The sequence below is a fragment of the Kribbella flavida DSM 17836 genome (assembly GCF_000024345.1).
GTDB lineage: Bacteria > Actinomycetota > Actinomycetes > Propionibacteriales > Kribbellaceae > Kribbella > Kribbella flavida.
Genome location: NC_013729.1, coordinates 5,198,618 through 5,253,848, shown reverse-complemented (window position 1 = coordinate 5,253,848; position 55,231 = coordinate 5,198,618). Strand labels below are relative to the sequence as shown.

59 protein-coding genes and 2 tRNA genes (2 of these 61 cut by a window edge) are annotated in these 55,231 nt (G+C 70.3%); 37 read left to right on the top strand and 24 right to left on the bottom strand.

Annotation, left to right across the window (positions count from 1 at the left end; all coding sequences use genetic code 11):
- Positions 1-124: the 3' portion of a citramalate synthase gene (cimA, locus tag KFLA_RS24185; RefSeq protein WP_012922448.1), read on the top strand. The gene continues 1,466 nt to the left of window position 1, outside the view; the window shows 124 of its 1,590 coding nt (coding positions 1,467-1,590); the start codon falls outside the window, past its left edge; its stop codon occupies positions 122-124.
- A complete protein-coding gene (locus KFLA_RS24180) occupies positions 121-414 on the top strand; it encodes a hypothetical protein (RefSeq protein ID WP_012922447.1) in 294 nt (97 codons plus the stop codon). Before cimA ends, KFLA_RS24180 begins: the two co-directional genes overlap by 4 nt.
- On the opposite strand, the gene KFLA_RS24175 is transcribed toward KFLA_RS24180, so the two are convergent.
- From KFLA_RS24175 to KFLA_RS24165, 3 genes are read right to left on the bottom strand one after another with little or no spacing between them, the layout of a single operon-like run.
- A complete protein-coding gene (locus KFLA_RS24175; RefSeq protein WP_012922446.1) occupies positions 401-1,720 on the bottom strand; it encodes an MGH1-like glycoside hydrolase domain-containing protein in 1,320 nt (439 codons plus the stop codon). The genes KFLA_RS24180 and KFLA_RS24175 overlap by 14 nt on opposite strands.
- Entirely contained in the window at positions 1,717-2,511 is a 795-nt protein-coding gene (locus KFLA_RS24170; protein ID WP_012922445.1) for a sugar phosphate isomerase/epimerase family protein, read from the bottom strand. Before KFLA_RS24170 ends, KFLA_RS24175 begins: the two co-directional genes overlap by 4 nt.
- Positions 2,511-3,542: a zinc-binding dehydrogenase gene (locus tag KFLA_RS24165; RefSeq protein WP_012922444.1), complete on the bottom strand. Its 1,032-nt coding sequence runs from the start codon at positions 3,540-3,542 to the stop codon at positions 2,511-2,513. The genes KFLA_RS24170 and KFLA_RS24165 overlap by 1 nt, the downstream gene beginning before the upstream one ends.
- Before the next feature lie 86 nt (positions 3,543-3,628).
- Between KFLA_RS24165 and KFLA_RS24160 the strand changes: the two genes are divergently transcribed.
- The 4 genes from KFLA_RS24160 to KFLA_RS24145 all read left to right on the top strand — a co-directional run bounded on the left by KFLA_RS24160 (position 3,629) and on the right by KFLA_RS24145 (position 8,149).
- Positions 3,629-5,020, top strand: coding sequence for an ABC transporter substrate-binding protein (locus KFLA_RS24160; protein ID WP_012922443.1), 1,392 nt, complete (start codon positions 3,629-3,631; stop codon positions 5,018-5,020).
- Positions 5,021-5,027: 7 nt separating this feature from the next.
- The gene (locus KFLA_RS24155; protein WP_012922442.1) at positions 5,028-6,014 is read left to right on the top strand and encodes a carbohydrate ABC transporter permease; all 987 of its coding nucleotides are present in this window, start codon (positions 5,028-5,030) and stop codon (positions 6,012-6,014) included.
- Between the two features lie 115 nt (positions 6,015-6,129).
- The gene (locus tag KFLA_RS24150; RefSeq protein ID WP_012922441.1) at positions 6,130-6,996 is read left to right on the top strand and encodes a carbohydrate ABC transporter permease; all 867 of its coding nucleotides are present in this window, start codon (positions 6,130-6,132) and stop codon (positions 6,994-6,996) included.
- Entirely contained in the window at positions 6,977-8,149 is a 1,173-nt protein-coding gene (locus tag KFLA_RS24145; RefSeq protein ID WP_012922440.1) for an ROK family protein, read from the top strand. The genes KFLA_RS24150 and KFLA_RS24145 overlap by 20 nt, the downstream gene beginning before the upstream one ends.
- Positions 8,150-8,201: 52 nt before the next feature.
- Here KFLA_RS24145 and KFLA_RS24140 read toward each other — a convergent pair whose 3' ends face one another.
- From KFLA_RS24140 to KFLA_RS24130, 3 genes are all read right to left on the bottom strand, one after another.
- Entirely contained in the window at positions 8,202-9,266 is a 1,065-nt protein-coding gene (locus KFLA_RS24140) for a ribonucleotide-diphosphate reductase subunit beta (protein WP_012922439.1), read from the bottom strand.
- Complete coding sequence (locus KFLA_RS24135; RefSeq protein WP_012922438.1) at positions 9,263-11,683, bottom strand: ribonucleoside-diphosphate reductase subunit alpha; 2,421 nt, start codon at positions 11,681-11,683, stop codon at positions 9,263-9,265. Before KFLA_RS24135 ends, KFLA_RS24140 begins: the two co-directional genes overlap by 4 nt.
- Before the next feature lie 169 nt (positions 11,684-11,852).
- Complete coding sequence (locus KFLA_RS24130; protein ID WP_012922437.1) at positions 11,853-12,434, bottom strand: DinB family protein; 582 nt, start codon at positions 12,432-12,434, stop codon at positions 11,853-11,855.
- Between the two features lie 274 nt (positions 12,435-12,708).
- On the opposite strand from KFLA_RS24130, the gene KFLA_RS24125 reads away from it, so the two are divergent.
- Entirely contained in the window at positions 12,709-13,548 is an 840-nt protein-coding gene (locus KFLA_RS24125; RefSeq protein ID WP_012922436.1) for a class I SAM-dependent methyltransferase, read from the top strand.
- Here KFLA_RS24125 and KFLA_RS24120 read toward each other — a convergent pair.
- Positions 13,541-14,440 (bottom strand): hypothetical protein, encoded by a 900-nt coding sequence (locus tag KFLA_RS24120; protein WP_012922435.1) that lies wholly within the window; start codon positions 14,438-14,440, stop codon positions 13,541-13,543. The two genes, KFLA_RS24125 and KFLA_RS24120, sit on opposite strands and share 8 nt — an antisense overlap.
- A 25-nt stretch (positions 14,441-14,465) precedes the next feature.
- On the bottom strand, positions 14,466-14,954 hold the full coding sequence (locus KFLA_RS24115) for a GNAT family N-acetyltransferase (RefSeq protein WP_012922434.1): 489 nt from the start codon (positions 14,952-14,954) through the stop codon (positions 14,466-14,468).
- Between the two features lie 68 nt (positions 14,955-15,022).
- Here KFLA_RS24115 and KFLA_RS24110 point away from each other — a divergent pair, with 68 nt between their 5' ends.
- From KFLA_RS24110 to KFLA_RS24090, 5 genes are all read left to right on the top strand, one after another.
- Positions 15,023-15,811 (top strand): fumarylacetoacetate hydrolase family protein, encoded by a 789-nt coding sequence (locus KFLA_RS24110; RefSeq protein WP_012922433.1) that lies wholly within the window; start codon positions 15,023-15,025, stop codon positions 15,809-15,811.
- Positions 15,804-17,354 (top strand): glutamate--tRNA ligase, encoded by a 1,551-nt coding sequence (gene gltX / locus KFLA_RS24105; protein WP_012922432.1) that lies wholly within the window; start codon positions 15,804-15,806, stop codon positions 17,352-17,354. The genes KFLA_RS24110 and gltX overlap by 8 nt, the downstream gene beginning before the upstream one ends.
- 4 nt (positions 17,355-17,358) lie before the next feature.
- The gene (locus KFLA_RS24100) at positions 17,359-18,315 is read left to right on the top strand and encodes a CPBP family intramembrane glutamic endopeptidase (RefSeq protein ID WP_012922431.1); all 957 of its coding nucleotides are present in this window, start codon (positions 17,359-17,361) and stop codon (positions 18,313-18,315) included.
- Between the two features lie 118 nt (positions 18,316-18,433).
- Positions 18,434-18,505, top strand: a tRNA-Gln gene (locus KFLA_RS24095).
- 81 nt (positions 18,506-18,586) lie between these two features.
- Positions 18,587-18,662 (top strand) — tRNA-Glu (locus KFLA_RS24090).
- A 320-nt stretch (positions 18,663-18,982) separates the two neighbouring features.
- Here the strand turns inward: KFLA_RS24090 and KFLA_RS24085 are convergent.
- On the bottom strand, positions 18,983-19,702 hold the full coding sequence (locus KFLA_RS24085; protein ID WP_012922430.1) for an IclR family transcriptional regulator: 720 nt from the start codon (positions 19,700-19,702) through the stop codon (positions 18,983-18,985).
- A gap of 132 nt (positions 19,703-19,834) precedes the next feature.
- Here KFLA_RS24085 and leuC point away from each other — a divergent pair, with 132 nt between their 5' ends.
- The 6 genes from leuC to KFLA_RS24055 all read left to right on the top strand — a co-directional run bounded on the left by leuC (position 19,835) and on the right by KFLA_RS24055 (position 25,260).
- Positions 19,835-21,265: a 3-isopropylmalate dehydratase large subunit gene (gene leuC, locus KFLA_RS24080; protein WP_012922429.1), complete on the top strand. Its 1,431-nt coding sequence runs from the start codon at positions 19,835-19,837 to the stop codon at positions 21,263-21,265.
- 11 nt (positions 21,266-21,276) lie between these two features.
- Entirely contained in the window at positions 21,277-21,876 is a 600-nt protein-coding gene (gene leuD, locus KFLA_RS24075) for a 3-isopropylmalate dehydratase small subunit (RefSeq protein ID WP_012922428.1), read from the top strand.
- A gap of 684 nt (positions 21,877-22,560) precedes the next feature.
- The gene (corA, locus tag KFLA_RS24070) at positions 22,561-23,733 is read left to right on the top strand and encodes a magnesium/cobalt transporter CorA (protein ID WP_012922427.1); all 1,173 of its coding nucleotides are present in this window, start codon (positions 22,561-22,563) and stop codon (positions 23,731-23,733) included.
- A 76-nt stretch (positions 23,734-23,809) separates the two neighbouring features.
- A complete protein-coding gene (locus KFLA_RS24065; protein WP_012922426.1) occupies positions 23,810-23,995 on the top strand; it encodes a hypothetical protein in 186 nt (61 codons plus the stop codon).
- A gap of 256 nt (positions 23,996-24,251) precedes the next feature.
- On the top strand, positions 24,252-24,845 hold the full coding sequence (locus KFLA_RS24060) for an HU family DNA-binding protein (protein ID WP_012922425.1): 594 nt from the start codon (positions 24,252-24,254) through the stop codon (positions 24,843-24,845).
- Positions 24,846-25,053: 208 nt separating this feature from the next.
- Positions 25,054-25,260: a hypothetical protein gene (locus tag KFLA_RS24055; protein ID WP_012922424.1), complete on the top strand. Its 207-nt coding sequence runs from the start codon at positions 25,054-25,056 to the stop codon at positions 25,258-25,260.
- A gap of 33 nt (positions 25,261-25,293) precedes the next feature.
- On the opposite strand, the gene cofC is transcribed toward KFLA_RS24055, so the two are convergent.
- A complete protein-coding gene (gene cofC, locus KFLA_RS24050; protein ID WP_012922423.1) occupies positions 25,294-25,965 on the bottom strand; it encodes a 2-phospho-L-lactate guanylyltransferase in 672 nt (223 codons plus the stop codon).
- Between the two features lie 16 nt (positions 25,966-25,981).
- Here cofC and KFLA_RS24045 point away from each other — a divergent pair, with 16 nt between their 5' ends.
- From KFLA_RS24045 to KFLA_RS24035, 3 genes are read left to right on the top strand one after another with little or no spacing between them, the layout of a single operon-like run.
- Positions 25,982-26,782, top strand: coding sequence for a lysophospholipid acyltransferase family protein (locus tag KFLA_RS24045; RefSeq protein WP_049797428.1), 801 nt, complete (start codon positions 25,982-25,984; stop codon positions 26,780-26,782).
- Positions 26,779-27,783 carry an NAD(P)H-dependent glycerol-3-phosphate dehydrogenase gene (locus tag KFLA_RS24040; RefSeq protein WP_012922421.1) on the top strand — a complete coding sequence of 335 codons (1,005 nt, stop codon included), beginning with the start codon at positions 26,779-26,781 and terminating at the stop codon, positions 27,781-27,783. Before KFLA_RS24045 ends, KFLA_RS24040 begins: the two co-directional genes overlap by 4 nt.
- The gene (locus tag KFLA_RS24035; RefSeq protein WP_012922420.1) at positions 27,780-28,142 is read left to right on the top strand and encodes a hypothetical protein; all 363 of its coding nucleotides are present in this window, start codon (positions 27,780-27,782) and stop codon (positions 28,140-28,142) included. The genes KFLA_RS24040 and KFLA_RS24035 overlap by 4 nt, the downstream gene beginning before the upstream one ends.
- Before the next feature lie 9 nt (positions 28,143-28,151).
- Here KFLA_RS24035 and KFLA_RS24030 read toward each other — a convergent pair whose 3' ends face one another.
- Positions 28,152-29,300: an ROK family transcriptional regulator gene (locus KFLA_RS24030; protein ID WP_012922419.1), complete on the bottom strand. Its 1,149-nt coding sequence runs from the start codon at positions 29,298-29,300 to the stop codon at positions 28,152-28,154.
- 72 nt (positions 29,301-29,372) lie between these two features.
- Between KFLA_RS24030 and KFLA_RS24025 the strand changes: the two genes are divergently transcribed.
- From KFLA_RS24025 to KFLA_RS24010, 4 genes are all read left to right on the top strand, one after another.
- Positions 29,373-30,476 (top strand): Gfo/Idh/MocA family protein, encoded by a 1,104-nt coding sequence (locus tag KFLA_RS24025; protein WP_237706584.1) that lies wholly within the window; start codon positions 29,373-29,375, stop codon positions 30,474-30,476.
- A 44-nt stretch (positions 30,477-30,520) separates the two neighbouring features.
- Complete coding sequence (locus KFLA_RS24020; RefSeq protein ID WP_012922417.1) at positions 30,521-31,528, top strand: sugar phosphate isomerase/epimerase family protein; 1,008 nt, start codon at positions 30,521-30,523, stop codon at positions 31,526-31,528.
- A 122-nt stretch (positions 31,529-31,650) separates the two neighbouring features.
- Entirely contained in the window at positions 31,651-32,427 is a 777-nt protein-coding gene (locus tag KFLA_RS24015; RefSeq protein WP_012922416.1) for a DeoR/GlpR family DNA-binding transcription regulator, read from the top strand.
- Positions 32,424-33,590, top strand: a complete 1,167-nt coding sequence (locus KFLA_RS24010) for an MFS transporter (protein ID WP_012922415.1) — start codon at positions 32,424-32,426, stop codon at positions 33,588-33,590. The genes KFLA_RS24015 and KFLA_RS24010 overlap by 4 nt, the downstream gene beginning before the upstream one ends.
- 15 nt (positions 33,591-33,605) lie before the next feature.
- On the opposite strand, the gene KFLA_RS24005 is transcribed toward KFLA_RS24010, so the two are convergent.
- From KFLA_RS24005 to KFLA_RS23995, 3 genes are read right to left on the bottom strand one after another with little or no spacing between them, the layout of a single operon-like run.
- Entirely contained in the window at positions 33,606-34,403 is a 798-nt protein-coding gene (locus KFLA_RS24005) for a phosphotransferase enzyme family protein (protein ID WP_012922414.1), read from the bottom strand.
- A gap of 50 nt (positions 34,404-34,453) precedes the next feature.
- Positions 34,454-35,560: a trans-sulfuration enzyme family protein gene (locus tag KFLA_RS24000; protein ID WP_012922413.1), complete on the bottom strand. Its 1,107-nt coding sequence runs from the start codon at positions 35,558-35,560 to the stop codon at positions 34,454-34,456.
- A gap of 55 nt (positions 35,561-35,615) precedes the next feature.
- The gene (locus KFLA_RS23995) at positions 35,616-36,221 is read right to left on the bottom strand and encodes a TetR/AcrR family transcriptional regulator (RefSeq protein ID WP_012922412.1); all 606 of its coding nucleotides are present in this window, start codon (positions 36,219-36,221) and stop codon (positions 35,616-35,618) included.
- 124 nt (positions 36,222-36,345) lie between these two features.
- Here KFLA_RS23995 and KFLA_RS23990 point away from each other — a divergent pair, with 124 nt between their 5' ends.
- The 9 genes from KFLA_RS23990 (at position 36,346) to KFLA_RS23960 (ending at position 43,909) form a co-directional block, all read left to right on the top strand.
- Positions 36,346-37,620 (top strand): cytochrome P450, encoded by a 1,275-nt coding sequence (locus KFLA_RS23990; RefSeq protein WP_012922411.1) that lies wholly within the window; start codon positions 36,346-36,348, stop codon positions 37,618-37,620.
- Positions 37,620-37,811: a ferredoxin gene (locus KFLA_RS23985; RefSeq protein WP_012922410.1), complete on the top strand. Its 192-nt coding sequence runs from the start codon at positions 37,620-37,622 to the stop codon at positions 37,809-37,811. Before KFLA_RS23990 ends, KFLA_RS23985 begins: the two co-directional genes overlap by 1 nt.
- Positions 37,811-38,047, top strand: coding sequence for an FAD-dependent oxidoreductase (locus tag KFLA_RS39430; RefSeq protein ID WP_049797427.1), 237 nt, complete (start codon positions 37,811-37,813; stop codon positions 38,045-38,047). Before KFLA_RS23985 ends, KFLA_RS39430 begins: the two co-directional genes overlap by 1 nt.
- Positions 38,047-38,304 (top strand): FAD-dependent oxidoreductase, encoded by a 258-nt coding sequence (locus tag KFLA_RS39425; protein ID WP_049797426.1) that lies wholly within the window; start codon positions 38,047-38,049, stop codon positions 38,302-38,304. Before KFLA_RS39430 ends, KFLA_RS39425 begins: the two co-directional genes overlap by 1 nt.
- Positions 38,192-38,812 carry an oxidoreductase C-terminal domain-containing protein gene (locus tag KFLA_RS38435; protein WP_237706886.1) on the top strand — a complete coding sequence of 207 codons (621 nt, stop codon included), beginning with the start codon at positions 38,192-38,194 and terminating at the stop codon, positions 38,810-38,812. The genes KFLA_RS39425 and KFLA_RS38435 overlap by 113 nt, the downstream gene beginning before the upstream one ends.
- 69 nt (positions 38,813-38,881) lie before the next feature.
- A complete protein-coding gene (locus KFLA_RS23975) occupies positions 38,882-40,015 on the top strand; it encodes a D-alanine--D-alanine ligase family protein (RefSeq protein WP_012922409.1) in 1,134 nt (377 codons plus the stop codon).
- Positions 40,016-40,438: 423 nt separating this feature from the next.
- Positions 40,439-41,992 (top strand): MFS transporter, encoded by a 1,554-nt coding sequence (locus KFLA_RS23970; RefSeq protein WP_012922408.1) that lies wholly within the window; start codon positions 40,439-40,441, stop codon positions 41,990-41,992.
- 12 nt (positions 41,993-42,004) lie between these two features.
- A complete protein-coding gene (locus tag KFLA_RS23965) occupies positions 42,005-42,574 on the top strand; it encodes a TetR/AcrR family transcriptional regulator (protein ID WP_012922407.1) in 570 nt (189 codons plus the stop codon).
- Positions 42,575-43,186: 612 nt separating this feature from the next.
- Entirely contained in the window at positions 43,187-43,909 is a 723-nt protein-coding gene (locus KFLA_RS23960) for a hypothetical protein (protein ID WP_148256723.1), read from the top strand.
- A gap of 83 nt (positions 43,910-43,992) precedes the next feature.
- Here KFLA_RS23960 and KFLA_RS23955 read toward each other — a convergent pair whose 3' ends face one another.
- From KFLA_RS23955 to KFLA_RS23920, 8 genes are all read right to left on the bottom strand, one after another.
- Complete coding sequence (locus KFLA_RS23955; protein ID WP_012922405.1) at positions 43,993-45,213, bottom strand: RNA polymerase sigma factor; 1,221 nt, start codon at positions 45,211-45,213, stop codon at positions 43,993-43,995.
- Between the two features lie 45 nt (positions 45,214-45,258).
- Positions 45,259-45,675, bottom strand: a complete 417-nt coding sequence (locus KFLA_RS23950; protein ID WP_012922404.1) for a YciI family protein — start codon at positions 45,673-45,675, stop codon at positions 45,259-45,261.
- A 99-nt stretch (positions 45,676-45,774) separates the two neighbouring features.
- Positions 45,775-48,507 carry a COG1470 family protein gene (locus KFLA_RS35895; protein ID WP_012922403.1) on the bottom strand — a complete coding sequence of 911 codons (2,733 nt, stop codon included), beginning with the start codon at positions 48,505-48,507 and terminating at the stop codon, positions 45,775-45,777.
- A gap of 71 nt (positions 48,508-48,578) precedes the next feature.
- Positions 48,579-49,031 carry a DUF6463 family protein gene (locus KFLA_RS35890; RefSeq protein ID WP_012922402.1) on the bottom strand — a complete coding sequence of 151 codons (453 nt, stop codon included), beginning with the start codon at positions 49,029-49,031 and terminating at the stop codon, positions 48,579-48,581.
- A gap of 89 nt (positions 49,032-49,120) precedes the next feature.
- Complete coding sequence (locus KFLA_RS23935) at positions 49,121-49,774, bottom strand: response regulator transcription factor (RefSeq protein WP_012922401.1); 654 nt, start codon at positions 49,772-49,774, stop codon at positions 49,121-49,123.
- A gap of 1 nt (position 49,775) precedes the next feature.
- A complete protein-coding gene (locus tag KFLA_RS23930; protein ID WP_049797424.1) occupies positions 49,776-51,014 on the bottom strand; it encodes a sensor histidine kinase in 1,239 nt (412 codons plus the stop codon).
- Positions 51,015-51,049: 35 nt separating this feature from the next.
- A complete protein-coding gene (locus KFLA_RS23925; protein ID WP_012922399.1) occupies positions 51,050-51,535 on the bottom strand; it encodes a DUF3515 domain-containing protein in 486 nt (161 codons plus the stop codon).
- Positions 51,514-51,750, bottom strand: coding sequence for an Lrp/AsnC family transcriptional regulator (locus KFLA_RS23920; protein WP_184806149.1), 237 nt, complete (start codon positions 51,748-51,750; stop codon positions 51,514-51,516). The genes KFLA_RS23925 and KFLA_RS23920 overlap by 22 nt, the downstream gene beginning before the upstream one ends.
- Positions 51,751-51,877: 127 nt before the next feature.
- Here KFLA_RS23920 and KFLA_RS23915 point away from each other — a divergent pair, with 127 nt between their 5' ends.
- Genes KFLA_RS23915 through KFLA_RS23905 form a run of 3 tightly spaced genes read left to right on the top strand, consistent with a single transcriptional unit; the run spans position 51,878 to position 54,340 of the window.
- Positions 51,878-52,840, top strand: coding sequence for a thiamine-phosphate kinase (locus KFLA_RS23915; RefSeq protein ID WP_012922397.1), 963 nt, complete (start codon positions 51,878-51,880; stop codon positions 52,838-52,840).
- Positions 52,841-52,880: 40 nt separating this feature from the next.
- Positions 52,881-53,720 carry a bifunctional hydroxymethylpyrimidine kinase/phosphomethylpyrimidine kinase gene (thiD, locus tag KFLA_RS23910; protein ID WP_012922396.1) on the top strand — a complete coding sequence of 280 codons (840 nt, stop codon included), beginning with the start codon at positions 52,881-52,883 and terminating at the stop codon, positions 53,718-53,720.
- A complete protein-coding gene (locus KFLA_RS23905; RefSeq protein ID WP_012922395.1) occupies positions 53,717-54,340 on the top strand; it encodes a DinB family protein in 624 nt (207 codons plus the stop codon). The genes thiD and KFLA_RS23905 overlap by 4 nt, the downstream gene beginning before the upstream one ends.
- Positions 54,341-54,352: 12 nt before the next feature.
- Here the strand turns inward: KFLA_RS23905 and KFLA_RS23900 are convergent, their stop codons facing one another.
- On the bottom strand, positions 54,353-55,126 hold the full coding sequence (locus KFLA_RS23900; protein WP_012922394.1) for a hypothetical protein: 774 nt from the start codon (positions 55,124-55,126) through the stop codon (positions 54,353-54,355).
- 90 nt (positions 55,127-55,216) lie between these two features.
- Positions 55,217-55,231 carry the 3' end of an ROK family protein gene (locus KFLA_RS23895; protein WP_012922393.1) on the bottom strand. Its footprint extends 1,146 nt past the window's final position, so only the last 15 of its 1,161 coding nucleotides appear in the window; its start codon lies off the right edge, out of view; the stop codon is at positions 55,217-55,219.

The following is a 55,231-nucleotide window of genomic DNA, read 5'->3' as shown; positions in this document are numbered from 1 at the left end:
CGCCGACGGCGAGGGGTCCTGGGTCACGGTCGGCGTCGGCCACAACATCGTCGAGGCGTCCTGGGAGGCGCTCGTCGACGGCGTGGTCTTCGGCCTGCTCCGGCACAAGGAGGTGGCCCGATGACGCTCGTCGCCCCCACCCCCACCCCTACCGCCCAGCCCGCCGACGCTCCGGTTGCCGTCGATCCGCTGCTGGAGCGGACCATGACGGTGTTCACCGCCCGCGTGGTGGAGACCCGCGGCCTGCTGGCCCGGATCGCCGTCCAGCTCAACCCGTACGACGTCCGCGAGCTCGAGCTCTCCCTCGAGGACTGCGTCCTGCGGGTGGTCGTCGAGGGCGACGGCTTCGACGCCGGGCGGGTGGCCGCCCGCCTCGACAAGATCGTCGGCGTGCTCGAGGTCAGCTACCGCTGAGCAGGTCCAGGGCCAGGGCGGCCGTCCAGCTGAACGTGCGGGCGCCCCGGGGCTCGCCGGTGTACGGATCGACGTACTCCGCGAAGTCGGTGCCGGCCGCGAGCGCGAGCAGGTCGTTGCGCAGGGCATCGGCCTCGGCGGTCCGGCCGTGCTCGCGCAGGCCGCGGTGGATCAACCAGGCGGTGTTGAACCAGCTCGGTCCGCGCCAGTACCGGCCGGCCTCGAACGCCGGGCCGGTCAGGTCGTAGCTGGGCACCATCCGTACGCCGCCCAGCCGGAACCGCGGACCGGCGGCCGTCTCCAGCAGCTCGCCCGCCTGCAAAAGCCCCGGCACCAGCAACGGCACCAACCCGGCCACAGACCCGGCCGGCACGAGTCCAGCTGAGGTTGCGGCAACTTCGCCGGCTTGCGGCGGAGGTAGACGCAGATCGCGGGCGTGGAACAGGCCCTCGGTGAAGAGCGTGGCCAGCGCCGACGTCAGCTGCTCGGCCGCAACCAGGTGGCGATCCGGGTCCAGACCGAGCGCTTGCGCGATCGCCGCGAGCGCGTGTTCCGACGCGATCAGCAGCGCGTTGAAGCACGGGTCCTCGAGCGCGAAGCCGAACGGGGTCCGGGCGTCGTCGTAGCCGTGGTCGCGGTAGGTGGCGGCCAGCTGGACGTAGCGGCCGTAGTCGAGGTCCGTCGGCCGGTCGTCCGTGCTCGCGTGGTCGGTGTCACGCCGGGTGAACGAGTCCAGCGGGGCCGGGGTGATCCGGGCCAGCGCGTCGTCCCAGGCAGGGCTGTTGTCCATGCCCGACTCCCACGGGTGCACGATCGCGACCAGGCCGCGGCCGCCGAGATCGCGGCAGGTGCGCAGGTACCGGTGCCAGGCGACGAGCTTGGGGTAGCACCGGGCCAGGAAGCCGCGCCGCGCCGACTCCCGGGCGTCCGCCTGGTGGGTGAGCCAGACGGCGAGCGCGTGCACCGGCGGCTGGACGATGCCCGAGGTCTCGACGCTGCCGTGGGTCTTGGCCTGCCAGAAGTCCGGACCGGGGAAGTACGCGTCCCGGGCGACGGCGGGGGAGAAGCTGATGTGCGGGATCCGGCCGTCCGGCCACTGGGAGCCGAACAGTGACTCGAGCTCCACCTGGGCGCGGCGCGGGGAGAGGTGGCGCAGCCCGATCGCGATGAACGCCGAGTCCCAGCTCCACTGATGGGGATAGAGCGAGTGTGACGGCACCGTCGAGTGGCCGGTCCAGTTGCCCAGCAGAACCCGCTCGGCCGCCTGCCGCAAGGACGGGGCTTCCGGCGTACCGGGGGCTGTCACACGTACCGCCGGACGACCGACGGGATCGAGCGCACGGCTTCCACCGGGTCGCCGGTGAGACGGCACTCGACGGCCAGGTAGCGGTCGTAGCCGATGGCATCGAGTGCGCCGAAAAAGGCGGCCCAGTCGAGGTGGCCGGCGCCGGGCTGGAAGCGGTTGGAGTCGCTCAGCTGGACATGCCCGATGTACGGCGCGGCCGCGACGACGGCCGCCGACGGGTCCGCCTCCTCGATGTTCATGTGGTAGCTGTCGATGCCGATCCGGACCGAGTCCAGCCCGACCTCCTGAATCAGCTCGGCCGCCTGCTCGAGGCGGTTGACCATGTGGTCCTCGTAACGGTTCAGCGGCTCGAGGAACAGCTCGACGCCTTCCGCGGCGGCGTGCTCGCCGAGCGTGCGCAGGCCGTCGAGCAGCACCTCGCGGTCACCGGCCTCGTCCCGCGGCGGCTCGAACGGCGGCAGCCGGCGGGAGAACATCCCGTACGACGCGGGCGTCTGCGCGCCGAGCCCGCCGAGCTCCGCGATCACCGACAGCTGGGACTTCAGCTGGGTGATCGCGTCGGCCCGCAGGTCGGCGTCGAACGCACCGAAGAAGTGCAGCATGTCGACGCACACGGTCGGCATCACGACGCCGTCGGCCTGGGCCCGGCGCAGTTCGGGCAACCGGTCGCGGAACGACAGGTCGCCCTTGCCGCGCAGCTCGATCCCGTCGTATCCGGCGGCGACGGCGAACTCCCATTTCTCTTGCAGGGTGGCTCCGGGCAACAGTTGTTCCTGGCAAGCGGTTTTCATCAGAACTCCAGCAGAACTTGAAGGGCGTCGGCGGGACGGGTGTCGAGCAGGGTGTAGGCGTCGGCGGCGTCTTCGACGGCAACGCGGTGGCTGATCAGCGGTTCGGGGTCGACGGCGCCGCTGCCGACCAGGCCGAGGAACGTGCGCTGCAGCCGGTCGACCGACCACCGGCCGGCCAGCTCGGGCGGTACGCCGCCGATCTGCGAGCTGATCAGCTCGATCCGGTTGTGGTGGAACTCCTCACCGAGCCGCAGCCCGTTGCCGTCCCCCTGGTAGAAGCCGGAGGCAACGACCCGCCCGCCGACGCCGACCGACCGGATCGCTTCGTGCAGGGCGGGGTAGACGCCGGAGAGCTCGATCGCTGTGTCCGCACCGCCGCCCGCGGCGCCGAACGAGCGAATCTGTTCGGCTGCGGTTCCGGGAGCGAACGAGGCGAGGGCTCCGAACTTCTGGGACTCCGCGCGGCGCGACTCGATGCCGTCGACGGTGAGGACCTGGGCGCCGCTGAGAGTGGCGAGGCGGGTGGCGAGCAGACCGATGACGCCCTGGCCGAAGATCGCCACCAGGTCGCCCAGATTGAGCCGAGCGGCCAGGATCGCGTTGTAGGCGATCGCGCCGACGCGGGTGAAGGCGGCGGCGGCGAGCGAGACGCCGGACGGGAGTTGGTGTCCGGCCAGCTTCTCGGCCGGCAGGACCGCCTCGCTGCGGTGACCCCAGATGCCCCAGACCTGGTCGCCGACAGCGAGATCGGTGACGTCGGACGCGACCTCGGTGATCTCGCCGGACTCCGAGTAGCCCCAGCCCACCACCGGGAAGGCGACCCCGGCCTCGCTGTCGCGGAAGATCCGCGCGTCCGGGTCCCAGGTCCTGGTCAGGTACGGGTTCGTGCCCCGGTACGCCGTCAGTTCGGTGCCGGCCGAGATCCCGGAGTACGCGGTGCGGACGCGGACGTGCCCGGGCGGCAGCGGCGGCGGAGCGAAGTCCACCACCTCGGCGCGGCGGGGAGCGGAGAACTGCACGACGCGGGCCACGGAACCTCCTGGAACGAGACTTAGGTCTTGTCAAAATACAATAGTCCTGATGTTATGCGTGAAGTCAGCTCCCCCGAGGAGGATGCATGTCACGCTTCGCCAGGGCGCTCTCGACCGCGAGTGCGCTCTTGCTGGCCGCCGGGCTACTCACAGCCTGCGGCAACGATTCCAGTGCCGCCGACGACCGCAGCATCACCGTCTGGTCGCTCGAGAACGTGTCCGGGCGGCTGGAGACCACCCGGAAGATTCTCGAGCGGTTCACCGCCGAGACCGGCATCCAGGTGAAGCTCGTCGGCGTCGACGAGCCGCAGCTGAGCCAGCTGGTGATGTCCGCGGCCGCGGCCGGCAGGCTGCCCGACGTGATCGGCGCGGTCCCGTTGGCCGCGATCCAGCAGCTGTCCAGCAACGGCCTGCTCAACCCGGACGCCGCGAACCAGGTGGTCGCCGACCTCGGGGAGACCACCTTCGACCCGCGGGCGCTGGAACTCACCCGCGAGGGCGACCGGCAGCTCGCCGTACCGTCGGACAGCTGGACCCAGCTGCTCTACTACCGCAAGGACCTGTTCGCAGCGGCCGGGCTGCCCGCGCCGACGACGTACGCCGACATCGAGAAGGCCGCGCAGACGCTGGACCAGGGCGAGGTGGAGGGCATCTCGGTCGCCACCGACCCGGCCGACCCGTTCACCCAGCAGAGCTTCGAGCACCTCGCGCTGGCGAACAACTGCCAGCTCGTCGACGGCGGCGGCAAGGTCACCCTCGACAGTCCCGGCTGCCGGGAGGCGTTCCGGTTCTACGGCGACCTCGCGACGAGGTACTCCGCCGCCGGAACCCAGACCGTCGACTCCACCCGGGCGTCGTACTTCGCCGGCAAGTCGGCGATGGTGGTCTGGTCTTCGTTCCTGCTGGACGAGCTCGCCGGGCTGCGCGAGGACGCGTTGCCGAGCTGCGAGCCGTGCGCGAAGGACAAAGGGTGGTTGGCCCGCAACACCGGCGTGGTGACGGCGGTGCAGGGGCCGGACAGCCAGGAGCCCGCCCAGTTCGGCGAGCTGAACGGCTGGGCGGTGACCAAGACGGCGAAGGCCGACGCGTCCCGTGAGCTCGTCCGATACATGCTCGACCAGGGGTACGAGCAGTGGTTCGGGATGGCGGCCGAAGGCAAGTTCCCCGTCCGGCACGGCACCGCCGCGGACCCGACCAGGTTCGACAAGGTCTGGAACCAGGCCGACATCGGCGTCGATGCCCGCAAGCCGCTCGCTGCGATCTACCCGCCGCCGGTGATCGCCGAGCTGCGCGAGGGGGTCGGCAAGATGCAGCGCTGGGGCATCACCGAGGGCCAGGGCGCGCTGGTGGGCGCCACGCTCGGCGAACTTCCGGTGCCGAAGGCAATCAGTGCGCTGGCCAGTGGTCAGCTGGACGCCGGTCAGGCCGCCGAGCAGGCGACCGACGACGTCGCCGCGATCCAGGACTCGCTCGGGTGAGGCTGAGATGACAACCGTGACCGAAAGACCCGCCGCCACCGACCCGGCGCCGCCGCGCCGCCCGACCCGGAACCTGCGCCGCCGCGAGGAGAACCGCACCGGCGTCGCGCTGGTCTCGCCGACGCTGCTGATCGTGCTGTTCGTCGTGGTGCTGCCGATCCTGTGGACGGTGATGCTGGCCTTCCAGAACGTCCGCCTGGTCGACATCCAGAGCCAGGGCCTGTGGGGCAACTGGACGCTGCAGAACCTGGAGCGGGTCTTCGGCTCGCCCGGCTTCTGGTCGTCGCTGTGGACCACGCTGGTCTACACGATCGGATCGACGCTCGGTTCGATCGTGGTCGGGCTGGTCGCCGCGCTCGCGCTGCGCAAACCGTTCCGCGGCCGGGCCCTGATCCGGGGCGCGATGCTGCTGCCGTACGTCGCGCCGGTGGTCGCCGTCGCGTTCGTCTGGCAGGTGCTGCTGAGCCCGGACCTCGGCGTGGTGAACCACTGGGGCACCGAGTGGCTCGGCTGGGACCGGCCGATCGCCTTCCTCACCCAGCGCTCGTACGAGGTGCTCGGGGTCCCGGTGCCGATGGCGTTGTTCACCGTGATCGCGTTCGAGACCTGGCGGTACTTCCCGTTCGCCTTCCTGTTCCTGATCGCCCGGATGCAGGCGGTCCCGGCGGTGCTGGAGGAGGCGGCCGTGGTCGACGGCACGACGCCGTGGCAGCGGTTCCGGTTCATCCTGCTGCCGCAGCTGCTGCCGGTGGTCGCGCTGCTGTGCGTGCTGCGCTTCATCTTCACGTTCAACAAGTTCGACGACGTCTACCTGCTCACCGGTGGTGGCGCGGGCACCGACGTGGTGGCGGTCCGGGTCTACCGGTTCCTGACCGCGCGGTTCGACGTCGGACTTGCCTCGGCGCAGGCGGTCGTGCTGGCCGTCGTCCTGATCGTCCTGCTGGGCCTGTACTTCAAGTTCTTCGGCCGCAAGGTGCAGGAGGAGCAGTCGTGACTGTGCATATGCCACGCCTCCGGCGCGGCGGGTCATGGGGCTCGAACTCCTGGCCTTCCCTCGTCGCTCCAGTCGCTGCGCTCCTTGCACTCCTCAGTCCAGGCCAGGAGGCCCCATGACCAGGGTCATGTTCCAGATCAGGTTCTTCGGGATCATGCGGTGGGTGGTGATCGCCGTGCTGGTGGTCGCCACGGTCTTCCCCTTCTACTACATGCTGCTGCTGTCGGTGAAGCCGATCGACGAGCTGCTGCTCGACCCGGGACGGATCTGGGTGTCGGTCAGCGAGTTCAGCGTCGACTCCTACCGCTCGGTGCTGACCTCGGTGGAGAACGGCGGCCAGGGCTTCCCGCGGATGCTGCGCAACTCCGCGGTGGTGTCGATCGGGGCGATGCTGCTCACGCTGCTGGTGGCGATTCCGGGCGCGTACGCCGTCAGCCGGCTGCGGTTCACCGGGTCGCGCAAGGTCGGGGCGCTGTTCCTGGGCGTCTACCTGTTCCCGGCGACGCTGCTCGCCGTGCCGCTGTTCGTGATGTTCGCCAAGGTCGGCCTGCAGGGCAGCCTGGTCGGGCTGATCATCGTCTACATCGCGCAGACCGTGCCGGTGGCGATCTACATGCTGCGCAGCTACTTCAGCACCGTGCCGGTCAGCATCGAGGAGGCCGCGGCGCTGGACGGCTGCTCGCGGTTCGACATCCTGCGCCGGATCGTGCTGCCGCTGGCGGCGCCCTCGGTGATGGCGACCGCCCTGTACGTTTTCATGATCGCGTGGAACGAGTTCCTGTTCGCGCTGCTGTTCCTGGCGGCCGAGCCGGACCACTGGACGGTCTCGCTGGGGTTGCAGCAGCTGGCGAACGGGGTGGAGGTGCCGAAGACCGTGCTGATGGCCGGGTCGGTGGTGCTGACGCTGCCGGTGGTACTGATGTTCTACGGCGCCGAACGGATGCTGACGGAAGGGCTGACGAGTGGGGCAGACAAGAGCTGACGGCGCGACGTCGGCGGGTCAGCTGCTGCACCTCGTCCGCACCGGCCAAGCCGGGACCCGGGGCGAGCTGCAGCGGCTGACCGGCCTGTCCCGCTCGACTCTTGGCCTGCGCCTGGAGGGGCTGCTGCGCAACGGCTGGCTGGTCGAGGCCGGATCCACCGCCTCGACGGGTGGCCGGCCGCCGACCGTGCTGCAGTTCGACCAGCAGCACGCCGTGGTGCTGGCCGCCGATCTCGACACCCGGCATGCACGGGCTGCTCTGCTCGACCTCGGCGGCAATCTGCTCGCCGAGCACTCGGGAGAGCTGGTGGTCGCCGACGGACCGGCTGTCGTTCTGGACACGCTGGCCTCGTGGTTCGAGGCGTTGCTGGCCGGCCAAGGGCGGTCGGTGGACGACCTGGCGGGCATCGGGTTGTCCGTGCCGGGGCCGGTGGAGTTCGACACCGGTCTGGTGATCCGGCCGCCGATCATGCCGGGCTGGGACGAGTACCCGATCCGCGACCACCTGCGCCGCCGGTACGACGTACCGGTGCTGGTGGACAACGACGCGAACGCGATGGCCCTCGGGGAGCAGACGGCCGGGTATCCGGACTGTCCGGCCTTCGTCCTGGTCAAGGTGTCGACCGGAATCGGCGCCGGGGTGGTGATCAACGGTGCGGTGTTCCGCGGGATCGACGGGGGCGCCGGGGACATCGGGCACATCCGGGTCCGGGACGCGGGTGACGCCAAGTGCCAGTGCGGGTCGCTCGGTTGCCTGGCCGCGGTGGCCAGCGGTGGTGCCGTCGCCGCGGCCTTGACCGATCTGGGCGTCACCGCCCGGTCAGGCGCTGATGTGCACGCTCTGCTCGCGACGGGGCAGCCCGACGCGTTGCGGCTGGCGCGGGACGCCGGTCGCCGGGTCGGCGAGGTGCTGGCGACCGTGGTCAGCCTGATCAACCCGGGGGTGCTGATGATCGCCGGAGACCTGGCGCACACGGACTTCGTGGCCGGCGTGCACGAGGTGCTCTACCAGGCCACGTTGCCGCGAGCGACCCGTCACCTGGACGTGGTGACGGGCCGGCTCGCGGATCGCGCCGCGCTGCAAGGCGTCGGCCGGCTGGTGGTCGACGAGGTCTACTCCCCGGCCGCCGTGGACGAACGCCTGGCCGGCTGACCTCGCCAGTTCGTCCTCGCGCGTGCCGTACGCCGTACCGGCGAGCTGAGGGTCAGTCCCAGGAGAGGCCGCCGCCGGACTGGTACTCGATCACCCGGGTCTCGAAGAAGTTCTTCTCCTTCTTCAGGTCCATCACCTCCGACATCCAGCCGAACGGGTTGCGGGTCTCGCCGAAGAGGGGGGCGAGGCCGAGCTGCTCGGCGCGGCGGTCGGTGATGAAGTGCATGTACTGCTCGCACAGCTCCGCGGTCAGGCCGAGCATGCCGTTCGGCAGGGTGGCGCGGCCGTAGGCGACCTCCAGCTCGCACGCCTCGGTGAGCATCCGGCGGACCTCGGCCTGGAACGCGGGCGTCCACAGGTGCGGGTTCTCCAGCTTGATCTGGTTGATGCAGTCGATGCCGAAGTTCAGGTGCAGCGACTCGTCGCGCAGGATGTACTGGTACTGCTCGGCGATGCCGACCATCTTGTTGCGCCGGCCGAGGACGAGGATCTGCGCGAAACCGGTGTAGAACCACATCCCCTCGAAGACCACGTAGAAGGCGATCAGGTCCCGCAGGAAGTCGGTGTCGGCCTCCGGCGTCCCGGTGCGGAAGTCGCCGTCTGTCAGGTGCCGGGTGTACTTCAGCGCCCAGGCGTCCTTGGCCGCGATCGACGGCACCTCGCGGTACATGTTGAACAGCTCGCCCTCGTCCAGGCCGAGCGACGTGCAGATGTACTGGAAGGTGTGGGTGTGCACGGCCTCCTCGAACGCCTGGCGCAGCAGGTACTGGCGGCACTCGGGATTGCTCAGCTGCCGGTAGACGGCGAGCACGATGTTGTTCGCGACCAGGGACTCCGCGGTGGCGAAGAAGCCGAGGTTGCGCTTGAGCATCAGCCGCTCGTCCTCGGTCAGACCGTCCTTGGCTCCGGCCGGACGGCGCCAGAGCGCGATGTCGGCCTGCATCGAGACCTCGGTCGGCATCCAGTGGTTGTTGCACGCGGCAAGGTACTTGTCCCATGCCCACTGGTACTTCAGCGGCAGCAGCTGGTTCACGTCGGCGCGGGCGTTGATCATCGCCTTGTCGGCGACCTCGACACGCGTGGCGCCGACGGCGATCGGTGGAGTGGTGGTCGTCATTGACAGGCCTCGCAGTCCTGGTCGTCGATGGCGCAGACCGCGGCGACCGGCTCGACCGGGACGGCGTTCAGCCGGCCGTCGGTCCCTCGCAGGGTGGACTTCTCCACATGGGTCGCCGACTGCGAACGCAGGTAGTAGGTCGTCTTCAGACCGTGGCGCCAGGCCGACCGGTACAACTCGTCCAGCGCCTTGCCCGACGGCTCGGACACGTAAAGGTTGAGCGACTGCGACTGGTCGATCCACTTCTGCCGCCGCGACGCCGCCGCGACCAGCCAGGCCGGATCGATCTCGAAGGCGGTCGCGTAGAGCGTGCGCAGGTCGGCCGGGATCCGCTCGATCCGGTTCAGGACGCCGTCGTGGTACTTCAGGTCGTCGACCATGCGCTGGTCCCACAGTCCGCGCGCCTTGAGGTCGGCGACGAGGTACGGGTTGGCCACGGTGAACTCACCGGACATGTTCGACTTCACGAACAGGTTGCTGTACGTCGGCTCGATCGACTGGCTGACCCCGCAGATGTTGGAGATCGTCGCGGTCGGCGCGATCGCCAGCACGTTGGAGTTGCGCATGCCGTCACGCCGGACCTTCGCGCGCAGGGCGTCCCAGTCCAGCGTCGTGCTGGTGTCGACGTCCAGGTCGCCGCCACGCGCTTCCCGCAGGAGCTCCACCGAGTCGATCGGCAGGATGCCCTGGCTCCACAGCGATCCGTCGTACGTGCGGTACGTGCCGCGCTCGGCGGCCAGGTCGCTCGACGCCTCGATCGCGTGGTAGCTGAGCTGCTCCATCGACGTGTCGGCGAAGGCAACTGCGGCGTCCGAGGCGTACGGGACGCGCAGTGCGAACAGCGCGTCGGCGAATCCCATCAGACCGAGCCCGACCGGGCGGTGCCGCTGGTTGGCACGCTCGGACTCCGGGGTGGTGTAGAAGTTCACGTCGATCACGTTGTCGAGCATCCGCACGGCCGTCCTGACCGTGTCGCGGAGCAGGCCCGCGTCGAGGCCGGCGGGGGTCAGATGCGCGACCAGGTTGACCGAGCCGAGGTTGCAGACGGCGGTCTCGTCGACGGTTGTGTTGAGGGTGATCTCGGTGCACAGGTTGGAGGAGTGCACCACGCCGTCGTGCTGCTGCGGCGACCGCAGGTTGCAGGCGTCCTTGAAGGTGATCCACGGGTGCCCGGTCTCGAACAGCACGGTCAGCATCCGCCGCCACAGGTCGACCGCGCGGACCCGGCGGAACACCCGGATCTCACCCCGGTCCGCGGCCCGCTCGTACTGCTCGTACGCCGCCGCGAAGGCCGCGCCGTACAGATCGTGCAGCCCGGGCACCTCGTCGGGCGAGAACAGGGTCCACCCGGCGTCGGCCTCCACCCGCTGCAGGAACAGGTCGGGCACCCAGTTCGCCGTGTTCATGTCGTGCGTCCGGCGCCGCTCGTCCCCGGTGTTCTTCCGCAGCTCGAGAAACTGCTCGACGTCCACGTGCCACGTCTCCAGGTACGCACAGACCGCGCCCTTGCGTTTTCCGCCCTGATGCACGGCGATCGCGGTGTCGTTGGCGATCTTGAGGAAGGGAACGACGCCCTGGGACTCGCCGTTGGTGCCGCGGATCGTGGCGCCGATGCCGCGGATCGGGGTCCAGTCGTTGCCGAGGCCGCCGGAGTACTTGGCGAGCAGGGCGTTGTTGCGGATGCCGGTGAAGATGCCGGCCAGGTCGTCCTCGACCGTGGTCAGGAAGCACGACGACAGCTGCGGGCGCGTGGTGCCGGCGTTGAACAGCGTCGGTGTCGAGGACATGAAGCGGAACGAGCTGAGCAGCTCGTAGAACTCCAGGGCGCGGGCCTCGCGGTCGTGTTCCTTGAGCGCCATGCCCATCGCGACGCGCAGGAAAAAGGCCTGCGGCAGCTCGAAGCGGGTCTTGTCGATGTGCAGCAGGTAGCGGTCGTACAGCGTCTGCAGGCCGAGGAAGGTGAAGTCGAGGTCACGCTCCGGCCGGATCGCGGCGGCCAGCCGGTCGAGGTCGAAGCTGGCCAGCTCGTGATCGAGCAGCCCTGCCTCGATCCCGACGGCCAGGTAACGCGGGAAGTAGCCGGCGTACGCCGTGCGCATGTCGGCCTGGCTGGCCTGCCGGGGCTCGCCGTGCACCCGGCCGAGCACTTCGCGGCGGATCTGGTCGAGCAGCAACCGTGCGGCCGCCTGGCTGTACTGCGGCTCTTGCTCGACGTACGTGCGGGCGGCCATCACGAGGGCCAGCTCCACCTCGTGCTGCGGGATGCCGTCGTAGCAGGAGCCGAGGGTCTCGGTGAGGATCAGTTCCGGGTCGACAGCGTCCAGGCCGGCGGACGCCTCGGCCACCATCAGCCGGAGCCGCTCGACGTTCAAGGCAGCTGTCGGGGTGGGTGGTGCGGACGGGGAAACGATGGTCACAGGCGCTCTCTCCACAGGAATTCGAAGGGACCAAGATCAGCGACCGGCGGAGGGCGAACTACATCTTGTGGTGCAGTTGACCTACACCCACCAGTCGTAGTGACCCTAAGGCGGTGATCCCATATGTTGTGGGGCGACGCGCCGGGAAGTGCACATCTTGTGGTCTGGGTCAGGCGGCGAGCGCGTGCAGGTCCTGCAGCGTCATGATTTCGGAGCCGTGGTGTATCAGTTCGCGATTGAGCCGGAGCGCGACGTGGCCGAATGGCTCGGCTGCATCCAGCTCGGAGGCCTGGCTGAGGCCGATCGTCATCACCTGCTGCTCGTCCAGCTCGGCGATCGACTGCTGCCAGGCGTCGACCCAGTGCGCCAGCCAGGCGACCGCGTCCCGCGCGTTGCCGTGCAGGGTGATGTCGGCGCGCCCCTGGATCCGCTCGCCGAAGGTCCACTCCCAGCGCTCGAAGAACGTCTCGGTCAGGTGGGCGATCAGCCAGGCGATCGTGCGCGGGCCGCGGTGGTCGGGCTCGTCCGGCCACTGCGCCACCCACTCGCCGCTGCCGAGCGCACGGAAGCGCCCGGCGTGCCGCCGGCGGACCACGGTGAGGGCCTCGGCGCTGGGGCGCCAGAAGTACTGCTCGTCGGTCAGTGCCGCGAGCCGGCCGGACAGCACCATCCAGCTGACCCCGAGCTGGCCCCGCACCATCGCCATCGCCGACGGTCGCTCCAGGATGGCCCAGTCGAACGGTTCCGGCATCACAGATCCTCACGCTCCCCGATTTGATGACGCATCGAACATGTGTTCGAATTGTGGTCGAGACGCCGGCGGAAAGTCAATCAGCACAGCGTGTTGGTCCTGGCACTGACGGCGTGAGGCTGGTAGGGCGTCCACCGCGACAGGCGTCTCCAGGAAGGCGTTCTCTGATCCCCTGACGTCGGTGAGCAGGTTGATGATGAGTTTGAGTGGCGATCCGTGGACCTGGGCTTGGAGAGACTGGGAAGACAGAAGTCGGCGAGGGACGGAGCGGCCCGTGGGGTTGGATGCGGTGGAGTTGGAGCAGGTGGCGGCCAACGAGGCGGACTGGGACGCCCGGGCGCCGTTGCACGCGGCCAGTGACTTCTACGACCGGCCCGCGGAGTTCTGGTTCGCGGAGTACGAGTGGGAGGACCTGGGCGAACTCGCGGGGCGGGAGGTGCTGCACCTGCAGTGTCACCTGGGCACGGAGACGATCGCCTTCGCGCGGCGCGGAGCACGGGTGACCGGGCTCGACCTCTCGGCGCAGTCGCTGACCGAGGCGCGCAGGCTCGCCACCGAGGCGCAGGTGGACATCGAGTACGTGCACGCGAACGTGTACGACGCGGTGCAAGCCCTGCAGGGCCGGACGTTCGACGTCATCTACACCGGCAAGGGAGCGCTCTGCTACCTGCCCGACCTGCCGAAGTGGGTCGACGTGATCAGCCGGCTGCTGAAGCCCGGCGGCATGCTCTACGTCGTCGAGTTCCACCCGCTGCTCAACTCACTCCGTCCGGTCTCGTTGCCGGGGGAGTCCGACGAACTGATCCTGCGCAACGACTACCTGGAAGGCCGCGGAGCGATCGCCCACGAGTCGACGGTGACGTACACCGGGGACGTCGTCCCGGGCCGGCACCGCAGTTTCGAGTGGATGCACGGTCTCGGCGAGCTGGTCACCAGCGTGTCCGCCGGAGGACTCCACCTCGACAGCCTTCGGGAGTCGGAGGTCCTGCCGTGGCCGCGCTGGCCGTCGATGCTGCAGACCGCCGAGGGATGGTGGCGACTGCCGGAGGACGCGCCCCGCATCCCGCTGCTCTTCGCGCTGAAGGCAACGAAGCCCGACGGTTGGGCTACCTGACCGGCAGCAGGGCGTCGCAGAGTTCGACGAGGTGCTCGCGCAATGGACGGGCGCGGGCGGCGAACTCGCGCTGCGCCGCGGCGTAGGTCGCCTTGCCGGCCGGGGTCTCGACCTGCACCGGGTCGTAGCCGAGCGGAGCCAGGTCGTACGGCGAGGCGCGCATGTCGAGGGTGCGGATGTCCTTGGCGAGCGCGAAGCAGTCCAGCAGCAGCGCGCTCGGCACGAACGGCGTCAGCTTCGTGGCCCACTTGTAGAGGTCCATGTTGGCGTGCAGGCAGCCGCCCTGCTCCAGGTCCGGCTGGGCCTCCCGCGTCGGCTGCAGGACGTTGAGCGGTCGCGCCGACGGTGTGAAGAACCGGAAGGCGTCGAAGTGCGAGCAGCCGATCTTGTGCGCATCGACCACCTGGTCGGTGCCCTCGGCCCCTAGCCGCAGCGGCCACTTCTCGTGCCGCACCTCACCTGGTTGCAGCCGGTAGACCATCGCCCACTCGTGCAGCCCGAAGCACCCGAACTGCGGCTGGCGGTTCAGCGTCGCCGCCAGCAACCGCCGGATCCACCGGATGCTGTCACTGCGTCGCTCCACCTCGGCGGGGTCCAGCCGGGCCACCCCGTCGGCGTACAGGTAGCCGCGCCTGCCCTCGTACTGGGCGGCGCCGAGCAGGTGAATTCCCGGGCCGGGGTGCCAGACTCGCAGCTGGTTCGGGCGGGTCGGGTAGTAGGTGAAGAGGAAGTCCTCGACCGGATGAGCCTCGCGCCGGCGGCGCCGTTCCAGGTGCCCGGCGACCAACTCGTCCACCCGCGCCGCGTGCGCGGCGACCAGCGGCTCCCACTCCGCGGGAGTCAGCAGCGTCGGCTCTGCCAAAGGCAGCAGGGTGGACGTCGAGACGGTCACAGCTCTTCCTTGGTCGGTTCCGGATTCACAGGTCCAGGGCGAAGGCGATCAACGCTACGCCGGGCCGTGGGGACCAGTCCCGGTCGGGGATCCGGGTGAAGCCCAGCCGCTGGTACATGCGGTGGGCGGGCAGCATGTAGTCGGCGCTGGACATGACCAGCCGACGGTAGCCGAGTTCGCGGGAGCGGTTGATGCAGTGAACGGTCAGCGCGGTCCCGAGGCCTTGTCCGCGGGCCTTGCCGGAGACCGCGAGCATGCGGAACTCGCCCTCGTCGTCGCGGGCGATCTCGCGGTAGAAGGATCCGGGGCGGCAGTAGGTGACGGTGCCGAGCAGGTCGGTGCCGTCGGTCGCGACCCAGAGCTCGGCCCGTTCCGCACGGTCGGCGGCTGCTCGCAGGGTGTCGCCGAGACCTGACCCGGCCGGGATGAACCCGTCGCTCGCGTAGGCCTCGACGGTCAGCTCGCCGACGGCGGCGTACTCGTCGGGCCGGGCCGGCCGGATGTCGGTTGTCACCGGATAACTGTCTCACCCCGGCCCGGCGGTAGGCTCGGGCCGTTCACTCCACCGACTGAAGGCCTGCCGTGCGTATCGCCAGATTCTCCGTCGACGACGAACCGAAGTACGGGATTGTCGAGACCGACGATCCCGAGGGACTCGTCGGCACCGTCGCCGTGCTCGACTCGGACCCGCTCTACCGGCCGGTCCAGTTCACCGGCGAGACGCTGCAGCTGTCGGACGTCCGGCTGCTGGCCCCGGTGATCCCGCGCAGCAAGGTGGTCTGCGTCGGCCGCAACTACGCCGCGCACGCCGCCGAGCTGGGCAACGACGTGCCGGCCGAGCCGCTGATCTTCCTGAAGCCGAACACGTCGGTGGTCGGTCCGCGCGACGGCATCGTGTACCCCGAGCAGACCAACGACCTGCACTTCGAGGGCGAGCTGGCCGTGGTGATCGGGCGGATCTGCCGCGACCTGCCCCGCGAGCGGGCGCACGAGGTGATCTTCGGCTACACGATCGCCAACGACGTGACCGCGCGTGACCTGCAGAAGTCCGACGGCCAGTGGGCCCGGGCCAAGGGCTACGACACGTTCTGCCCGCTCGGCCCGTGGATCAGCACCGAGCTCGACGTCAGCGACCTGCGGGTCAGCACCGAGCTGAACGGTGAGCTCAAGCAGGACGGACGGACCTCGCAGTTCATCTTCGACATTCCCGAGGTGCTGGCCTACATCACCTCGTTCACCACGTTGCTGCCCGGCGACGTGGTGCTCACCGGCACCCCCGCGGGTGTCGGTCCGATGCTGCCCGGCGACGAGGTCGCGATCAGCGTCGAAGGACTCGGAACTCTGACGAACAAGGTGATCGTGCGTGACTGACCGGCCTGCCGCTGCCCCCTTCGACGACGACAGCGGCGTACTTGGCGGCCTCGAACCGCACCAGGTCCGCCTGCGGTTCGCTCCCTCCCCGACCGGCTACCTGCACGTCGGCAACATCCGGACCGCGCTGTTCGCCTGGGCCTTCGCCCGGCACTACGGCGGCAAGCTGGTGCTGCGGATCGAGGACACCGACGTCGCGCGCAACACCGCCGAGGGACTCCAGTTCACGCTGGACTCGCTGCGCTGGCTGGGCATCGACTGGGACGAGGGCCCCGAGGTCGGCGGCGACTTCGGCCCGTACCAGCAGTCCGAGCGGATGGACGTCTACGCCGACGTGGTCGCCAAGCTGCTCGACGCGGGCCGGGCGTACCACTGCTACTGCTCGCAGGAGGAGCTCGACCAGCGCCGCGAGGCCGCCCGGTCGGCCGGTCAGCACAGCGGGTACGACGGCCACTGCCGCACGCTGACGCCCGAGCAGGTCCAGGCGTACATCGACGAGGGCAGGCGCCCGGTCGTCCGGCTGAGGATGCCGGACCGGCCGATCACCTTCACCGACCTGGTCCGTGGCGAGATCACCTTCCTGCCCGAGAACCTCGGCGACTACGTGCTGGTCCGGGCCAACGGTCACCCGCTCTACCCGCTGGTGAACCCGGTCGACGATGCGCTGATGCAGGTCACCCATGTGCTGCGCGGCGAGGACCTGCTGCCGTCGACGCCGCGCCAGATCGCGCTGTACGAGGCGCTGGCCGAGATCGGCGTCGGGACCGGACGGACGCCGCTGTTCGGGCACCTGCCGTTCGTGATGGGCGAGGGCAACAAGAAGCTGTCCAAGCGCGACCCGGGCTCCGGCCTCGGCGAGTACATGGAGCGCGGCTTCCTGCCCGAGGGCCTGCTGAACTACCTGGCGCTGCTCGGCTGGTCGATCGCCGAGGACCGCGACGTGTTCACGATGGCGGAAATGATCGAGGCGTTCGACATCCGCAAGGTGAACGCGAACGCGGCCCGGTTCGACCCGAAGAAGTGCGAGGCGATCAACGCCTCGCACATGCGGCTGCTCGACCCGGCCGAATTCGGCCGCCGGGTGGTGCCGTTCCTGGCCCAGGCCGGGGTGCTGCCCGCCGAGCCGACCGAGCAGCAGCAGCAGTTGCTGACCGCCGCCGTACCGCTGGTGCAGGAGCGGATGAACACGCTGTCGGAGTCGGTCGACATGCTCGGCTTCCTGTTCGTGCCCGACGAGGCGTTCGCCGTCGACCCGGACGCGGCCGGCAAGGTGCTGACCGGGGACGCCGGCGCCGTGCTCGAGGCGGCGGTGAAGTCGTTGTCGGACCTGTCCGACTGGACCACCGAGGCGATCGAGGCCGCGCTGCGCCAGTCGCTGATCGACGGGCTCGGGCTGAAGCCGAAGAACGCGTTCGGCCCGGTCCGGGTCGCGATCTCCGGCCGCCGGATCTCGCCGCCGCTGTTCGAGTCGCTCGAGCTGCTCGGCCGGGAGCGGTCGCTGCACCGCCTCGAGCAGGCCCGCGCGCTGCTGCCGACGGAGTGACCTGATGGCGTACGACGCGACGCCGCGTCCCGGCTCCACCGCGGACGTCCGCGACCCGGGGCCGCAGCCGTACCACCGGCTGCTGCGCAACCCGGTCACGTCCGGCTGGATGGTGGTCCTGGGCGCCTTCGCGGTGCTGGCCGGCTGGATGTTCGCCAGCCTGGTGATCCAGACGATCCGGCTCAGCATCCACAAGGATCCCGAAGGCACCATCTCGTGGTTCGGGCTGCTGGCGACGAACCTGACCCTGATCGTGCTGATCCCGCTGACGATGCTGGTCGCGACCCGGCTGAACCGGCAGACACCGGGGCTGCTGTCGTCGGTGGTGGGCCGGATCCGGTGGCGGCCGCTGGCCTGGTTCGGGCTGGTCGCGATCGCGGTCGAGCTGCTGATGCTCGGGGTGATCAAGGTCGGCGGCGTCGAACTGCTCGGCGGCAACGGCGGCGTCGCCGCGGACGCGGCGGCGGTGATCGCGGTGACGTTGCTCACCTCGACCTTCCAGGCGGCGGGGGAGGAGTACTTCTTCCGCGGCTACCTGCTGCAGGCGGTCGGTGCGTTCGTCCGCAGCTCGGTGATCGCGGTGCTCGTCACCACCGTGCTGTTCACGATGGCGCACGGGGTGTGGCCGTGGGAGAGCCCGGCGTTGTTCCTGGACCGGTTCGCGTTCGGTCTGGTGGCGGGCATGCTCGTCCTGCGCACCGGGGGGCTGGAGGCGGCGATCGCGGCGCATGCGGCCAACAACGTGATGACGTTCATCTACGCCGCGCTGACGGACTCGGTGAACGCCAGTCTCAACGCGTCGGACGCCAGTTGGTCCCTGGTGGCGGTGGACGTGTCGAAGTTCGTGCTGTTCGGCGTCGTCGCGGTGCTGCTGGCCCGCAAGCAGAACCTGGCGACCACGTGTGACCTGCCGCTGGTGCACGCTCCGGTGGTCGGCGGGCCGGGCAAGAGACTGGTGTGACGGGAGTGACATCCGGGCCCGCCGGGGGCCGTTTTGGTGTCTGAGCCCCGGTTTGGGTATGCTCTCTGAGCCAGGTCGTGAGGGCGGAAACGAGCTCACGAAACCGGTGAAATGCCTTTGGGGTATGGGGTAATTGGCAGCCCGTCTGATTCTGGTTCAGTTAGTCTAGGTTCGAGTCCTAGTACCCCAGCGAGCGATTGGACCCGGCCGATGAAAATCGGTAGAGTCCTTCCTCGTTGCCAGGTCCGCAAGGACCGAGCAACAACCCTCTGGCCCCGTTGTGTAGCGGCCTAGCACGCCGCCCTCTCAAGGCGGTAGCGCGGGTTCGAATCCCGTCGGGGCTACCAGAGAAAAGCGCCTCTCACCACCAGGTGAGAGGCGCTTCTGGTTTTCGGAGAAAGTTTTTGCCTGGTGCCGTTGCCCGATCACCTGACAGCAGTTGCCGGGCTGGGCCCGCGAGCAAGCTCGCGGGAGTGCAGAGCTCCTGCGAGCTTGCTCGCATCCCCAGCCTTCGCGGCGCTCACCGTCGTACGGGTCCCTGCGCCACTACTGCGAGCTTGCTCGCGTGCTCAGAGGGCTCCGGGGGCAGGGGTGCGGCCTGAGCCGTGGGGTGCAAAAGAAAGAAGGCCTCGCCGCGGGGTGTGCGGGAGGCCTTTTCGCGTGCCGGCTACTCCGAGGCGCGGCGGAGGGCTTCGGAGAGGCGTTCGGCGGCGGCCATGACGGCGGGGGCGTGCATCCGGCCGGGCTGGCGGGAGAGTCGCTCGATCGGGCCGGAGACCGACACCGCGGCGATCACCTTGCCGGAGGGGGAGCGGACCGGCGCGGAGACCGACGCGACACCCTGCTCGCGTTCGCCGACCGAGTGGGCCCAGCCGCGCCGCCGTACGCCGGCCAGCGCGGCCGCGTTGAAGGTGGCGTTGTGGAGGCCGCGGTGCATCCGCTCCGGGTCCTCCCAGGCGAGCAGTATTTGCGCGGCCGACCCGGCGGCCATCGTCAGCTGGCTGCCGACCGGCACGGTGTCGCGCAGACCGGACGGACGCTCGGCGGCCGCCACGCAGACCCGGTACTCGCCCTGGCGGCGGAACAGCTGCGCCGACTCACCGGTGATGTCGCGGAGCCGGGCCAGCACCGGGCCGGCGGTCGCCAGCAACCGGTCCTCACCGGCCGCGGAGGCCAACTCGCTCAGGCGCGGGCCGAGCACGAACCGGCCCTGCATGTCACGACCCACCAGCCGGTGGTGCTCGAGCGCGACCGCGAGCCGGTGCGCCGTCGGCCGCGCCAGTCCCGTCGCCGCCACCAGACCGGCCAGGGTCGCCGGCCCGGACTCGAGGGCGGACAGCACGAGAGCTGCTTTGTCGAGAACGCCGACTCCGCTAGAGTTGTCCATGGGACGATATTGCCGTCTCGAATCGTGGAACGCAAGTCGCTTGTGCAGCCCTCGCGGCAGCACTGTAGGAAGGCACCGCGGCGCGCTGCGAGCGACAGAGCACCTCACCACACACCCCGAAGGAGAAGTCTGATGGGCAGGACGTTGTCGGAAAAGGTCTGGGACGCACATGTCGTGCGCCACGCCGACGGGGAACCCGACCTCCTCTACATCGACCTCCACCTGGTGCACGAGGTGACCAGCCCGCAGGCCTTCGACGGGCTGCGGCTGGCCGGCCGGCAGGTCCGCCGCCCGGACCTGACCATCGCGACCGAGGACCACAACGTCCCGACGTACGACGTGGACAAGCCGATCGCCGACCCGGTGTCGCGGACCCAGGTGGAGACGCTGCGCCGCAACGCCGCCGAGTTCGGCATCCGGATCCACACGCTCGGTGACCCCGACCAGGGCGTCGTGCACGTGATCGGCCCCCAGCTCGGGCTGACCCAGCCCGGGATGACCGTGGTCTGCGGTGACAGCCACACCTCGACGCACGGCGCGTTCGGCGCGATCGCGTTCGGCATCGGCACCAGCGAGGTCGAGCACGTACTGGCCACCCAGACTCTGATGCAGGCCCGGCCGAAGACGATGGCGGTCACCGTCGACGGCGTGCTGCCGGATGGCGTCTCCGCCAAGGACCTGGTGCTGTCGCTGATCGCCAAGGTCGGCACCGGCGGCGGCCAGGGCTACATCGTCGAGTACCGCGGCGAGGCGATCCGCGCGCTGACCATGGAAGCCCGGATGACGATCTGCAACATGTCGATCGAGTGGGGCGCCAAGGCCGGCATGATCGCGCCGGACGAGACCACCTTCGCCTACCTCAAGGACAAGCCGCACGCGCCGCAGGGCGTCGACTGGGAGGCCGCGGTCGAGTACTGGAAGAGCCTGGCCACCGACGACGACGCGACCTTCGACCGCGAGGTCGTGCTGCGCGCCGAGGAGATCGCCCCGTTCGTCACCTGGGGCACCAACCCCGGCCAGGGCGTGCCGCTGTCGGCGAACGTGCCGGCGCCGGACGACTTCGACAACGAGAACGACCGGGTCGCCGCCGAGCGCGCGCTGGAGTACATGGGCCTCACCGCCGGTACGCCGCTGCGCGAGGTCCAGGTCGACACCGTCTTCCTCGGCTCCTGCACCAACGGCCGGATCGAGGACCTGCGCGCGGCCGCCGGAGTGCTGGCCGGCCGGAAGGTTGCCGACGGCACCCGGATGCTGGTGGTGCCGGGGTCGGGCCGGGTCCGGCTGCAGGCCGAGGCCGAGGGCCTGGACAAGATCTTCAAGGACGCCGGCGCCGAGTGGCGCGGCGCGGGCTGCTCGATGTGCCTGGGCATGAACCCGGACCAGCTGGCGCCGGGCGAGCGCAGCGCGTCGACGTCCAACCGCAACTTCGAAGGACGGCAGGGCAAGGGCGGCCGGACCCACCTGGTCTCGCCGCTGGTCGCCGCCGCCACCGCCGTCACCGGAACGCTGGCCGCGCCGGCCGACCTGCCGCCGGTTCAGGTCGCCGTACCCGAGAACGTCTGAGGACAGGAACCATGGAAGCCTTCACCCAGCACATCGGCACGGCCGCTCCGCTGCGCCGCAGCAACGTCGACACCGACCAGATCATCCCGGCGGTCTACCTCAAGCGGGTCACCCGGACCGGCTTCGAGGACGGCCTGTTCGCCGCCTGGCGCAACGACCCGGCCTTCGTCCTGAACCAGCCGGAGTACGACGGCGTCTCGGTGCTGGTCGCCGGGCCCGACTTCGGTACCGGGTCCTCCCGTGAGCACGCGGTGTGGGCGCTGCTCGACTACGGGTTCCGGGTGGTCGTGTCGTCGCGGTTCGGCGACATCTTCCGGGGCAACTCCGGCAAGGCGGGCCTGCTCGCCGCGCTCGTCACCCAGGACGTCGTCGAGCAGCTCTGGACGACGATCGAGAACGACCCCGGCACCAAGGTGACGGTCGACCTGGAGGCGAAGACGATCTCGGCCGGGGACCTGTCGGCGCCGTTCGAGATCGACGACTACACGCGGTACCGGCTGCTGAACGGGCTCGACGACGTCGGCATCACGCTGTCGCACGTGGACGACATCGAGGCGTACGAGGCGACCCGCCCGGCGTTCAAGCCGGCGACCCTGCCTGCCAAGGCCTGATCCTGCGTCATTGCACCACCTCGTTCTCTTGTGCGTGTGCACTTGGGGCGGGGTGGTGCCTTTGTGTTGGTGCGTGCGCGTGGTTGATCCCCGCGCGGGCCCCTCGCTCGCTGCCGTTCGCGCGGTGCCTGCTCCCGCCCATCCGTTGTTGAGTGCGCGTGCTGTCGCCCCTTCTGGAATGCGTGCTGTCGCCTGCCTAGCTGTGCGTGCTGTCGCCCGCGAAGGCGGCGATGCTGCGGGTCCGGTCGCCCCTGTCGGAGGACGACCTTGGCAGCGACCACCGGCGACCAGATCCCAGGGACCGTGCCCTGCGTCAGCGACAGGTAGCTCGCGAGGAAGCCCTTTGTCCGGTGGGGATTCGCCTCCTCGAACCCCACCCAACCCCACACTCCCCGGAAACCCCCGCGTAACGCAGCGCTCATCCCCGGCGATAACTCCGGTGTTACCCTTGCGGGGTTGTCCGGACAAGGCGTGCGAGATCTAGGAGGTGAGGCGCTGATGACCAGTGACCCCTCCAGACATACCGATCTCGCTCGACCTCGAGGCAACTGACTCCTCGGCCAGGTCAGCCCACCCCGCGCGAGCTCTGGCGTTGTCGGGGGTGGGTTGTGGTGCGCGGCGTGCCGCGGAGGTCGGGCAGACGAAGGCCCTGCTGCATCCGTCTGCACTTTCCCTGGAGGACTCATGTCCGACCTGCGCCTGCGCACTCTTCGCGCCTTCGGCCGTACCCCTTCGTTGCGGGCTGCCGCTCGCCGGTACGCCGGGGGGCTGCCGACTTCGCCTGGACCGGTGGAGACCGCTCCGGCCGAGCATGGCTCGCACACCAAGCCCAAGGGGCACAGCGTTGTCGACAGTGCGATCTACTGCGACGGGCGGCGCGTGGCGTCACCGGAGTCGCTGGCCGACACCTACCAGGTGCTGCACGAGGCGCCGAAAAGCCTGGCCTGGATCGGGCTGTACCGGCCGGACCGGCGGGAGCTGACCTCGCTGGCGCAGGAGTTCGACCTGCACGAGCTGGCGATCGAGGACGCGATCCAGGCGCACCAGCGGCCGAAGCTGGAGCGGTACGGGGACACGTTGTTCGTGGTGCTGAAGGCCGCGCGCTACCGGGACGCGGCCGAGGAGGTCGAGTTCGGCGAGGTGCACGTGTTCGTCGGTCCGGACTTCGTGGTGACGGTCCGGCACGCCGAGGCGCCCAACCTGGCCGCGGTACGGCGCCGGGTGGAACGCGATCCCGAGCTGCTGCGGCAGGGCACTGAGGCGGTGCTCTACGCGATCATGGACAAGGTCGTCGACGGGTACGCGCCGGTGGTCGCCGGGCTCGAGAACGACATCGACGAGATCGAGACCGAGGTGTTCCGCGGCGACCCGAAGGTGTCGCGGCGCATCTACGAGCTGTCCCGTGAGGTGATCGAGTTCCAGCGCGCGACCCGGCCGCTGGTCGGCATGCTGGACTCGTTGCGGGCGGGTTTCGACAAGTACGGCGTGGACGAGGAACTGCAGCGGTCCCTGCGCGACGTCGCCGACCACGTCACCCAGGTGGTGGAGAAGGTGGACGGCTTCCGCGAGCTGCTGCGCGACATTCTGACCGTGAACGCGACGCTGGTCGCCCAGCAGCAGAACGAGGAGATGAAGTCCCTCACCGTCGCCAGCAACGCGCAGAACGAAGAGGTGAAGCGGATCTCCGCGTGGGCGGCGATCCTGTTCGCGCCGACGCTGATCGGCACCGTCTACGGGATGAACTTCGACGTGATGCCGGAGCTGCACTGGCAGTGGGGCTACCCGTTCGCCATCGGCCTGATGGCTTTGGTGTGCGGCAGTCTGCACCAGGTCTTCAAGCGCCGCGGCTGGCTCTGACGCCGATCGCCTGCGGCAGGCACGGTTTCGCCGACGGGCACTGGTCTGCAAAGACCGAGACCTTTGGAGGCAGAAGATGTGGTTGTTCCTGCGCCGGCGCCTGATCATGTGGGTCGTGCTGGCGATCGCGGTGCCGGTGGTGGACTGGTTGCTGGGCAAGGTGGGTGAGGTCCTGCGGGCCCGCAAGGGCGACAGTGCGGTGACCCGAGGGCTCGACACCGCCCGGTCCGGCCTGCGATCGCTGCGCGGAAAGCGTCGCTGAACCGGCCTTCGGAACTCCGCGACGACCCCGAACGACGTGTCGCAGGGGCTGTGGCGGGAGTCACCGAAGGTCGCCGGATCGTTGCTCAGAAGGGAATCCGCAGCCCGCGAAAGGCCGATTCGGGGCCTTTTCGGGCCCGAATCGCCCAAAACAAGGACGAATAACCGCGTTGGTGTTTGTGAACTCCCCGATGAGTCCATAACGTTCACGTGAGATCGAGCGCTGTGCTCGACGCCTACGTTCACGGAGGGAAGCAGTGAACAAGAGCCAGTTGGTCGAAGCGCTCGCAGTGCACTTCGACGGAAATCGCCGTTCGGCCCAGCACGCCCTGGAGTCGGTCATCGACACCGTCCAGCGCGAGCTGACCAAGAAGGGCGGCAAGGTCGCCATCACCGGGTTCGGTGCCTTCGAGGCCATCGAGCGTGGTGCCCGCATGGTTCGCAACCCGCGGACCGGCGAGACCAAGCGTGCCAAGAAGACCGTGGTTCCGAAGTTCCGTGCGGGTGCGGAGCTGAAGGCCGTCGTCTCCGGTGCGAAGAAGCTGCCGAAGCTGACCACGCCGAAGCCCGGCGCGACCGCCACCAAGGCAGCCGCTCCGGCCAAGAAGGCCCCGGCCAAGACCGTCGCGACCAAGACCGCCGCCAAGAAGGCGCCGGCCAAGGCCGCCGCCACCAAGACGGTCGCCAAGAAGGCCCCGGCCAAGAAGGCCCCGGCCAAGGCCGCCGCCACCAAGACGGTCGCCAAGAAGGCCCCGGCCAAGAAGGCCCCGGCCAAGACCGTCGCGAAGAAGGCGCCGGCCAAGAAGGCCCCTGCCAAGAAGGCGCCGGCCAAGAAGGCCACGTCCCGCTGACCTTCGGGCAGTGCGGTCCCAGCACCACCGCGAAGGCCGGTCACCCCACGCCAGGGGCGACCGGCCTTCGCCGTGCCGGGAAGATGTCGACGGCAACGTCCGCCGTACGCCGGACCTGCGGGGCAGCCGCTGCGGGGAAGGCGCCGCGGGTGCGGGGGAGCGAGAGAGCCGGAGTGCGGGCGGAGACCAGGACGGCTACCGTGGGGCCATGCAGGCGACTGTGAGCCGTTACGACGAAGCGTCCCGCTCCGGCACGGTGCTGACCGACACGGGTGTCGAGTACCCGTTCAGCGCCGGCGAGATGGCCGGTACGCCGGTACGGTCGTTCCGCACCGGTCAGCGGGTCCGGATCGAGACCAGCGGATCAGGCGCCGGCACGGTGATCAGCAAGATCGACTTCATCACCCTGCACTGAGAACACCCGCCGACGGCGGGTTGGTCAACACGCCTAGCAGGCAAGCCCTTCGGAACCGGTCGCCGCGCCGAGAACGAGCGACAGCACGTCGGCGGTCCGCGGACCGACGCCCAGCTGCACGGCGTGCGCGAGATCCGCGGCGGTGTCCACGTCGCGGCGCAACGACGGGATCGACTCCAGTTCGAGCGGCACCGCGCCGGACGCCTGGTGCGCCAACGCCGATCCCACCCCGAAGCGTGGATCCAGCGCGACGCCGGCCGCTGCCGCCAGCATCGTCGTACCGGTGCCGGGCTGGTCGATGACGAAGCTGCGGGCGGCCGTACAGGCCGCGAGGGCGGCGGTGAGCTCGGCCGGGCGAAGGGCCGGCAGGTCCGCGGACAACGCGGCCACACCGGATTCCCCGAACTCGGCAACGGCCGCGGCGGCACCGTGCTCCAGAGCCTCGTTGAGACCCGCGCCGGGCAGATCGGCGATCACCCGGGCCCCGGCCTCGGTGACGTCACCGGCGACCAGAGGATCGTCGGTGACGACCAGAACCGCACGCACCAGGGCAGAGCCGAGCGCGGCCGCGACGGTGTCGGCGGCGAAGGCACGCGCCAGCTCCGGGCGGTGCTGAGGGTAGGCCGCAGCGAGCCGGCTCTTGGCGATCGCCGTACGCTTCACCGGGATCACCAGCGTCCAGGGAGCGACCTGTAGGTCTGCCATCAGGCAGGATTCTCCCATGACGGACGGCAGCGACGAGCAGCAGGAGGCAGCAGTGGACAGCAGGCACACCGGCCCACGCCCGCGGCGGGGGTTCTGGTTCGGCCTGGTGGTCGCGATCGTCAAGCCGTTCATGCTGGTCTTCACCAAGTCCGACTTCCGCGGTCAGCAGAACGTGCCGCGGACCGGCGGCCTGGTGTTCGTGGCCAACCACATCTCGCACTTCGACCCGTTCGTGATCGGCTTCTACATCTGGGAGTGCCGGCGGATCCCGCGGCTGCTCGGCAAGGCGTCGCTGTTCCGGCTGCCGATCGCCGGCCGGATCATCGCCAGCGCCGGGCAGATCCCGGTCTACCGCGAGTCCGCCCAGGCCGCCGACGCGTTCCGGGACGCGGTCGCCGCGGTGCAGCGGGGCGAGTGCGTCGGCGTCTATCCCGAGGGCACCATCACCCGCGACCCCGACCTGTGGCCGATGTCGGGCAAGACCGGCGCGGCCCGGATCGCGCTGATGACCGGCTGCCCGGTGATCCCGATCGCGAACTGGGGCGCCCAGGAGGTGTTCCCGTCCTACGGCCGGCGCTTCCGGATCCGGCTGCTGCCACGCCGGACGATGCAGGCCACGGCCGGCGCGCCGGTCGACCTGGACGCGTTCCGGGGCCGCCCGATCACCGCCGAGCTGTTGCAGGAAGCAACCGACACGATCATGAAGGCGGTGGCCGCCGAGCTGGGGGAGCTGCGCGGCGAGACTCCGCCGAAGGAACTGTTCGACCTGCGCCGGGCCAAGGCCGACCAGCAGCGTGAGGATGAGGAGAACCGATGACGAAGGTAACGGTGTTCGGTGCGGGATCCTGGGGTACGGCCTTCGCCACGGTGCTGGCCAACGCGGGTAACCAGGTGTCGGTGTGGGGCCGCCGGGAGTCGCTCTGCGAGGTGATCAACACCCGGCACGAGAACCCGGACTACCTGCCCAACCTGCGGCTGCCCGACGCGATCACCGCGACGCACGACCCGGCCCAGGCCGCCGACGGGGCCGAGGCGATCGTCCTGGCCGTGCCGAGCCAGTCGCTGCGGGAGAACCTGCGCGACTGGGCCGGCGTACTGCCGTCCGCCGTACCGCTGGTGAGTCTGATGAAGGGCGTCGAGGTCGGTACGACGAAGCGGATGTCGGAGGTGATCGCCGAGGTCACCGGCGCCGGCCCGGAGCGCATCGCGGTGGTCTCCGGCCCGAACCTCGCCCGCGAGATCGCCGAAGGACAGCCGGCCGCCGCGGTGGTCGCCTGTGCCGACGAGGGCACCGCCGCGCGGCTGCAGAAACTGTGCCACTCGCCGACGTTCCGCCCCTACACGAACAACGACGTGATCGGCTGCGAGCTCGGCGGCGCGACCAAGAACGTGATCGCGCTGGCCGTCGGGATGGCGGTCGGCCTGGGCTTCGGCGACAACGCGCGCGCGTCGGTGATCACCCGCGGCCTGGTCGAGACCGCCCGGCTGGGTACGGCGCTCGGCGCGGACGAGCACACCTTCTCCGGCCTGGCCGGGCTGGGCGACCTGGTCGCCACCTGCTCGTCGCCGTTGTCGCGCAACCGGACCTTCGGCGAAAAGCTCGGCCAGGGCATGACGGTCGCCGAGATCGCCGGTGGGACCCGGCAGGTGGCCGAGGGCGTGAAGTCCTGCTCGTCGATCTCGGAGCTGGCCCACCACCACGACGTGGAGATGCCGATCGCCGAGCACGTCACCAAGGTGGTCGCCGGCGAGATGACGCCGCGGGACATGCTGTTCAGCCTGGTCTCCCGGTCGGCGAAGTCGGAGCGCTGGGGATGATCCCCGCCCCCTTCGCCCGGTCCACGACCGAACGCGAAGGGGAGGCGGGGGCGGCCTGGCTGGCGGAGCTGCCCGGCATCGTCGACCACCTGCTGACGCGCTGGAACTGCGTGCTGGACGGCGCGGTACTGCACGGGCAGGTCGGCCTGATCGTGCCGGTACGGCGAACGTCGGGGCCGGCGGTGCTCAAGGTGTCATTCCCGCATCCGGGCAACGCCCACGAGCCGGCGGCGTTCGCGGCGTGGGGTGGGCGCGGAGGAGCACTTCGCTCAGCGTGCTGGAGTTTCCGGGGTCCTGCCGGGGGCGGTGGTGAATGTGGGCTGGCGCTCGTGGACGAGTTGGCGATCAGCTGGTCGTGATGGGCGAGGTCAGCTGAGTGACAGGGTGTGCTGGAGCACGAGGGCCGCGGCACCGCGGAGGGCGGCGTCGGGGCCGGTGCGGGAGCCGACGACGCGGAGCTCGGTGGTGGCCAGCGGCAACGATCTGGCGTAGACCGCTTCCCGGATGCCGGCCAGCAGGCTGTCGCCGGCCAGGGCCAGCGAGCCGCCGACGACGATCACCGACGGGTTGAGCAGGCTGACGCAGGTCGCGAGCACCGACCCGATCTCGCGACCGGCCTGGCGGACCGCCTGGGTCGCTGCCGCGTTGCCCGAGCGAACCAGCTCGACCACGTCGCGGCTCGAGGTCGCGGCGATGCCGGACGCGGTCAACTGGGCCGCGATCGCCGTGCCGGAAGCCACGGCTTCCAGGCAGCCGTGGTTGCCGCAGCGGCAGGGGGTTGTGCGGCCGGGGGTCTGGACGTGGCCGATGTCGCCGGCCGCGCCCTGAGCGCCGCGATGCAGCCGTCCGCCGCTGATCACGCCCGCGCCGATCCCGGTGGCGACCTTGACGAACAGCAGGTGCTCGACCTCGGCGTACGCCGTGCTGTGCTCGCCGAGCGCCATGATGTTGACGTCGTTGTCGACCAGGACCGGACCGGGCAGGTCCGCGGCGAGCCGGCCGACAACGTCGTACGAGTCCCAGCCGGGCATGATCGGCGGGTGGTTCGGGCGGCCGGTGAGGTGCTCGACCGGGCCGGGCAGGCCGACGCCGGTACCGGCCAGGTCGGTGACGGAGCGGTCCGCCGCAGCGAGCAGTTCGCGACCGGTGCGCACGATCGCGCCGAGCACGATCTCCGGTCCCTCGGCGATGTTCAGCGCGATCGTGCTGCTGCCGACCAATGCCCCGGCCAGATCGGTCAGCGCGACCGACAGATGGGTCGCGCCGACGTCCGCGGCCAGCACCAGCCGCGCCGACGGGTTGAAGCGGAACCGGGCAGGCGGCCGGCCACCGGTCGACGCCGCCTCGCCGGACGGTACGACGAGGCCGCTCGCGAGCAGTGCCTCGATCCTGCCGGTCACCGTGGACCGGGCCAGCCCGCTCAGGTCGATCAGTTCGGCCCGGGTCCGCGGCCGGCCGTCGAGCAGCACCCGCAGCAGCGGGCCCGCCTCGGCGGCGGTGGTGCTGAGATCGGTCATCGCGGACTTCCGTCGAGTGGTTGCTGGACTTTTGCTTGACAGGGTTCAAAAGTGTCACATAGCGTCCCGAGCGTGTCCACAGACAAGCTGAAGGTCGGAATCGTCGGTGGTGGCTTCATGGGCCGGGTGCACGGCCGGTCGGCCCTGGTCTCCGGCGCGCGCGTCGTCGGCGCGATCGGGTCGAGCCCCGAGCGGGCGGACGCCGCGGCCGCCGCGACCGGCGCCGAGCAGGGCTTCGGCACGCTCGACGAGCTGCTGGCCGCCGACGTCGACCTCGTCCATGTCTGTACGCCGAACAACACGCACCTGCCGGTGACCCTGCAGGCGCTGGAAGCGGGCAAGCACGTCATCTGCGAGAAGCCGCTGGCCACCTCGCCCCAGGACGCCGCCGGCCTGCTCGCGGCGGCTCAGGAGGCCGGCCGGGTCGCCACGGTCCCGTTCGTCTACCGCTACCACCCGATGGTCCGCGAGCTGCGCACCCGGATCGCCGCGGGAGACGCCGGCGTGATCACCACGCTGCACGGCAGCTACCTGCAGGACTGGCTGGCCGGCGCCGACGACGACAACTGGCGCGTCGACGACGCCGCCGGCGGTCCGTCGCGCACCTTCGCCGACATCGGCTCGCACTGGTGCGACCTGACCGAGTTCGTCACCGGTGACCGGATCGCCGAGGTGAGTGCGCAGACCCGCACGGTCCGGGCGCAGCGCGGTGGCGTCGCGGTCCGGACCGAGGACCTGGCCACGGCCCAGTTCCGGACCGAGGCCGGCGTCGTCGGCACGGTCGTGGTCAGCCAGGTCGCGGCCGGCCGGAAGAACCGGCTCTACCTGGAGGTGTCCGGGACCGAGGCCAGCTACGGCTTCGACCAGGAGGACCCGGACCGCCTGTGGGTCGGCCACCGCGCCGGCAGCCAGTTGCTCACCCGCGACCCCGAGACCTTGAGCCCGCCCGCGGCCCGGGTGAACCGGCTGCCGGCCGGTCACGCCCAGGGGTACCAGGACGCGTTCGACTCGTTCGTCGCGGACACCTACGCGGCCGTGCTCGGCGGTGACCGTCCGGACGGACTTCCGGACTTCGCCGCCGGTGCACGGTCGGCCCGCCTGGTCGACGCCGTGCTGCGCTCGGCCGGCTCCGGCGCCGCCTGGGTCACCGTCGAGTCTGAGCCGGAGCCGGGCTGAGTACGCCGTACCAGACCACCATTCTGACCTGAGGAGTTCCGCGGATGCCACGCCCGATCACCCTGTTCACCGGCCAGTGGGCCGACCTGCCGTTCGAGGAGGTCTGCGGTCTGGCCTCGTCGTGGGGCTACGACGGCGTCGAGATCGCCTGTTCCGGTGACCACTTCGACGTCCAGCAGGCGATCGACGACGAGTTCTACGTCGCCGGCCGGCTGGAGATCCTCGACAAGTACAACCTCAAGGTCTGGGCGATCTCGAACCACCTGGTCGGCCAGGCGGTCTGCGACGACCCGATCGACTTCCGGCACCAGGCGATCCTGCCGTCCCGGGTCTGGGGCGACGGCGATCCCGAGGGGGTTCGGCAGCGTGCGGCCGAGGACCTGAAGAACACCGCCCGGGCGGCCGCCAAGCTGGGCGTGGACACGGTGATCGGCTTCACCGGGTCGTCGATCTGGCAGTACGTCGCGATGTTCCCGCCGGTGCCGGCCGAGCGGATCGCGGCCGGCTACACCGACTTCGCCGACCGGTGGAACCCGATCCTGGACGTGTTCGACGAGGTCGGCGTGCGGTTCGCGCACGAGGTGCACCCGTCGGAGATCGCGTACGACTACTGGACCACGACGCTGGCGCTGGAGGCGATCGGGCACCGGGAGGCCTTCGGGCTGAACTGGGACCCCAGCCACATGGTCTGGCAGGACATCGACCCGGTCGCGTTCCTGTGGGACTTCAAGGACCGGATCTACCACGTCGACTGCAAGGACACCCGGATGCGCACCGGCGGCGGCCGCAACGGCCGGCTCGGCTCGCACCTGCCGTGGGGCGACCCGCGCCGCGGCTGGGACTTCTACTCGACCGGTCACGGCGACGTGAACTGGGAGGACTGCTTCCGGGTGCTGAACTCGATCGGCTACTCCGGCCCGATCTCGGTGGAGTGGGAGGACGCCGGCATGGAGCGCACGGTCGGCGCCGCCGAGGCCGTGAACGTGATCCGCAAGCTCGCCTTCGACGCCCCCGAGGCGTCGTTCGACGCGGCCTTCGCCACCGACAAGTAGCCCGTGAGCGCCGCCCGGTCGAGGCCGGGCGGCGCTGTGTCGGCGTCGGTGGTGGCGTCTGTGGTTCGACCAGATCAACAAGTGTTTTGTTCGAATCAACACTCGGATGTTAGATTCTCCGGGTGAAGAGTGCCGAGCGTCAGCGCGTGATCGTCGAGCGGTTGCGTGGCGCCCCGCGGGTCGGGGTCGGTGAGCTGGTCGAGCTGACCGGCGCGTCCGACATGACGGTGCGCCGCGACCTCGACTTCCTGGCCGCGCAGGGGGTGCTCAAGCGGGTGCACGGCGGCGCGATCTCGGCCATGCCGGCGGGCGTCGAGCCGCCCTTCGCCGTCCGGTCCACCGCCGCGGTGGAGGCCAAGCAGGCGATCGCCGAGGCGGCCGTCGAGCAACTGCGCGACGGCGAGACGATCGTGCTCGACAGCGGGACGACCGCGCTCGAGGTGGCCCGGCGGCTGCGGCACCGCACGATGACGGTGATGCCGCTGTCGCTGCAGGTCGCGCAGGAGCTGATCGATGCCCCCGGCATCAGGTTGCTGCTGCCCGGTGGCGAGCCCCGCCAGGGCCAGCAGGCGCTGGTCGGGCCGCTGACGCTGGCCTCGTTGCGGGCGCTGCGGTTCGACGTCGCCGTTCTCAGCCCGTGCGCGTTCAGCCTGGACGCCGGTCTGACCGCTTTCGACCTCGGCGACGCCGAGGTGAAGCTGCAGGCGCTCGCCGTCGCCACCCGTTCGATCGCGCTGGTCGACGGCGCGAAGTGGGACCGGGCCGCGCTGGCCTACATCTGCCCGGCCGACCGGCCGGACCTGATCATCACCGACCCCACGGCTCCGGTCGACGAACGCGCGGCGCTGGCCGAGCGCGGCGTCCTGGTCCGGGTCGCCGGAGAGGACACCGTCTCTTGACCACCACCACCCCCGTCGCCGCCCCGCCGCGGGCGGCCCGGGTCGCCACCTGGGTGTACTTCGGCCTCAACGGCTTCGCCGTCGGTCTGTGGGTCGTGCACATCCCGAACATCGAGCACGCGACCGGCATCACCCACAGCACGCTCGGGCTGCTGCTGCTCGTGCTCGGCGGTGCAGCCTTTCTCGGCATGCAGGTCGCCGGTCCGCTGGCCGACCGGTTGGGCCAGCGACGCCTGGTTCCGGCGGCCGGCGTACTGCTGGGCATCGCGCTCTTCGGCCCCGGACTCGCCGACAACTGGTGGACCCTCGGACTGGCGCTGGCCCTGTTCGGCTTCGCCAACGGATCTCTCGACGTCGGGATGAACGCGCACGCGGTCATCGTCGAGCGCGGCTACCCGCGGCCGATCATGGCGGCCTTCCACGCGATGTGGTCTATCGGCGGTGCGTTCGCCGCGCTGATCGGCGCCGGGACGCTGCGGGCCGACGTACCGACCGAGGTGACGCTCGGCGCCTGTGGTGTGCTCTGCATCGTCGTCTCGCTGGCCACCAGCCGGTACCTGATCGAGGCGGACGTTCCGGACGAGCCGGAGCAGCACGAGGAACGGGCCAAGCCGCCGGCGAAGCTCGTCTGGGCGCTCGGCGGTCTCGCCTTCGGGCTGATGCTGGCCGAGGGGGTCGCCAACGACTGGGCCGCGCTGCACTTCCGCGACGTGCTCGGCACCTCCACCAGTACGGCGGCCTACGCGTACGGCGCGTTCGCGGTCGCGATGACGATCGGGCGGTTCGCCACCGACCGGGTCGCGGCGATGGTCGGCGCGATGGCGATCGTCCGGTACGGCGCCGCGCTCGCCGCGGTCGGGCTGACGATCGTGATCGTGGTTCCGTGGGTTCCGGTCGCCCTGGTCGGGTGGGCGCTGTTCGGGCTGGGACTGGCCGGCGGCGTACCGCAGCTGTTCACCGCCGCGGGCAACCTGGACCCGCGCGCCTCGGGTGCGTTGATGGCCCGGGTGGTCGGCCTCGGGTACGTCGGCCTGCTCGCGGGCCCGGCGCTGATCGGTGGGCTGGCGCACTGGATGCCGCTCAACCTCGCTTTCATTCTCCCGGTGATCCTCTGCGTCATCACAGTCCTCGGCGCCCCGGTGCTGCGAGCACCGAAGGACTGAGTGCCCGGGGCGATGTCAGGCGAGGGCGGCGTTCAGTTCGGCGAAATGCCGGCTGATCCAGCTCAGTGCGGCGACCCCGGCGTCGTACCGTGCACGCTCGTCCGGTCGAGCTCGGTCACGCCTTTCGGTGAGCAGTACGTGGCTCCAGGAGGTGAGCGTGATCTCGGCGGCCAGCATCGCGGCCCGCAGCTGATCCAGGTCGATGACGCCGGACACTCTGCCTCTGCTGACGAGGATGTTCCCGGCATTGCAGTCCCCGTGGATCAGTTGCCGGGGCAGGCCTCGCAGTGAGGACGTGACCACGGCCTGGTGAGGGCGCACCGAGCTTTCCCGGACGGCCTGAGGCAGCTTCTGGAGGGCCTCGTCGAAGGCTTGCTGCAGGACGTCGTGCTCATAGGACCTGACCGGCCAGGGGTACTGCGCCAGCGCCGCGTGCAGGTTGCCGATCGCGGAACCGATCTGGAAGCACACATCGCCGGTCGGCAGTTCTTCCTGCTTTTCGGCGGCGAGCCGGGGCACCAGTACATAAGTGCGGTGCCCGTCCCGGGCGGCGAGGGTGCCGGCGTCGGTGACGATCGGGACGGCGACCGGGAATCCCGCGTCCTTCAGGTGCAGCAGGACGCGGTACTCGTCGACCATCCCGGCGCCGGGACGCCAACGACCGAACGATCGCACGATGTAGCTCCGGTCGTCGGCGGTCACCGACCACAGCCGCACATCGGGGTTGAGGTGCGCCATCCGCTGCGCGCGCGGAGCGGTCAGGATGCTCGACCAGGCGGCGAGCGGTGGTTCGGCGTACGCGGTCTCGACCATGCTCGCTCACGGTACGGGCGGTTCTGGGGCCGTGCACGACTCAGCGAAAACTAACTTTCCAGCGCCTGCGCGAGGTCGGTCCACAGGTCGTTGGGGTGTTCGATGCCGACTGACAGGCGGATCAGGTCGGCCGGGATCGTCGGTACTTCGGCGGGCCAGCGGCGGCGGCGTTCCAGCATCGACTCGACGCCGCCGACGCTGGTCGCGTGCACCCACAGCTTGGTGCTTTCGCAAACTCGCTGGGCGCGGTCGGCGTCGCCGCCCAGCTCGATCGCCAGGATGGCGCCGAAGCCGCTCATCTGCTGCTTGGCCCGGACGTGCCCGGGGTCGTCCGGCAGACCGGGGTACCGGACGCGGCTGACTCGCGGGTGCTCAAGCAGGCGCTCGGCGAGGAACGCGGCGTTCGCCTGCGCCCGGTCGAGACGCAGAGCCAGGGTCCGGAGACCGCGCAGTGCCAGCCAGGCCTCCATCGGGCCCGGGATCGCTCCGAGGCTGCGGCGCTTGGTCTCCAGTGCGGTCCACAGCTTGTCGTCAGCGGTGACGATCGCGCCCAGGACGACGTCCGAGTGGCCTGCGATGAACTTGGTGGCCGAGTGCATCACCACGTCGGCGCCGACCGCCAGCGGGCGTTGCAGCAGCGGGGTGGCGAAGGTGTTGTCGACGACAACAGTCGTGCCGGCGGCCCGACCGGCCGCGCACAGGGCAGGAAGGTCCGCGACCTCCATCGCCGGGTTGGTCGGCGACTCGATCCACAGCAGGTCGGCGCCGGCAACGGCGGCCGTCACCGCTTCGGTGTCGGCGATGTCGACCCGCTGGAGTTGCACGCGCCCGGTGGACGCCTGCTGGTCGAGCAGACCCAGTACGCCGCTGTAGGCGTGCTGGGGGGCGACGACGCGACCGCCGACCGGGACGAGGTCCAGGAGCGCGGCGACGGCGGCCATGCCGGAGGCGAAGGTCAGCCCACGGCCGCCTTCCAGTGCTCCCAGGGTTTGTTCGAGCGCGGCCCAGGCGTCGTTGTCGAAGCGCCCGTAGCCACGCTGCCCGCCGGCGAGGTAGGTCGAGCTGAACACCGGCGAGCCACCGAGCGGCGCGTCCGGCACCCGCTCGGGGCGCCCCGCGTGCACGACGACGGTGGAGGGATCCAGGTCAGGCGTCATGCCGCCGATTGTGTCAACTGCCTGCGCCCGGCAGCGTTCCGGACCGGCCAGGTGGTCAGTGCGGCGTGCGGGGCAGCGGGATCGCGCCGTCGCGGAGCAGGCCGAGGGTGTTCTTGGCGAGGTCCTTGACGCTCGGACCGTCGGGCGCGGCGACCCAGGTCTCGACGACGATCTCGATGATGTTCATCGCGATGCCGGCGGCCAGTTTCGCGGTCAGCCCGGCCGTGCTGCCGGCGCCCGGCAGGCGGCGTTCGAGCTCGACGCTCAGCTCCGTACGCCAGCGCCAGGTCGCGTCGGTCAGGTGGGCGCTCAGCGACGGCGTCTGCCCGGCCAGCTCGTACACCGCGCGGACCCGGTCGGGATTGCTCTCCATCAGGTCCAGGACCCGGCCGATCACCTGCTCCAGCGCGTCCGGCAGTTCCGCGTCGGCGGGTTGCTCGCGGAACCAGTCGAGCGCGCCGAACAGGCTGTGCTCGACGAACTCGAGGACCAGCGTCTCCTTGGTCGGGAAGTACCGGTAGAGCGTGCTCGGCCCGACCTCCGCCGCCGCGGCGATCTGCTCGACCGTGGTCCGGCCGAAACCGTGGTCGGTGAACAGCTCGAAGGCCTTGTCCGAGATCAGCCGGCGGGTGCGCTCCCGCTTCAGCTCGCGAAGTCCCATGCCAACCCCCTCGGCCGCCAACAGCCGGAAGCCTACACGCGACGCGCCCGGCGGTGACGCAAAGTGACACATACAGTCATATGGTAGTCACTGCCAGTTGCCGACCAGAATTTCGGGGGTTCTGATGACCGAGACACCTGCCCGCACCGAGCCGCTCGCCGACTTCCCGGTGACCCGGCCGAGCGGCTGCCCGTTCGACCCTGCCACCGGGTACGCCGATCTGCTGGCGGGCGAGCAGCCGGCCAAGGTGTCCACCCCGCTCGGCGTGGACGTCTGGGTGGTCAGCCGGTACGCCGAGGTCCGCGAGGTGCTCAGCGACCCGCGGCTGAGTTCGCGGTCCGCGCCCTCGGCCCACGCGGTGCCCGAGGCGGACCTGGAGCGTGAGGTCGAATCCGGCTCGATCCTGCAGAACGACGGCGCCCGGCACGCCCACCTGCGCCGCCTCCTCACCAGCGAGTTCACGGTGAAGCGGGTGCAGGCGTTGCGGCCGCGCATCGTCGACCTGATCGAGCAGCACCTGGACGCGATGCTGGCGTCGGACGGCCCGGTCGATCTGGTCGAGCAGTTCGCGCTGCCGATCCCGTCACTGGTGATTTGCGAGCTGCTCGGCGTCCCGTACAGCGACCGGGACCAGTTCCAGCGCTGGTCCGCGCTGTTGCTGGCGGTGAACCGAACGCAGCAGGAGATGCAGGCGACCAGTGAGCAGCTGCAGGAGTACATGGCCCGGCTGGTGATGGCCAAGCAGGCCGAGCGGACTGACGACCTGCTGTCCCGGCTGATCACCCGCGCCGAGGACCAGGGCGCTCCGCTGACCGTGCCGGAGCTGGTGTCGATCGGCAACACGCTGCTGATCGCCGGCCATGAGACGACGGCCAACATGATCGCGCTCAGCACGCTGGCGCTGCTGCGCAATCCCGAGCAGTTGCAGCAGCTGCGGGACAACCCCGAGCTCGCGCCGACCGCCGTTGAGGAGATGCTGCGCTACCTCTCGGTGGTGCAGTTCGGCCTGTTCCGGCATGTGCTGGAGGACCTGCCGATCGGCGCGGAGACGGTGAAGGCGGGGGAGTACCTGGTCGCTGCGCTGTCGGCCGGCAACCGGGACGAGTCGGTCTTCCCGGATCCCGACCGGATCGACCTGACCCGGAAGGCGTCGACCCACCTGGCCTTTGGGTTCGGGCCGCATCAGTGCCTGGGGCAACAGCTTGCCCGGGTCGAGCTGGCCGAGGTCTACACCCGGCTGTTCCGGCGGATCCCGACGTTGCGGCTCGCGGTGCCGTTCGAGCAGCTCCGGTTCAAGCACGACGCGCTGGTGTACGGCGTGACGGCGCTGCCGGTGACCTGGGACCGGGACGGAGCCGAGGGCGAGCGGGATCGAGCCGAGGACGCGGAGGCGAGCTGATGGACGTCGAGATCGACCAGGAGAGCTGCGTCGCGGCCGGTCAGTGCGTGCTGGTGGCGCCGGAGGTGTTCGACCAGCGGGACGAGGACGGGGTCGCGATCCTGCGGCGCACGCCGTCGGCCGACGAGTACGCCGCCACCCGCGAGGCGGCGCTGCTCTGCCCGGCGCGGGCGATCCTGCTGAGCGAGTGATGGAACGCGTTGTCGTCGTCGGAGCCTCAGCCGCGGGCTCCACGACCGCCCAGACGCTGCGCCGCGAGGGGTTCACCGGAGCGATCACGGTGATCGGCGACGAACCCCACCTGCCGTACGACCGGCCGCCGCTGTCGAAACAGGTCCTGCTCGGCAGCTGGCCGGTGGAGCGAACCAGCTTCGGCCCGAGTACGGCGTACTCGGAGCAGGGCATCGACCTGGTGCTCGGGGGCTGATGGATCTCGGTGAGTGGGTGGTGGAGTTGTCGACCGGGGAGCAGCACGAGTACGACCACCTGGTGATCGCCACTGGCGTGCAGCCGGTTCAGCTGAGCGATGGGCATCACCTGGCCGGCGTACATGTGCTGCGGACGCTGGACGATGCGGTGGCGCTGCGGAAGTCGTTGCTGGAGGCGTCGTCTGTGGTCGTCGTGGGGCCGGCTTCCTGGGGTCGGAGACGGCGGCGGCTGCTCGCCAGCTCGGGTGCGAGGTGAGGCTGGTCGATCTGGGGCTGTGCAGCTCGGGGTTGAGCTGGCGGACGGGTGTGTCCTGAAGGCTGACGTTGTGCTGGTCGCAGTCGGCTCCAGGCCTGCGACCGGGTGGCTGGAGTCGTCCGGACTGCCGTGTGGCGATGGTGTGCTCTGCGATGAGGCGCCTGACGGCGTCCATGCCGCGGGTGATGTCGCTCGGTGGACCAGTCGGCGCTTCGGGACGTCGCTGCGGCTGGAGCGCCGGTTCAACGCGACCGAGCAGGCGCTGTGCGCAGCCCGGCGAATCCTGGGGCAGGAGGTCTTGTTCGACCCGGTGCCGTACTTCTGGACCGACCAGTACGGCGCCAAGCTCCAGGTGTACGGCGTGGTGCCGCCGGACGCGCGGTTGGTGGTCGTCCAGGGCGATCCGGACGAAGGGAAGTTCTTGGCGCACTACGTCTCCGACGGCCGGGTGACCGCCGTCCTGGGCTGGAACCTGCCGCGGGGGTGCGCGCCGCACGGTCGCTACTGACAGCAATCTGAAGACATCTTTACCAATCCCCGGTCAGCGGCTGACCGACGTGCCGCTATCGTCGAGCCGGTGAGTGAGTTCTCGAGGGACGAAAAAGGCAAGCCCCGCGTCGCCGTCGTTTTCGGTGGCCGGTCGAGCGAGCACGCCATCTCCTGCATCACCGCGGCGAACGTGCTGCAGGCGATCGACCGGGACAAGTACGACGTGGTCCCGGTCGGCATCACCACCAGCGGGCACTGGGTGCTGGAGAGCGCCGACCCGGACCGGCTGTCGATCACCGACGGCAAGCTGCCCGAGGTCGACGTGACCGCGGCGCCGGTGCTGTTCGGCGCCGACCGCGAGCTGGTCGTGTCCGAGCCGGACCAGGTACCGAGCACGCTCGGCGAGGTCGACGTGGTCTTCCCGCTGCTGCACGGCCCGTGGGGCGAGGACGGCACGCTGCAGGGCCTGCTGGAGATGTCCGACATTCGCTACGTCGGCTCCGGCGTGCTGGCCAGTGCGGTCGGGATGGACAAGCACTACATGAAGGTCGTCTTCGCCGCCGCCGGCCTCGAGGTCGGCCCGTACGTCGTCATCCGCGACCGCGACTGGACCCGCGACCCGCAGGCCTGCCGGACCGCGGTCGACCAGCTCGGCTACCCGGTGTTCGTGAAGCCGGCCCGCGGTGGTTCCAGCCTCGGCATCAGCAAGGTGACCAGCCTCGACGAGCTCGACGCCGCGATCGCCGAAGCCCGCGCGCACGACCCCAAGGTCATCGTCGAGGCGTCGGTGAAGAACCCGCGCGAGATCGAGGTCGGCGTGCTCGGCGGCCTGAACGGCGGACTGCCTCAGGTCAGCGTCTGCGGCGAGGTCGCGGTGTCGGGCGGCGGGCACGACTTCTACGACTTCGAGACCAAGTACCTGCCGGAGGGCGAGCAGTACACCGCGCTGTCGGTGCCCGCCGACCTGCCCGAGCAGATCGCCGCCGAGATCCGCGCCAAGGCGCTGACCGCCTTCGACGCGATCGAGGGCGAAGGCCTGGCCCGCGTCGACTTCTTCGTCGACGAGGACGGCCGGGTGCTCATCAACGAGATCAACACGATGCCCGGGTTCACCCCGACCAGCATGTTCCCGCGGTTGTGGGCCGCGTCCGGTATGGACTACCCGTCGCTGGTCGACCACCTGCTCACCCTCGCCCAGACCCGCCCCACCGGCCTGCGCTGACCCCGGCCCGACCCGCCGCCCGCGGAGCCGGCGGGTCCGGCCCCGGGCCGGCGGCTCCGGCCCGGGCGGTGGGTCCCATGCAGGCAGCCGGCCCGGGCGGCGAAGCGGTGCCGACGACCGCACCGATCAGCACGCCGTCCGTACGGGACGGCGGCAGGCCGGCCCGCGAAGCAGTTGCCGCGGCCGACGGGCAGCAGCCAACGCCCGAACGAAGGCCCGAATGAAGGCCCGGGTTCGACGGCCCGGGCCGTAGTCGGCCGTCAAGCGCTTCGTCGGCGGCGTCCGCGCGACCGCTCACCAGCCCAGCCCGTCAGGTAGCCGCCGGTGCAGGGAACCGCTTTCGCTTCGGTGCACTCTGCCTTCACGTCACATCTTGGACGATGGTACAACTAGTACGTTCGTTCAATTTGATCGGAGACTGGCATGGGGACAGCAGCGGCGGCGCGTGCTGGGTGGCGCGAGTGGGCCGGGTTCGGGGTGTTGGCGTTGCCGACGGTCCTGCTGGGGCTCGACGTCACGGCGTTGTATCTGCTCGTTCCGAGCCTGGCTGCGGATCTGCGGCCCAGCGCGACCGAGACGTTGTGGATCATGGACGCCTACGGCTTCCTCATCGCGGGGTTCCTGATCACGATGGGAACGCTGGGCGACCGGATCGGACGCCGGCGCCTGTTGATGATCGGCGTGGCTGCCTTCGGCGCGGCGTCGGTGCTGGCGGCGTTCGCCCCGAGCGCTCTCTGGCTGATCGTCGCGCGGGCGCTGCTGGGCGTGGCCGGGGCGACGCTGATGCCGTCCACCTTGTCCTTGATCAGCAACATGTTCAGCGACGCGCGGCAGCGGGCGGTGGCGATCGGTGCCTGGGCGACGGTGTTCGCGCTGGGCATGGCGGCCGGGCCGGTCGTGGGCGGGGCCCTGGCTGCCAGTTTCTGGTGGGGTGCGGCCTTCCTGATCGCGGTCCCCGTCAGCGTGATCGTGCTGGTGGCCGCCCCCAGGTTGTTGCCGGAGTTCCGGACCGAGGCCGGCCGGCTCGACCTGCCGAGCGTCGGGCTGTCGCTGGCGGCGATGCTGCCGATCATCTACGCGATCAAGCACCTCGCCGCGCACGGCGTCGACGTCCAGGCAGGGGCCGCTGTTCTTCTTGGTGCCGGCTCGGCGGTCGCGTTCGTCCGTCGTCAGCTGCGGTTGCAGGAGCCGCTGCTGGACATCAGGCTCTTCGCCAACCGGGCCTTCTCCACCGCGCTGTCGGTCCTGCTGATCGGCTTGGTCGGCTTCGGCGGAATGATGTTCCTGATCACCCAGCACCTGCAGCTGGTCGGCGGCCTGTCGCCCACGGCAGCCGGCTTGTGGATGGTGCCACCGGCGCTGGCCATGCTGATCGGCGGCATCGGTGCGCCGCTCATCGCCACTCGCTTCCCGCCGGGGGTCGTGATGGGCTCCGTCCTCGCGCTCTCGCTGGTCGGATACGTTCTGCTTGCCTTGGCCGGTACGGACAGCCGGCTGAGTGTGGTTGTCGGCTTCGGGTTTCTCTATCTCGGCCTCGGAGTCATCGCCGCCCTGGGGACCGACATCGTCGTCGGTGCGGCGCCGTCGGAGAGATCCGGTGCAGCCGCCGCGCTGTCGGAGACCGCGCAGGAACTCGGCGTCGCGGCCGGAGTCGCGCTGCTGGGAAGCCTCACCACGGCGGTCTACCGGACGGCGGTCGAAGATCAGTCCGGCCTGACCGGAGTCGTGGCTGAGTCCTACGGCGACAGCCTCTCCGGCGCGGCGTCCGTGGCCGATCAGTTGCCGGCGGGAGCTCTCCGGCTCGCGCAGGATGCGTTCAGCCACGGACTCAACCTCGCCGCGATCGCCGCGGGAGCCGGAATCGCCGGGGCCTCGGTCGCTTGCTTGCGGACGCTGCGCCACATCCGCCCGATCGGTGGCGCCGACGCCGGGACGGAGCCGATAGCCTCGACCCGCGTGAGCGGCGACGATCGGTGAGGACGGTGGCGAATGGCGGATGAGCACGACCCGGTGGACGGGCGCAAAGTGCGGGGTCACCGCCGCCGGGCCCAGATCATCGAGGCGACGCTTACGATCGTCCGCCGCGACGGTGCCGCGGGCGTGACTCATCGGACCGTCGCCAAAGAGGCAGGCATCACCACCAGCCTGACTCTCTACTACTTCGCCACGCTCGACGACCTGCTGGTCGCCGCCTTGACCAGCATCACCGACAGCTACACCGACCACATCCGCGAACTCATCGACTCCGAGGACGACCCTCTCGACGGCCTCGCCCAGCTGATCGCCGACTCGTCGGGGCCAGGCCGCGAGCGCGCCCTCGCCGAGCGCGAGCTGTCGAGCCTGGCGGCCCGCCGCCCCGCCTTGCGCCCCGCAGCGCGCGGCTGGCGCGACATGGTGGCGGAACTCGCCCGAACCCGAACGGACGACCCGGACGTCGTCGAAAGCTTCGTCGCCCTCTGCGACGGGCTGTGCACCGCGATTCTGCTCGACGATCGCGACGCCGACCCGCACCACATCCGGACGATGCTCAAGAAGGCGCTCCCGGCAACCAACCACTGACCTTCGCTGCCCAGGTCACGTTCAGGTATGTCGCATCGAGCTCAATCCGGTAAGAGATGCGTGCTGCAGAGACGACAGTGAAGGTGAACACCAGGTCGCAGCGCGTGAATGGTCATCGGAAGGCGATCGTCGTGGTGGTTAGCGGGTGGGCGGTGCTTGTTCCTCGGTGGGAGCCTTCCGAGCTGCAGGAACATGCAATTTCGTTGACTGACGCGAAATGCTCACCATGTAAACGAGGTGATATTCCCGATTCAAGGCCGGAGCTGAGTTCATGAAGCTTTCCGTGCGAGTGGCGAGCACCTTCGTTCTCTCCGCAGGAGTGCCGGCCGCGACGGTTACGCCGGCTGCTGCGGACTGGCATCACGAGTACTATCACGACTACTTCTCTTCGCACGCAGCCTGTGTTTCCATGGCGAAAACAACGTCCTCAGGTGGAACAATGTGAGCGCCTTTCGATGCTGGAAACGGAGCTCTCAGCGGAAGTACAACATGGATATCTATTTCGTCAGTGAAGGCAGCGGTGGCGGGGGAGGCGGTGGAGGAGGCGGTAGTTGGTTCACCGGCAATCGCCAGCCCTGACTCCTGACGGGAGTTCAGCGTATGATTTGTCGCGTGCCAGCGGACGTGGAAGCCATGGTCGTCACGGACGGAATGCGGGTTCGGGCTTTTGGTTGGCTGACTCGGTCGGATGGAGACTATGCGCTCGCACTTGCCAGGCGGTCGTCTGATCCCGTCCAGCAGTTCTCCGGCGTTCGGCAAGATCCGCTGAGGTTGCCCGGGCTGGCCCCGCCGCCTGCCGTTGACGGGCTGTTGACGGTCGAAGGGAGCTGGAGCGCGGGGCAAATCTTGGCCGGCTCGGTTCGGTTCCCGCGGCCCGGCGAGTGGGCCATGCCGGTCGAGGATCTCGGCAGCGGAATTCACCAGGGCCGGCTGGCCGAACTGAGCGCTGAGGTGCGGCACGCGATCGATGCGCTCACGAGCGATGGGAGCCTGTTGTGGTGCCGGACCCGGTGGACGGACGACGGCCGACTGCGGATCATCGCCGGGGGACCGGAGCCGGACGTTGCGACAGCAGTCCTGTCGCGTCTGGCTGACGGTGAACTCACGATCATCGAGTCGGCAGTGTCGCGACAGGACATCGACGCCGCCCGAGCGACGTTGCTGGCACGCGCCGATGAGTGGCAAACCTTCGAGGTAGGTGCGCAGATCACCGGTGCGGGGCAGTACCGGCTGACCGCCTCGGTCCTCTTCGTCGCCCCGTCGTTCGCAGCCTGGGTAGCCGGCCTGCCGCCTGGACTCATGGCCGTCTTCGCCAGCGTCCGGCCGGCCGGGTAGGCACTGCTTCTCTCGCGAATCAGCAACGAGCAGCTGACGGCAGGTGCCAGTGCTCCGCTGGGCGTTCGGCTGCGGCGGCTACTTCACAGGGCGGTGAGTTTGTTGTTGAGGTAGCGCTGTTGGGGCAGGCTCGTGGTCAGGGTGGCGGCGTGCTGGTAGGCGGTGCGGGCGGCGGTGAGGTCGCCGGTCATCTCCAGCAGGTGGCCACGGACGGCGTGCAGGCGGTGGTCGTGGGTGAGGCGTGGGTCGGTGTCGATGGTGGCCAGGAGCTTCAGGCCGACGGCTGGACCCTGGGTCATGGCGACGGCGACGACGTGGTTCAGGGCGACGACCGGGTTGTCGGTCAGTCTCAGCAGTACGCCGTACAGGGCGGCGATCTGGGGCCAGTCGGTGGCGTCGGCGGAGGGAGCTTCGTCGTGCACGGCGGCGATCGCGGCCTGGAGCTGGTACGGGCCGAGCGGGCCGCGGGGGAGCGCTGCGGTGATGAGGGCGACGCCTTGCTCGATCGACGGCTGGATCCACAGCGAGCGGTCCTGCTCGGCCATCGGGATCAGTTCGCCGGTCGGGCCGGTCCGGGCCGGGCGGCGGGCGTCGGTGAGCAGCATCAGCGCCAGTAGGCCGGTCGCCTCCGGGTCGTCGGGCAGCAGCCGGTGGATCAACCGGCCGAGCCGGATCGCCTCGGTGGCCAGCTCCACCCGGTGCAGCTGCGGGCCGGTCGTGCTGGCGTAGCCCTCGGTGAAGATCAGGTAGATCACCTTGAGCACGGCGTCGAGGCGGTCGGCGTGGTCGGGTGGCAACGAGAACCGGGCGCCGCTGGCCTTCACCGTCTGCTTGGCCCGGGTGATCCGCCGGGTCATCGTTGCCTCGGGCACCAGGAACGCGCGGGCGATCTCGGCGGTGGTGAGCCCGCCGACGGCGCGCAGCGTGAGCGCGACCTGGGACGCCGGGGACAGCGCCGGGTGGCAGCACAGGAACAGCAGGATCAAGGTGTCGTCGGAGTCGGTGACCGGCTCCGGTGGCACCACGGACCACTGCGCGACCTGGTCCTCGCGCCGCTGCCGAGCCTGCTCCCGCCGCAGCAGGTCGGTCAGCCGGCGGGAGGCAACCGTGATCAGCCAGCCGCGGGGATTGTCCGGACGTCCCTCGGCCGGCCACTGCCGGGAGGCGGCGAGCAGGGCCTCCTGCACCGCGTCCTCGGCGGTGTCGAAGTGCCCGTACCGCCGGACGACGGCGCCGAGCACCTGCGGCGCCAGCTCCCGCAGTACGTCGCTCAGCTCGTCGTCCGGGTCCTGCGCCGGGACCACCCTGCTCACCTCCTCTCTGCGTCAGCCGGTGAGGTCGGGCCCGGATCAGGTGAGCAGCTCTTCCTGGTGCTCCATGAGCGGCCGGATGTCCGCGTACGCCGCGGCGCGGACGTGCTCGGGGGCCGGGGTCTCGTTCAGCCGGGCGGCGATCTCGGTGGCGCGGTCGAGGGAGTCGCACTCGACGACCCAGTAGCCGGCCAGCACCTCCTGCGTCTCCGCGTACGGGCCGTCGGTGACGACCACTTCGCCGTTGCGGGAGCCGATCCTGCGGGTCAGCGCCGGCGCCGCCAGCCCGCGGGTCTCGACGAGCTCGCCGGACTCGGCCAGCTCGGTGGTGAACTTCTGCATGAACTCCCCCATCGCGGCGAACTGCTCCGGTGTCCAGGCCGGCCCGTCGGTGTCCTTGCCCGCCATCCCGTCGTAGTCGTGCTGGGTGGCGTAGCTGAGGATCATGTACTTCATGCGACTCTCCCGTCGTGTGCAGTGACACCACTGTGGCGCCTCTCGTCGGGAACGTCGATGACCGCGGACCGAACCGGACACGCACCCACGAGGAACTTCTCAGGAGGTTCGCACGGTGAAGGAGCCGGCCCTGGTGGTCACGTCGCCGGTGGCGTAGGACGTGGTCGCGCCGGTCACCGTGGCCGAGAAGTGGTCCCGGGCTCCGGCGGTCTGCACTGTCGCCCGCAGGGTGGCCGGTTGCTTGTCGAGGCGACCGGTCACTTCCAGCACGGCCGTCGTCCCCGAGACCACCAGCCAGCGCAGCCCGGTCCCGGTGAAGACACGACGACCAGAGGTCAGGGTGACCGAGCCCGAAGGCGCGTCGTCGAGGTAGCGGGCGGACACGGTGAGCACGGTGTTCGTTCCCGCGCTGTCAGGCCCTACCGCAGCGCCGGTGACCTCGCCGTCAGGGTCGTACACCACCAGCTCGGTCTGGATCGGTGGCGCGGTGAAGTAGCCGCCGGTCAGCTCGACCGTCGCGGACCAGAGGCCCGCCGGCGCGTCCAGTGGCACAGTGGCGACACCACCCGTTGCAACCGCTGCGCTGTAGCTCCGGAGTTCGCCGGTGAGGCTCGAACGCAACTGCACCTTGACCGTAGCGCGGCTGAGGTCGGCCGGCGTTCCATCGGCTTCCTGAGTCACCTGGATCGTCATCGCCTGGCCGGAGTCGTCCGCGTACACAGCCGGACTGGTGACGGCCAGGGTCGCGTTCTCCGGCTCGACAGTGATCGGGAAGGTGCCGGTACTGCCGGTGTAGCCGTCCTTCGAGCCCGCCGACATCGTGAACATGTAGGGACCAGGTGGTAGCTCCGCGGGCCAGGTCGCCGTGGCTACTCCGTCGGCACCGGTGACGCCCTCGACGAAGACCTGGTCGGTGTAGCTGAAGACCACCGTGCGCCCGGCCAGCGGTGCTCCGCTCAGCTGGTCGGTGACCCGGGCCGCCAACCGCGCGGGGTCCGAGTGGTCGACCGCGCTGTCGCCGGTGTACGTGACCGCGGTGGGCCGGTTGAGGTCCACCAGGAACGGATACTCCGTCACCACCGAAGAGTCCGTCGTACTGCGGCCGCGCGCGATCAGCGTGTGCCGTTCACCGACCAGCTCGTCCGTGCCGACCGTGACGGTGATCGTCGCGGTCGCTCGCTGGCCGGCCGCCAGGGTCATCCGCTGGGTGGTCGCCGTCCAGCCGGCCGGGACCAGCTCGGTGAACTCGAAGGTGTCGGTCGCCTCACCGGTGTTCATCACGGCGAACGAGAAGGTGGCCGTGCTGCCCGCGGTCAGTGTCGGGTGCGGCGAGTCGCCGTTCGGGCCCGCCGCGTCGACGAGAATGCCGGGACCGCGGACGTCGACGTACGCCCGCAGCGTCGATCGCGTCGGTACGGCGAAGGTGTGGCCGATCGCCCGCACCGCCACCTTGGCCGGAGCACCGTCCGCCCAGGCCGCTGTCATCTCGCGTTGCGGCGTCCGGGTGTCGGCCGGGTTCCAGGCGTCGGTGTCACTGCCGCCGTAGCAGTCGTCGTCCACCTCGTCCGGGTCCTCGTCGGTGCGCCCGTCGCCGTCGTCGTCCACGCTGTTGGCCGGGTCCTCGTCGGTCCGGCCGTCCCCGTCGCGGTCCGGGCCGCGGTCCTCGTCGGTCCGGCCGTCGCCGTCGTCGTCGCGGCCGTTCACCGGATCCTCGTCCGCGCGCCCGTCGACGTCCTCGTCGACACAGCCCGGGGTCCGCATGCCGTCGGGCCGGATCATCTCGACGCCCCGCAGGTGCTCGAAGCCGCTGCGCACGTTGCGCTCGTCGATGCGCCAGACCATCAGGCCGTCGTCGGGCACGTTCTGCTCGTAGGTTCCGGTCACCGGCCGGCGCGCCTCGATCATGAAGTAGTCGTCGGTGCCGCGCTCCGGGTCGTACAGCAGGTACGACCGGTACGGCGCCAGGTCGTGCGGCAGCAGCGTGACGTAGCGGTCCTTGGTGATCACCGTCGGCTTGTCGTCGCCGATGTGCATCCGGTGCCAGGCGTTCGGTTCCTGCCAGACCTGGGTCGATCCACCGCAGGTCGGCCCGGCCAGGTCCCACGCCCCGACACCGAAGCCGTAGTGGTCGGCCAGGTCGAAGGCCTGGTGGGCGACCTCGTGCGCGAAGGTGAGGTTGTTGGTCAGCGAGCCGCCGTCGGCGGTGCTGAAGGCGACCGTCTTGCCGTCCAGCGTCCGGCCGGCGCCGACTCCGGCCGTCTGCCCGCAGGAGTAGGTCGGGTCCGGCGAGGTCACCAGCGTGACCACCGCGAGCTCGGAGTCCTCGATCCGGCCGTTGTCGTTGGTGTCGAACCGCGCGAAGTCGACGTACTGGTCGGCCAGGTCGAGCATCGTACGCCGCCGGACGCCGACGTCCTGGCCGAACCAGGCCGCGGACCGGCCGAGCTCGACCACGACGACGCCGTTGTCGCGTTCGCCGTACGTCTCGGGCACCGGGGTGAGCACGCCGAGCCCGTTCTGCAGGTAGTAGTCGCTGACGGTGCCGAAACCGAAGATCGGGAAGAACTTGTCCTCGGCGCCGAACTCGCTCAGGTTCGTCAGGTCGTCGAACCGGCCGTAGACCACCAGCATCGGCGGCAACTGGTGCTTGGTGAACCGCGGCGCGTGCGGACGGTCCGGATGGCTGAAGTCCGGCAGCGGGAACGGGTAGTCGGCCGCCGCGGCCGCCGTCCTGGCCGCTGGTTGCCCGGCGGCGGGTGTCGAAAGACCGAGTGTGGTGGCGAGCAAGGCCGCGGCAACGGCGATGCCCACCAGCCGGCGTGAGTGCTGCATGTCCGGATCCCCCCAAGACTGGCGTGAACTGCCCCTGTCCCGGAGTCTGCGGGGGGATCTTCAGAAAGCCTTCAGACCGCCCGCGGGCGGCGGGTGGTCCAGCCCCCGGCCGCGAGCAGGCCGCCGACGCTCAGCAGGATGAGCGTGCCGAGGTCGAAGCCGCCCAGCGAGCCGATCAGCACGGCCCACAGGGCGACGCCGGCGCCCAGCCACCACGGCACCGGGTGGCCGCGCCGAGCCAGCCACGTGACGAGGGAGCCGAGCAGCAGCAACGGCACGCCGAAGCTGCCCGGGCTGAACCAGAACGCCTCCGCCACGGCGAGCCGCTCGGGCGAGGGGTCCAGTGACACGGTGTTGAAGAAGCCTTCGTCGACGACCTGCGTCCAGACGTCGCGGCGCAGCACAGCGGCGGTCACGGTGTGGAACAGGCCGCCGCACAGCGCGAGCATCCCGCCGCAGGCGGAAGCGGTGCGCCACCACGTGCGCGCGGTGGCCGGTACGGGTTTGGTGTCGAAGAGGGTCATGGCACCAGGCTGCTCGTGCCGCCGACGTACGGCGTCCACCTGACGGGGTCAACCACTCCCCAGAAAGGATGAGATCGCCCAGGCACGCCCTAGCCCGGACGGACCAGCCCGTTCTCGTAGGCGAAGATCACCGCCTGCACCCGGTCGCGGACCTCGAGCTTGGCCAGCAGGTGCGCGACGTGGGTCTTCACGGTCGCCTCGGACAGGAAGAGCCGCTGCGCGGTCTCGGCGTTGGAGTGGCCGTGGGCGATCTCCAGCAGCACGTCGCGTTCGCGGGCGGTCAAGCGTTGCAGCAGCGGGGAGGCCTCGTGCCCGGCCCGTGCGGTCGGGAGGTGGTCCAGCATCCGGCGGGTCGTGGAGGGCGCGAGCACGGAATCGCCGGCATGGACGGCGCGGATCGCGTGCAGCACCTCGTCGGCCGACGCGTCCTTGAGCAGGAACCCGCTCGCACCGGCGCGCAGTCCGGCGAAGGCGTACTCGTCGAGGTCGAACGTGGTCAGCACGATCACCTTGGGCGCGTTCTCCCGGGCCGTCACCAGCCTGGTCGCCTCCACGCCGTCCAGGCGCGGCATCTGGACGTCCATCAGGACGACGTCGACCGTGGTCTCGGCGAGCCGCGCGACCGCCTCGGCGCCGTCGGCGGCCTGCAGCACGATCTGGATGTCGTCGGTGGCGTCGACCACCATGGCCAGGCCGACCCGGACCAGTTCCTGGTCGTCGACCAGCGCGACTCTGATCGTCATCTCAGCCTTCCCTGTCGCGGGCGCGAAACTCCGCACGCACCCTGAAACCGCCGTCGGCGGGACCGGCCTCGAACGTACCGCCCGCGGCGTGCACCCGCTCCTGAGCACCCCGCAGTCCGGCGCCCGCGCCCGGAACCGGCGCCCGGTCCTCGGCGTTTCCGCCGTCGTCGGCGACGGTGACGACCGACGCGTGCGGGGAGTGCGTGACCGTGACGGTGACCGTGGGGTTCGAGCCCGCGTGCTTGACACTGTTGGTCAGTGCTTCCTGGACCAGGCGGTACGCCGCCGTCGCCGCGCCGGGTGTCATGACGCCGGCCGTGCCTTGCTCGGTCAAGCGGACCTCGACGCCTGTCGCCCGTACCCGCTCCACCAGCGCAGGGATCGCCGCGAGCGAGGGCTGCACGGCCTCGCCGGGAGGGGCCTCCCGCAGCACCTGCAGCGTGCCCCGCATGTCGGTCAGCGCCTCGCGGGCGGTGCCCGCGATGACGGTCAGCGCCTGGACTGCCCGGTCCGGCGACTTGGCGGCGATGGCGGCGCCGCCTTCGGCCTGACGCACGATGACCGCCAGCGAGTGCGCCACGATGTCGTGCATGTCGCGGGCGATGCGCTGCCGCTCGCCGGTGACGGCCCGCTCGGCGGCTTCAGCGGCCTCTTCCGCGAGGCGTCGCCGCCGGTCGAAGTGGGAACGGCCGACGCTCCAGGTGCCGGCCACGGCGGCGATCAAGGCCAGCAGAGCCAGCAACAGGGTCAGCCAGCCGGCAGGGAGGATGCCGTACGCCGTGGCGGTTCTCGCGGTGCACAGCAAAGCCCCGGCCAGGCTGATGCCGAGAGCGAGCCGGCTCGGGACTCGGTCGCAGTGCGCGGCGACGGCGTACAGCAGGACCAGGAAGACCGCGGACGACGGCAGGAAGAACAGCGGGATCTCGATCTCGTTGCCCGCGCCGGCCAGTCCCAGCCCGGCGGTGCGGACCGTTGTGTTCGGCAGGGCGAGGGTCACCGCCATCGCCAGACCGGCCAGCAGGAACGCCGCTTGGGTGGCGATCCGGCGCAGCGCGACGGAGGCCAGCACCGCGACCCCGCACACACCGGCCGTCCAGAGCACCCAGCCTGGCGACGTGGCCGACCGGAGGATCTCCAGCGACGGCGGCCCGGTGACCGCGGCGAGCGCGAGGGCGAGCAGGGCGTCCGGCGCGACCGGGTGCGCCCGCATCCACCGCTCCAGGCGCCCGGTCGAGGTCATGGCCCGATCGTAGGCTCCGGCCGTGGCTGCTCCGGTCAGGTGCAGGGGGTGATCAGGGTGTTGTGGGCCTTGACGGCGTCCGAGATGTCGGTGAGCGCGTTCGCCTCGGGCGCGTACTGGGCGGGCACGGCGACCTCGAAGTACACCTTGCGGCCGATCGTGGTGAAGATGACGCCGTTGTCCGCCTCCTTGGCGAACCAGCCGACGCCGTTCACCTCGAAGCACTGCGACTGGGCCTGTGCCATTCCGGCCGGCGGAGCGACGCCGCAGGTCAGCTCGATCGGCGGATCCCCGTACGCCGCGGTCAGCGGGCTCGTGGGATCGGTCTCCCGGCGCTCACCGTCGAGCACCTTGGCCGGCAACGCCTTCACCAGCGACGTGCAGGCCTCGGAGACCTCCGGGGCGGGCTGCGGAACCGCGACGGGCACCGGCTCCCCCCCGCAGCCGGCCACCAGGGCGAGCAGCAGGACCGCGACCGCCGCGGCCCGCCGCTCGGTGCTCAGATGTGGACGACGGGGCACGTCAGCGTGCGGGTGATCCCGGGCACGTTCTGCACGCGCGCCACGACCAGCTTGCCCAGCTCGTCGACGTTGCGGGCCTCGGCGCGCACGATCACGTCGTACGGGCCGGTGACGTCCTCGGCCAGGGTGACGCCCTGGACCTCGGCGATCTGTGCTGCGACATCGGCGGCCTTGCCGACCTCGGTCTGGATCAGGATGTAGGCCTGGACCACCACGTCGTTCTCCACTCAGTCGTCCTCAGCGGGCACCGGCCACAGTACTGCAGAGCGGCCGGGCGTACTCGTCGTTGCCCGGTCACCGTACCGCCTAGACTCCCCGTGGGTACATGGGAGGTCTGCTGACGTGACAGAGACGTTGGGAAGCACTGGGGAGTTCGGCCTGATCGCGGCCGTCACCAAGGGCTTTCCCCAAGGTGAGGACGTTCTGGTCGGTCCGGGGGACGACGCGGCCGTGGTGGCGGTGCCGGACGGGCGGATGGTGATCACGACCGACCTGCTCGTCGAGGGCCGGCACTTCCGCCGGGACTGGTCGTCGGCGTACGACGTGGGCCGCAAGGCCGCCGCGCAGAACCTGGCCGACGTGGTGGCGATGGGCGCCCGGCCGACCGCGCTGGTGGTCGGTTTCGGGGCGCCCACGGACCTGCCGACGGCGTGGGCGGTCGAGCTGAGCCAGGGACTGGCCGACGAGGCCGACCTGCTGGGGGTGAGCATCGTCGGCGGCGACACCGTGCAGTCCGACAAGGTCGTCGTCTCGGTGACCGCCTTCGGCTCGCTCGACGGCCGCCGGCCGGTGCTGCGCTCCGGAGCGCGGCCCGGCGACGAGGTGGCCGTCGCGGGCCGGCTGGGCTGGGCCGAGGCCGGGTTCGCCGTGCTGACCCGCGGCTTCCGCTCGCCGCGCAGCGTGGTGGACGCCCACCGCCGCCCGCAGCCGCCGTACGCCGAAGGGCCGCGCGCCGCGATCGCGGGTGCCTCCGCGATGTGCGACGTGAGCGACGGGCTGATCGCTGATCTGCGGCACATCGCCGAGGCCAGCCAGGTGGTGATCGACGTCCGCTCCCAGGCGCTGGCTGTGCCCGAGCCGCTGGAGGCGGTCGCCGCCGCCACCGGCCTGGACGCGCTGACGTTCGTACTGACCGGTGGCGAGGACCACGCGCTGGTCGGGACCTTCGAACCGGCCGACGTGCCGGACGGCTGGACCGTCGTCGGATCGGTTGCTGAAGGCAATCAGGATCTGCCGGCCGGTACCGTCACCGTCGACGGCGCCGCCTACGCCGCCCCGGCCGGCCACGCCCACTTCGCGAGCTGACCGGCCCGCCCTTCCCGCACCGACCAGTCCAGGAGCAGAGATGACGTCCGGCCCGCCCGCAGTTCCGCCCCGAGTGCTCACCGTCGCCGGCTCCGACTCCGGCGGTGGCGCCGGCATCCAGGCCGACCTGAAGGCGATGCTGGCCAACGGCGTGCACGGGATGAGCGTGCTCACCGCGATCACGGCGCAGAACAGCCTCGGCGTCCAGGGTGCGTGGGAGCTGCCGGCCGAGCAGGTCGAGGCGCAGTTCCGCAGTGTGGTGGACGACATCGGCGTCGACGCGGTGAAGACCGGCATGCTCGCCTCCGCGCCGATGGTCCGGCTGGTCGCCGCGCTGCTGCGCACCCTGCCGCCGGACGTTCCGGTGGTGATCGATCCGGTGTCGGTGTCCAAGCACGGCGACACGCTGCTCGACGCGGACGCCATGGCGGCGATCCGCGCGGAGATCGTGCCGCTGTCGACTGTGCTGACGCCGAACCTCACCGAGCTGGGTCCGGTGGCCGGGGTGGAGTTGCGCACGCTGGACGACCGTGAGCTCGCGGCCAAGAAGCTGCTGGCGGCCGGTGCGTCGTGGGTGCTCGTCAAGGGCGGTCATGACGCCGGTGACACGTCTGTCGACGTGCTGCACGGCCACGGCGTCCGCGAAGAGTTCAGTGCGCCCAGGGCCGACAACCGGCACACCCACGGCACCGGGTGCACACTGGCCAGCAGCATCGCGTCGTACCTGGCCCGGGGGTACGACGTACCGTCGGCGGTCGGGGCGGCCAAGGAGTACATCAGCGGTGCGGTCGCCGCCGGGTTCCCGCTGGGTGGCGGGATCGGGCCGGTGGACCACGCGTGGCGCTTTCGAGGGAGCGCACAGCGAGGGAGTGGACAGTGACGAAGCGCCAGCCGCCGGTCGACGGGCTGTGTGAGGAGTGCGGGTTCAACTACGGCACGGGTGACCTGCAGGGCACGGTCACGCTGCTGGTCCGGCAGGCCGCCGAGACGGCGATGGCGCTGACCAAGGCCGCCGCCGGACCCGACCCGGACGTCGTGCGACTGCGGCCGGAGCCGGACGTGTGGTCGGCGATCGAGTACGCCTGCCACGTCCGTGACGTGCTCGAGGTGCAGCGACTGCGGATCGCGCAGTGCCTGGCCGAGGACCGGCCGATGTACGCGCCGATGGACCGGACCGGGCGGGTCAAGGAAGCCAAGTACGAGGACCAGAACCCGGTCGAGGTGGCGGCGGCGCTGATGCGGTTCGCCCGCGAGTTCGGTGCGGCCGCTCGGGTGCTGACGCCGGCCGAGCTGGGCCGGCTCGGGCTCTACAACTACCCGGTCCGGGCGCCGCGCACGCTGAGCTGGATCGTCCGGCACACCGCGCACGAGATCCAGCACCACCGGCACGACCTGATCAGCATCCTGGCCGAGGTCGAGCCACCGATCGTCCCGGCGCCGAGGCCCGTGGAGGACGGAACCGACCAGGAGGCGACGGCCCCTGAGGGCGTCACCTCCTGATCGGCACCACGGTCAGGCAATCGTGCCCAGGTACTGCCACTGGCTCGCCACGGTCGGGATCTTCGAGTAGAAGGCGACCCGGACCGCCGAGCCCTTCAGCCCCGCGGTGGCGAGGTTGGTCGCGAAGTTGCCCAGCTGGTTGCTGGTCATCGTCGCGCGGGTGACGTACGTCGAGGTGCCCGGCCGGCGGACCTGCACCAGCACCTGCTGGTTCTGCACGTTGACCTGGCGGCCGGTGTAGTGCCAGGCCTTCAGGTTGCCGCTGACCAGCAGCTTGCCGGCCTTCGGCACCAGCGTGCCCTTGGGACCGGCGTTGACGGTCGACTGGAACCGCAGCGTGAGCACCCGCGGCGTGGTCTGGCGGGTGAAGGTCTTCACCGCGACCCGGCCGGCCCGGTCCTTCACCGCGATCTGCCGGATCATCCACTGGCCGTAGCCGTCGGTGCCGAATCCGAAGGTGGCGGAGAAGGTGCTGATCCGGTGCGCGGAGGTCTCCCGGACCGCGTTCTGGTTGCGGAAGAACGCGGTGTTGGTGCGGCTGATGCCCAGCGACACCGACATGTCCTTGCAGTACGACTCCGAGCTGGGCCAGTCGGTGAAGAACTTCAGCCGCCCGCGCGTCGTCATGGTCTGGTCGTAGCCCCACTGCTGCGCACCAGTCAGTTGCTGGAGGCAAGTGTTTGCGGTCGCGGCGGAGGCCGGCTGGGCGATGGCGACGGTGCCGGCGACGGCAGCCGCGGCGGTGGCCAGCGTGACGGCGAGGCGGGCGGCGATGGTGGTACGCATGGAAGTGGTTCCCCCCTGGGTTGTTGGTGCCGAATGTCCTGGTAGACGACCGCAGCAAGGGGTTTGGTTGAGTAAAGACTCGATAACGCCTTACGGAGCGTGGGT

Coding starts and splice junctions, on each gene's coding strand:
- KFLA_RS23935 (WP_012922401.1), bottom strand. CDS start 49,774: ATGACGATCAGAGTCGCGCTGGTCGACGACCAGGAACTGGTCCGGGTC.
- KFLA_RS23950 (WP_012922404.1), bottom strand. CDS start 45,675: ATGAAGTACATGATCCTCAGCTACGCCACCCAGCACGACTACGACGGG.
- KFLA_RS24020 (WP_012922417.1), top strand. CDS start 30,521: ATGCCACGCCCGATCACCCTGTTCACCGGCCAGTGGGCCGACCTGCCG.
- corA (WP_012922427.1), top strand. CDS start 22,561: ATGTCCGACCTGCGCCTGCGCACTCTTCGCGCCTTCGGCCGTACCCCT.
- KFLA_RS24140 (WP_012922439.1), bottom strand. CDS start 9,266: ATGACGACCACCACTCCACCGATCGCCGTCGGCGCCACGCGTGTCGAG.
- KFLA_RS24160 (WP_012922443.1), top strand. CDS start 3,629: ATGTCACGCTTCGCCAGGGCGCTCTCGACCGCGAGTGCGCTCTTGCTG.
- KFLA_RS35895 (WP_012922403.1), bottom strand. CDS start 48,507: ATGCAGCACTCACGCCGGCTGGTGGGCATCGCCGTTGCCGCGGCCTTG.
- KFLA_RS24040 (WP_012922421.1), top strand. CDS start 26,779: ATGACGAAGGTAACGGTGTTCGGTGCGGGATCCTGGGGTACGGCCTTC.
- KFLA_RS38435 (WP_237706886.1), top strand. CDS start 38,192: ATGCGGTGGCGCTGCGGAAGTCGTTGCTGGAGGCGTCGTCTGTGGTCG.
- leuC (WP_012922429.1), top strand. CDS start 19,835: ATGGGCAGGACGTTGTCGGAAAAGGTCTGGGACGCACATGTCGTGCGC.
- KFLA_RS24065 (WP_012922426.1), top strand. CDS start 23,810: ATGTGGTTGTTCCTGCGCCGGCGCCTGATCATGTGGGTCGTGCTGGCG.
- thiD (WP_012922396.1), top strand. CDS start 52,881: ATGACGTCCGGCCCGCCCGCAGTTCCGCCCCGAGTGCTCACCGTCGCC.
- KFLA_RS24000 (WP_012922413.1), bottom strand. CDS start 35,560: ATGACGCCTGACCTGGATCCCTCCACCGTCGTCGTGCACGCGGGGCGC.
- leuD (WP_012922428.1), top strand. CDS start 21,277: ATGGAAGCCTTCACCCAGCACATCGGCACGGCCGCTCCGCTGCGCCGC.
- KFLA_RS24100 (WP_012922431.1), top strand. CDS start 17,359: ATGGCGTACGACGCGACGCCGCGTCCCGGCTCCACCGCGGACGTCCGC.
- KFLA_RS24035 (WP_012922420.1), top strand. CDS start 27,780: ATGATCCCCGCCCCCTTCGCCCGGTCCACGACCGAACGCGAAGGGGAG.
- KFLA_RS24005 (WP_012922414.1), bottom strand. CDS start 34,403: ATGGTCGAGACCGCGTACGCCGAACCACCGCTCGCCGCCTGGTCGAGC.
- KFLA_RS23995 (WP_012922412.1), bottom strand. CDS start 36,221: ATGGGACTTCGCGAGCTGAAGCGGGAGCGCACCCGCCGGCTGATCTCG.
- KFLA_RS23990 (WP_012922411.1), top strand. CDS start 36,346: ATGACCGAGACACCTGCCCGCACCGAGCCGCTCGCCGACTTCCCGGTG.
- KFLA_RS23930 (WP_049797424.1), bottom strand. CDS start 51,014: ATGACCTCGACCGGGCGCCTGGAGCGGTGGATGCGGGCGCACCCGGTC.
- KFLA_RS24055 (WP_012922424.1), top strand. CDS start 25,054: ATGCAGGCGACTGTGAGCCGTTACGACGAAGCGTCCCGCTCCGGCACG.
- KFLA_RS39430 (WP_049797427.1), top strand. CDS start 37,811: ATGGAACGCGTTGTCGTCGTCGGAGCCTCAGCCGCGGGCTCCACGACC.
- KFLA_RS24085 (WP_012922430.1), bottom strand. CDS start 19,702: ATGGACAACTCTAGCGGAGTCGGCGTTCTCGACAAAGCAGCTCTCGTG.
- KFLA_RS24150 (WP_012922441.1), top strand. CDS start 6,130: ATGACCAGGGTCATGTTCCAGATCAGGTTCTTCGGGATCATGCGGTGG.
- KFLA_RS23900 (WP_012922394.1), bottom strand. CDS start 55,126: ATGCGTACCACCATCGCCGCCCGCCTCGCCGTCACGCTGGCCACCGCC.
- KFLA_RS23970 (WP_012922408.1), top strand. CDS start 40,439: ATGGGGACAGCAGCGGCGGCGCGTGCTGGGTGGCGCGAGTGGGCCGGG.
- KFLA_RS24045 (WP_049797428.1), top strand. CDS start 25,982: ATGACGGACGGCAGCGACGAGCAGCAGGAGGCAGCAGTGGACAGCAGG.
- KFLA_RS24180 (WP_012922447.1), top strand. CDS start 121: ATGACGCTCGTCGCCCCCACCCCCACCCCTACCGCCCAGCCCGCCGAC.
- KFLA_RS23985 (WP_012922410.1), top strand. CDS start 37,620: ATGGACGTCGAGATCGACCAGGAGAGCTGCGTCGCGGCCGGTCAGTGC.
- KFLA_RS24155 (WP_012922442.1), top strand. CDS start 5,028: ATGACAACCGTGACCGAAAGACCCGCCGCCACCGACCCGGCGCCGCCG.
- KFLA_RS23965 (WP_012922407.1), top strand. CDS start 42,005: ATGGCGGATGAGCACGACCCGGTGGACGGGCGCAAAGTGCGGGGTCAC.
- KFLA_RS39425 (WP_049797426.1), top strand. CDS start 38,047: ATGGATCTCGGTGAGTGGGTGGTGGAGTTGTCGACCGGGGAGCAGCAC.
- cofC (WP_012922423.1), bottom strand. CDS start 25,965: ATGGCAGACCTACAGGTCGCTCCCTGGACGCTGGTGATCCCGGTGAAG.
- KFLA_RS24170 (WP_012922445.1), bottom strand. CDS start 2,511: ATGAAAACCGCTTGCCAGGAACAACTGTTGCCCGGAGCCACCCTGCAA.
- KFLA_RS24130 (WP_012922437.1), bottom strand. CDS start 12,434: ATGCCGGAACCGTTCGACTGGGCCATCCTGGAGCGACCGTCGGCGATG.
- KFLA_RS24030 (WP_012922419.1), bottom strand. CDS start 29,300: ATGACCGATCTCAGCACCACCGCCGCCGAGGCGGGCCCGCTGCTGCGG.
- KFLA_RS35890 (WP_012922402.1), bottom strand. CDS start 49,031: ATGACCCTCTTCGACACCAAACCCGTACCGGCCACCGCGCGCACGTGG.